The 56,704-nt window shown below is 71.2% G+C and carries 47 protein-coding genes, 3 tRNA genes and 1 pseudogene; 29 read left to right on the top strand and 22 right to left on the bottom strand.

Translation table 11 applies throughout. From position 1 onward, the window contains the following. The first annotated feature begins 60 nt into the window (after positions 1–60). The 4 genes from ACGFNH_RS24715 to xerC are packed head-to-tail and all read left to right on the top strand — an operon-like array spanning position 61 to position 2,969. Complete coding sequence (locus tag ACGFNH_RS24715; RefSeq protein WP_393657156.1) at positions 61–240, top strand: hypothetical protein; 180 nt, start codon at positions 61–63, stop codon at positions 238–240. Between the two features lie 5 nt (positions 241–245). Next, positions 246–1,649: a replication initiator protein RepSA gene (repSA, locus tag ACGFNH_RS24710; RefSeq protein ID WP_393657154.1), complete on the top strand. Its 1,404-nt coding sequence runs from the start codon at positions 246–248 to the stop codon at positions 1,647–1,649. After that, positions 1,642–1,827 carry a helix-turn-helix domain-containing protein gene (locus ACGFNH_RS24705; RefSeq protein WP_393657152.1) on the top strand — a complete coding sequence of 62 codons (186 nt, stop codon included), beginning with the start codon at positions 1,642–1,644 and terminating at the stop codon, positions 1,825–1,827. The genes repSA and ACGFNH_RS24705 overlap by 8 nt, the downstream gene beginning before the upstream one ends. Continuing rightward, positions 1,827–2,969 (top strand): tyrosine recombinase XerC, encoded by a 1,143-nt coding sequence (gene xerC / locus ACGFNH_RS24700; protein WP_393657150.1) that lies wholly within the window; start codon positions 1,827–1,829, stop codon positions 2,967–2,969. Before ACGFNH_RS24705 ends, xerC begins: the two co-directional genes overlap by 1 nt. Positions 2,970–3,024: 55 nt before the next feature. On the opposite strand, the gene ACGFNH_RS24695 is transcribed toward xerC, so the two are convergent. Beyond that, positions 3,025–3,097: transfer RNA gene (locus tag ACGFNH_RS24695), tRNA-Arg, on the bottom strand. Between the two features lie 181 nt (positions 3,098–3,278). Beyond that, positions 3,279–3,368 (bottom strand) — tRNA-Ser (locus tag ACGFNH_RS24690). A gap of 604 nt (positions 3,369–3,972) precedes the next feature. Between ACGFNH_RS24690 and ACGFNH_RS24685 the strand changes: the two genes are divergently transcribed. Then, positions 3,973–4,458, top strand: coding sequence for an SSI family serine proteinase inhibitor (locus ACGFNH_RS24685; protein WP_393657148.1), 486 nt, complete (start codon positions 3,973–3,975; stop codon positions 4,456–4,458). 486 nt (positions 4,459–4,944) lie between these two features. Next, positions 4,945–9,345, top strand: a complete 4,401-nt coding sequence (locus ACGFNH_RS24680; RefSeq protein WP_393657146.1) for a PAS domain-containing protein — start codon at positions 4,945–4,947, stop codon at positions 9,343–9,345. Positions 9,346–9,505: 160 nt separating this feature from the next. On the opposite strand, the gene ACGFNH_RS24675 is transcribed toward ACGFNH_RS24680, so the two are convergent. From ACGFNH_RS24675 to ACGFNH_RS24645, 7 genes and pseudogenes are all read right to left on the bottom strand, one after another. Then, a complete protein-coding gene (locus tag ACGFNH_RS24675; RefSeq protein ID WP_393657144.1) occupies positions 9,506–11,155 on the bottom strand; it encodes a long-chain fatty acid--CoA ligase in 1,650 nt (549 codons plus the stop codon). Between the two features lie 127 nt (positions 11,156–11,282). Beyond that, on the bottom strand, positions 11,283–11,813 hold the full coding sequence (locus tag ACGFNH_RS24670; RefSeq protein ID WP_393657142.1) for a SigE family RNA polymerase sigma factor: 531 nt from the start codon (positions 11,811–11,813) through the stop codon (positions 11,283–11,285). Positions 11,814–12,023: 210 nt separating this feature from the next. After that, positions 12,024–12,890, bottom strand: coding sequence for a DUF1906 domain-containing protein (locus ACGFNH_RS24665; RefSeq protein ID WP_393657140.1), 867 nt, complete (start codon positions 12,888–12,890; stop codon positions 12,024–12,026). A gap of 63 nt (positions 12,891–12,953) precedes the next feature. After that, positions 12,954–14,120 carry a lipid-transfer protein gene (locus ACGFNH_RS24660; RefSeq protein ID WP_393657139.1) on the bottom strand — a complete coding sequence of 389 codons (1,167 nt, stop codon included), beginning with the start codon at positions 14,118–14,120 and terminating at the stop codon, positions 12,954–12,956. Between the two features lie 128 nt (positions 14,121–14,248). Next, positions 14,249–14,674: pseudogene (locus ACGFNH_RS24655) on the bottom strand (MaoC family dehydratase); the annotation flags it as partial. Positions 14,675–14,677: 3 nt separating this feature from the next. After that, positions 14,678–15,586: a bifunctional MaoC family dehydratase N-terminal/OB-fold nucleic acid binding domain-containing protein gene (locus ACGFNH_RS24650; RefSeq protein WP_393657137.1), complete on the bottom strand. Its 909-nt coding sequence runs from the start codon at positions 15,584–15,586 to the stop codon at positions 14,678–14,680. A gap of 175 nt (positions 15,587–15,761) precedes the next feature. Next, on the bottom strand, positions 15,762–16,073 hold the full coding sequence (locus tag ACGFNH_RS24645) for a hypothetical protein (RefSeq protein ID WP_393657135.1): 312 nt from the start codon (positions 16,071–16,073) through the stop codon (positions 15,762–15,764). Positions 16,074–16,391: 318 nt separating this feature from the next. On the opposite strand from ACGFNH_RS24645, the gene ACGFNH_RS24640 reads away from it, so the two are divergent. Beyond that, the gene (locus tag ACGFNH_RS24640) at positions 16,392–17,357 is read left to right on the top strand and encodes a bifunctional DNA primase/polymerase (RefSeq protein ID WP_393657133.1); all 966 of its coding nucleotides are present in this window, start codon (positions 16,392–16,394) and stop codon (positions 17,355–17,357) included. Between the two features lie 323 nt (positions 17,358–17,680). On the opposite strand, the gene ACGFNH_RS24635 is transcribed toward ACGFNH_RS24640, so the two are convergent. Continuing rightward, positions 17,681–18,103 carry a MarR family winged helix-turn-helix transcriptional regulator gene (locus ACGFNH_RS24635; protein WP_393657131.1) on the bottom strand — a complete coding sequence of 141 codons (423 nt, stop codon included), beginning with the start codon at positions 18,101–18,103 and terminating at the stop codon, positions 17,681–17,683. A gap of 130 nt (positions 18,104–18,233) precedes the next feature. Between ACGFNH_RS24635 and ACGFNH_RS24630 the strand changes: the two genes are divergently transcribed. Then, positions 18,234–19,217, top strand: a complete 984-nt coding sequence (locus tag ACGFNH_RS24630; RefSeq protein ID WP_393657129.1) for an aldo/keto reductase — start codon at positions 18,234–18,236, stop codon at positions 19,215–19,217. A gap of 98 nt (positions 19,218–19,315) precedes the next feature. Then, complete coding sequence (locus ACGFNH_RS24625) at positions 19,316–20,149, top strand: SDR family oxidoreductase (protein ID WP_393657127.1); 834 nt, start codon at positions 19,316–19,318, stop codon at positions 20,147–20,149. Positions 20,150–20,258: 109 nt separating this feature from the next. Here the strand turns inward: ACGFNH_RS24625 and ACGFNH_RS24620 are convergent, their stop codons facing one another. Both ACGFNH_RS24620 and ACGFNH_RS24615 read right to left on the bottom strand, forming a co-directional pair. After that, positions 20,259–20,801 (bottom strand): GNAT family N-acetyltransferase, encoded by a 543-nt coding sequence (locus tag ACGFNH_RS24620; protein ID WP_393657125.1) that lies wholly within the window; start codon positions 20,799–20,801, stop codon positions 20,259–20,261. A gap of 301 nt (positions 20,802–21,102) precedes the next feature. After that, positions 21,103–21,615 (bottom strand): GNAT family N-acetyltransferase, encoded by a 513-nt coding sequence (locus tag ACGFNH_RS24615; protein ID WP_393657123.1) that lies wholly within the window; start codon positions 21,613–21,615, stop codon positions 21,103–21,105. Between the two features lie 391 nt (positions 21,616–22,006). Here ACGFNH_RS24615 and ACGFNH_RS24610 point away from each other — a divergent pair, with 391 nt between their 5' ends. Both ACGFNH_RS24610 and ACGFNH_RS24605 read left to right on the top strand, forming a co-directional pair. Next, positions 22,007–22,594, top strand: a complete 588-nt coding sequence (locus ACGFNH_RS24610; protein ID WP_393657121.1) for a GNAT family N-acetyltransferase — start codon at positions 22,007–22,009, stop codon at positions 22,592–22,594. Between the two features lie 380 nt (positions 22,595–22,974). Beyond that, the gene (locus ACGFNH_RS24605; RefSeq protein ID WP_393657119.1) at positions 22,975–23,457 is read left to right on the top strand and encodes a YfbM family protein; all 483 of its coding nucleotides are present in this window, start codon (positions 22,975–22,977) and stop codon (positions 23,455–23,457) included. Positions 23,458–23,618: 161 nt separating this feature from the next. On the opposite strand, the gene ACGFNH_RS24600 is transcribed toward ACGFNH_RS24605, so the two are convergent. Continuing rightward, positions 23,619–24,092, bottom strand: a complete 474-nt coding sequence (locus tag ACGFNH_RS24600; RefSeq protein WP_393657117.1) for a carboxymuconolactone decarboxylase family protein — start codon at positions 24,090–24,092, stop codon at positions 23,619–23,621. 749 nt (positions 24,093–24,841) lie between these two features. On the opposite strand from ACGFNH_RS24600, the gene ACGFNH_RS24595 reads away from it, so the two are divergent. Next, positions 24,842–25,828 (top strand): LCP family protein, encoded by a 987-nt coding sequence (locus ACGFNH_RS24595; protein WP_393657115.1) that lies wholly within the window; start codon positions 24,842–24,844, stop codon positions 25,826–25,828. A gap of 472 nt (positions 25,829–26,300) precedes the next feature. Then, positions 26,301–29,507 carry an ATP-binding protein gene (locus ACGFNH_RS24590; protein WP_393657113.1) on the top strand — a complete coding sequence of 1,069 codons (3,207 nt, stop codon included), beginning with the start codon at positions 26,301–26,303 and terminating at the stop codon, positions 29,505–29,507. Here ACGFNH_RS24590 and ACGFNH_RS24585 read toward each other — a convergent pair. The 3 genes from ACGFNH_RS24585 to ACGFNH_RS24575 all read right to left on the bottom strand — a co-directional run bounded on the left by ACGFNH_RS24585 (position 29,488) and on the right by ACGFNH_RS24575 (position 32,676). Then, on the bottom strand, positions 29,488–30,306 hold the full coding sequence (locus ACGFNH_RS24585) for an ABC transporter permease (protein WP_393657111.1): 819 nt from the start codon (positions 30,304–30,306) through the stop codon (positions 29,488–29,490). The two genes, ACGFNH_RS24590 and ACGFNH_RS24585, sit on opposite strands and share 20 nt — an antisense overlap. After that, the gene (locus tag ACGFNH_RS24580) at positions 30,303–31,274 is read right to left on the bottom strand and encodes an ATP-binding cassette domain-containing protein (RefSeq protein WP_393657109.1); all 972 of its coding nucleotides are present in this window, start codon (positions 31,272–31,274) and stop codon (positions 30,303–30,305) included. The genes ACGFNH_RS24585 and ACGFNH_RS24580 overlap by 4 nt, the downstream gene beginning before the upstream one ends. Before the next feature lie 685 nt (positions 31,275–31,959). Continuing rightward, the gene (locus tag ACGFNH_RS24575; protein WP_393657107.1) at positions 31,960–32,676 is read right to left on the bottom strand and encodes a tRNA-dependent cyclodipeptide synthase; all 717 of its coding nucleotides are present in this window, start codon (positions 32,674–32,676) and stop codon (positions 31,960–31,962) included. A 556-nt stretch (positions 32,677–33,232) separates the two neighbouring features. On the opposite strand from ACGFNH_RS24575, the gene ACGFNH_RS24570 reads away from it, so the two are divergent. Further along, the gene (locus ACGFNH_RS24570) at positions 33,233–33,826 is read left to right on the top strand and encodes a DUF4232 domain-containing protein (RefSeq protein ID WP_393657106.1); all 594 of its coding nucleotides are present in this window, start codon (positions 33,233–33,235) and stop codon (positions 33,824–33,826) included. A 165-nt stretch (positions 33,827–33,991) separates the two neighbouring features. Next, positions 33,992–34,378, top strand: coding sequence for a DUF1801 domain-containing protein (locus ACGFNH_RS24565; protein ID WP_393657104.1), 387 nt, complete (start codon positions 33,992–33,994; stop codon positions 34,376–34,378). 603 nt (positions 34,379–34,981) lie between these two features. Here the strand turns inward: ACGFNH_RS24565 and ACGFNH_RS24560 are convergent. Both ACGFNH_RS24560 and ACGFNH_RS24555 read right to left on the bottom strand, forming a co-directional pair. Then, positions 34,982–35,068 (bottom strand) — tRNA-Ser (locus ACGFNH_RS24560). A 251-nt stretch (positions 35,069–35,319) separates the two neighbouring features. After that, entirely contained in the window at positions 35,320–35,784 is a 465-nt protein-coding gene (locus tag ACGFNH_RS24555) for a DUF6233 domain-containing protein (protein ID WP_393657102.1), read from the bottom strand. A 151-nt stretch (positions 35,785–35,935) separates the two neighbouring features. On the opposite strand from ACGFNH_RS24555, the gene ACGFNH_RS24550 reads away from it, so the two are divergent. Both ACGFNH_RS24550 and ACGFNH_RS24545 read left to right on the top strand, forming a co-directional pair. Then, complete coding sequence (locus ACGFNH_RS24550) at positions 35,936–36,844, top strand: alpha/beta fold hydrolase (protein WP_393657100.1); 909 nt, start codon at positions 35,936–35,938, stop codon at positions 36,842–36,844. 47 nt (positions 36,845–36,891) lie between these two features. Next, positions 36,892–37,761: a virginiamycin B lyase gene (locus tag ACGFNH_RS24545; RefSeq protein ID WP_393657570.1), complete on the top strand. Its 870-nt coding sequence runs from the start codon at positions 36,892–36,894 to the stop codon at positions 37,759–37,761. A gap of 277 nt (positions 37,762–38,038) precedes the next feature. Here ACGFNH_RS24545 and ACGFNH_RS24540 read toward each other — a convergent pair whose 3' ends face one another. Continuing rightward, positions 38,039–39,721, bottom strand: a complete 1,683-nt coding sequence (locus ACGFNH_RS24540) for a S1C family serine protease (protein ID WP_393657098.1) — start codon at positions 39,719–39,721, stop codon at positions 38,039–38,041. A gap of 238 nt (positions 39,722–39,959) precedes the next feature. On the opposite strand from ACGFNH_RS24540, the gene ACGFNH_RS24535 reads away from it, so the two are divergent. The 3 genes from ACGFNH_RS24535 to ACGFNH_RS24525 all read left to right on the top strand — a co-directional run bounded on the left by ACGFNH_RS24535 (position 39,960) and on the right by ACGFNH_RS24525 (position 42,681). After that, positions 39,960–40,811 carry a glycerophosphodiester phosphodiesterase gene (locus tag ACGFNH_RS24535; RefSeq protein WP_393657096.1) on the top strand — a complete coding sequence of 284 codons (852 nt, stop codon included), beginning with the start codon at positions 39,960–39,962 and terminating at the stop codon, positions 40,809–40,811. A gap of 118 nt (positions 40,812–40,929) precedes the next feature. After that, positions 40,930–41,553 (top strand): ATP-binding protein, encoded by a 624-nt coding sequence (locus ACGFNH_RS24530; protein ID WP_393657094.1) that lies wholly within the window; start codon positions 40,930–40,932, stop codon positions 41,551–41,553. Positions 41,554–41,697: 144 nt separating this feature from the next. Further along, positions 41,698–42,681, top strand: a complete 984-nt coding sequence (locus ACGFNH_RS24525; protein WP_393657092.1) for a DUF5926 family protein — start codon at positions 41,698–41,700, stop codon at positions 42,679–42,681. A 249-nt stretch (positions 42,682–42,930) separates the two neighbouring features. Here ACGFNH_RS24525 and ACGFNH_RS24520 read toward each other — a convergent pair whose 3' ends face one another. Together ACGFNH_RS24520 and ACGFNH_RS24515 are read right to left on the bottom strand one after the other, a co-directional pair. After that, on the bottom strand, positions 42,931–43,647 hold the full coding sequence (locus tag ACGFNH_RS24520; protein WP_393657090.1) for a hypothetical protein: 717 nt from the start codon (positions 43,645–43,647) through the stop codon (positions 42,931–42,933). Positions 43,648–43,917: 270 nt separating this feature from the next. Further along, complete coding sequence (locus tag ACGFNH_RS24515) at positions 43,918–44,676, bottom strand: bifunctional DNA primase/polymerase (RefSeq protein ID WP_393657088.1); 759 nt, start codon at positions 44,674–44,676, stop codon at positions 43,918–43,920. A gap of 772 nt (positions 44,677–45,448) precedes the next feature. Here ACGFNH_RS24515 and ACGFNH_RS24510 point away from each other — a divergent pair. After that, positions 45,449–46,918 (top strand): PP2C family protein-serine/threonine phosphatase, encoded by a 1,470-nt coding sequence (locus tag ACGFNH_RS24510; RefSeq protein ID WP_393657086.1) that lies wholly within the window; start codon positions 45,449–45,451, stop codon positions 46,916–46,918. A 120-nt stretch (positions 46,919–47,038) separates the two neighbouring features. After that, positions 47,039–48,493 carry an aminopeptidase P family protein gene (locus ACGFNH_RS24505; protein ID WP_393657084.1) on the top strand — a complete coding sequence of 485 codons (1,455 nt, stop codon included), beginning with the start codon at positions 47,039–47,041 and terminating at the stop codon, positions 48,491–48,493. Between the two features lie 39 nt (positions 48,494–48,532). Here ACGFNH_RS24505 and ACGFNH_RS24500 read toward each other — a convergent pair whose 3' ends face one another. Continuing rightward, the gene (locus tag ACGFNH_RS24500) at positions 48,533–49,024 is read right to left on the bottom strand and encodes an ATP-binding protein (protein ID WP_393657082.1); all 492 of its coding nucleotides are present in this window, start codon (positions 49,022–49,024) and stop codon (positions 48,533–48,535) included. A gap of 198 nt (positions 49,025–49,222) precedes the next feature. Between ACGFNH_RS24500 and ACGFNH_RS24495 the strand changes: the two genes are divergently transcribed. The 7 genes from ACGFNH_RS24495 to pheA all read left to right on the top strand — a co-directional run bounded on the left by ACGFNH_RS24495 (position 49,223) and on the right by pheA (position 56,589). After that, positions 49,223–50,221 carry a hypothetical protein gene (locus ACGFNH_RS24495; protein ID WP_393657081.1) on the top strand — a complete coding sequence of 333 codons (999 nt, stop codon included), beginning with the start codon at positions 49,223–49,225 and terminating at the stop codon, positions 50,219–50,221. A gap of 89 nt (positions 50,222–50,310) precedes the next feature. After that, positions 50,311–51,066 carry a YcnI family protein gene (locus tag ACGFNH_RS24490; protein WP_393657079.1) on the top strand — a complete coding sequence of 252 codons (756 nt, stop codon included), beginning with the start codon at positions 50,311–50,313 and terminating at the stop codon, positions 51,064–51,066. A gap of 58 nt (positions 51,067–51,124) precedes the next feature. Then, positions 51,125–51,772 carry an SCO family protein gene (locus tag ACGFNH_RS24485; protein WP_393657077.1) on the top strand — a complete coding sequence of 216 codons (648 nt, stop codon included), beginning with the start codon at positions 51,125–51,127 and terminating at the stop codon, positions 51,770–51,772. Next, complete coding sequence (locus ACGFNH_RS24480) at positions 51,769–52,227, top strand: copper chaperone PCu(A)C (RefSeq protein ID WP_393657075.1); 459 nt, start codon at positions 51,769–51,771, stop codon at positions 52,225–52,227. Before ACGFNH_RS24485 ends, ACGFNH_RS24480 begins: the two co-directional genes overlap by 4 nt. Positions 52,228–52,239: 12 nt before the next feature. Then, positions 52,240–54,303: a copper resistance CopC/CopD family protein gene (locus tag ACGFNH_RS24475; protein ID WP_393657073.1), complete on the top strand. Its 2,064-nt coding sequence runs from the start codon at positions 52,240–52,242 to the stop codon at positions 54,301–54,303. Continuing rightward, positions 54,303–55,610, top strand: a complete 1,308-nt coding sequence (efeB, locus tag ACGFNH_RS24470; RefSeq protein WP_393657071.1) for an iron uptake transporter deferrochelatase/peroxidase subunit — start codon at positions 54,303–54,305, stop codon at positions 55,608–55,610. The genes ACGFNH_RS24475 and efeB overlap by 1 nt, the downstream gene beginning before the upstream one ends. A 43-nt stretch (positions 55,611–55,653) precedes the next feature. Then, on the top strand, positions 55,654–56,589 hold the full coding sequence (pheA, locus tag ACGFNH_RS24465) for a prephenate dehydratase (RefSeq protein WP_393657069.1): 936 nt from the start codon (positions 55,654–55,656) through the stop codon (positions 56,587–56,589). The last annotated feature ends 115 nt before the right edge of the window (positions 56,590–56,704 follow it).

The following is a 56,704-nucleotide window of genomic DNA, read 5'->3' as shown; positions in this document are numbered from 1 at the left end:
GCCGCCCCGGGCGCCTTCAACACCTTCCAGATCCAGACGACCCGAAAGGGAAGAGTCATCATGCCTCAGCACGCCCGGAACCGACCGGCCTGCCGCTCCTGCAACGACTTCTCCGTCGTAGCCATCACCACCGGCACCCGGCACCGCGACGGGTCCCGCGTCACGCTCCGCGTGACCTGCCCGACCTGCCACGGCATCGACCGCCCCACCTCCGACGCCTTCGCGCGGGCCGGGAGGTAACCGGCATGAACGACACCGCCACCCTGGCGGGCCTGGACCCGGCCACCTGGCAGGACTTCCTCCGGGTGGCCGGGTCTCCCGGCTTCGACCGCTGGCAGGAGCAGACCCGGCGAACCGGCGGCTGCTCCGACCCCATCCGCCTCAGCGGCGGCACGAAGACAATCGACCGCGCCACAAAGACCGTCCTGCACGCGTACACGACCGAGCATGAGCCGGGAGGTGTGCTCCGGGTGGCCTGCGGCAACCGCCGTGCCTCCCGCTGCCCCTCCTGCGCCTGGACCTACGCCGGAGACACCTACCACCTGATCCGCGCTGGTCTCACCGGCGACCAGGCCAAGGGCACTCCCGAGACCGTCCGCGAACACCCCCGCGTCTTCGCCACCCTGACCGCGCCCTCGTTCGGGCCCGTCCACAACCGCCTCGGCAACCGGCCCTGCCGCTGCGGCGCACGCCACCAGGACGACGACCCGGCCCTGGGCACTGCGCTGGATCCGGCGACGTACAACTACGCGGAGGCAGTCATGTGGAACAACCACGCCTCCGACCTGTGGCGCTACTTCACGATCTACCTGCGCCGCGAAATCGCCAGTCGGGCCGGGCTGACCCAGAAAGCCGCCCGCGAACAGTCCCGGCTGTCCTTCGGCAAGGTCGCCGAATACCAGCGCCGCGGGGCCGTCCACTTCCACGCCGTGATCCGCTTCGACGGCCCCGAGGGACCCGAGACGGCACCGCCTGCCTGGGCGAGCGTTGGCCTACTGACCGACGCCATCCGCGCCGCTGCTGCACGCGTCCGCGTCGTCGTACCCGCCAACGAGGATCACGGGTTCTCTGAGGACTGGGTGCTGCGCTGGGGTACGCAGATCGACGTTCAACCCATCGGCGCCTTCGGCCACGGCGAACAGATCACAGAACGGGCCGTCGCGGCCTACGTCGCCAAGTACGCCACCAAGGCAGCCGAGACCACCGGCACGATCGACCACCGCATCGGGAACAAGGAAGCACTCGTGCTGCTCGGCATCCCCGACCACCCAAGTCGTCTCATTCAGGCATGCCTCGACCTGCACGCCGCGTATCCCGACCGGAAGCTCCGGGACTGGGCCCACATGCTCGGCTTTCGCGGCCACTTCTCCACCAAGTCCCGCCGCTACAGCACGACCTTGGGCGCCTTACGGCAGGTCCGCGCCGACTACCGCGCTGCCCAGCAACGTTCGGCCCTCGGTCTGCCCGACCCTGACGACGCCGCTGAGGCAACCACGCTCACCCTCGCCCACTGGACCTACGCCGGACACGGCCACACCCCCGGCGAATCCTGGCTTGCCGCCAGCATCGCCCGGGACATCCAAGCCAATCGCGAGATCAAAGCCGAAGTCCTCGCCGACCTGGACGGCATGGAGGTCTGGAATGCCTGACGAACTCCTGACCGTGAAGCAGGTCATGGCCACGTTGAAGGTCGGTCGAACCAAGGTCTATGACCTGATCCGCACCAAGGAGTTGCGCTCTCTGACCATCGGCCGAAGCCGTCGCATCCCGGCTCAGGCGGTGCGGTCGTATCTCGATGGGCGTATGGGACTTGGGGAGGTGGCCTAATGTCGAAGCGACGCAGTCGAGGTGATGGCGGCCTTCACTGGGACGACAGGCGTCAACGCTGGATCGCCACGGCCAGTCTCGGCTATGACCCCAGCGGCAAGCGCATCGTGAAGCGAGGCAGCGGCAAGACCAAGACCGAGGCCAAGGCCAAGCTGAAAGAGGTGCTCCGGGACCATGAGGATGGTCTCGCGATCGCGCCGACCAGCTACACGGTCAAGGACGCCGTGAGTAACTGGCTCGCCTACGGCCTCACAGATGTGGACGGCTCGACCGTCGACAACTACAAGACGCTCTGCGAGAAGCACGTCATCGCAGAGCTCGGGGCCAGAAGGCTGCGGGACCTCAGCGCGGATGATGTCGACAGGTGGTTGTCGGCCAAGGCGAAGACGCACAGCACGCGGACGCTGCGTCTGCTGCACTCGTGTCTGAACCGCTCCGTGAAGCGAGCCATGGCGCGGGACAAGGTGAAGCGCAACGTGGTGGAGCTGTGCTCCATCCCGAAGGGCCGGGAGGGGCGTCCGTCAAAGGCGCTCACGCTCGCCCAGGCCGGGGCCGTTCTCGACGCGGCTGCGGATTCCCGGCTGCATGCCTACATCGTGGTCGCGCTGCTCGCGGGCGCACGGACTGAGGAACTGCGGGCCCTCAGTTGGGATCACGTGGACCTGAAGGGAAGGGAGGGGATCTCACCGCACATCGCGGTATGGCGCTCAGTGCGCGCGAGCGGAGACACGAAGACCCGAAAGTCTCGCCGGACGCTGGCCCTGCCCGGACGGTGTATCGCGGCCCTCGTCGAGCACCAGAAGCGGCAGGCACGCCAGCGTGAAGCGGCTGGCTCCCGCTGGACGGAACACGGTCTGGTCTTCACGTCCGAGGTCGGCACCGCGCTCGACGCGGCGAACGTCCGCAAGTTCTTCCGGCGGGTGCTCGCGACCGTCGACGGAATCAATGCTGGAGACTGGACGCCAAGGGAGCTCCGGCACAGCTTCGTCTCGCTGCTCTCCGACAGGGGCATCCCGATCGAGGAAATCGCCCGGCTGGTCGGGCACTCCAGTACGAGCGTGACGGAGACCGTCTACCGGAAGCAGATCCGTCCCGTGATCCAGACCGGCGCGGTGGCCATGAACGAGATCTTCGAGCCGTAGTCACGCAGATAGTCACGCAACGACAACAGGGGCCCCAGATGGGGCCCCTGATCTGCGCGCTCGGCAGGATTCGAACCTGCAACCTCTTGATCCGTAGTCAAGTGCTCTATCCGTTAAGCTACGAGCGCTTACTGCTCCGGCGTTTTTCGGCCGGGCTGCGTTGCGGGAACAACATTACATGACCCGCCGCCGCAGGTGAAATCCGTTCCCCATCCCCCCTCTGACCTGCGCAAACGGCGTTTTGTGCGGCCAAGAACGGCTGAAGCCCCGGCCGTCGGGGCCGGGGCTTCGATGATCAAGGAGATCGAGCGGAGGCTCCGGGATTTGAACCCGGGATGGGGGGTTACCCCAAACCGCATTAGCAGTGCGGCGCCATAGACCAGACTAGGCGAAGCCTCCTCACACACCCGCGCGAACGCGATGTGGTGTGTGCAGATGATGGCACAGCCCTGCGGGCCGTCACCAATCGCACCCTACGGTACTAGGCACGCGTGCAGCAGAGCAAAGCCCTTCCTGGTCGCGCCGGGTCCGGAGGGGCCCACCGAGCTGCCGCCCGGACGGCGTCCCGTTGAGCGCGACGCCGGTACGGAGCAGCCGCGGATCGCGACGCCGGTACGGAGCGGACACCCCGGGACAAGGCAACCCGGCGGAGCGGAGCCCGAAGCACCCGGCCGTGACCCCTGGTCCTTCACTCCCGGTCCGTGACGCCCGGTCCTTCACTCCCGGTCCTTCACTCCCGTCCGCCCGAGCCCCTCCGCGTACGTCGACGTCCCGCTCCGTTCACTCTCACCACCCCTCGTCACTCTCACCGCCCCCTCGTACGACCGCCGTGGCCGGACCGTTCGCAGCCGATCCCGCCTCGGTCACCCCTAGGGACCCCGGTGGCTTGCGCAACGACGCGGCGGCCGGAGCGTTAGTTATGGCGGGCTCGCGCGAGCGGCCCCTGCCGCCCCCGACGCCATGACGCCCGAGCCCCGGCTCCGGGCCGACCCCAGGAGTTCCGATGCTGCGCCGCCGCCTCACGCTGGTCACCCTGTCCGCCGCCGCAGCCTTTGCTGCCGCTCCCGCCGCCGGGGCCGTCGCGGCCCCCATGCCGCACCCCATGCCCCTCCCGGTGCTCAGATCGTTCATGCCGCCGCCGGCAGTGGCCCCCTCCGGCGAGGACCGGCTCACCATCACCATCAGCAACAGCGGCAACCGGGCGGTCGACGGCCGCTACTCCCTCGACTGCCACCCCACGGGCGGTACGCACCGGCAGGCCCGGGCGGCGTGCGACCGGCTCGACGAGATGGTCCGGTGGGGCGAGAGCCCGTTCGCGCCCGTGGAGCCGCGTGCCAACTGCACGATGATGTACGGCGGTCCGTCCACGGCGCGGATCACCGGCACCTGGGCCGGCCGTCCCGTCGACGCCCGCTTCGACCGCCGCAACGGCTGCGAGATCGCGCGCTGGAACCGGCTCCGGCCCGTCCTCCCCGAAGCCGGCGTCTGAATCGGTAGCACGCGCCCCGGCGCGCACCCCGACCGGTCCGCGCCCGATCCGCGCCCCGGTCAGCGTCACCACCCCTCTCACCCCGGCCACCGCACACCCCCCGCGGAACCGTCACGGACGCCGGCCGATCCGGCATGCGGTCCGGCGGGATCGGTCGGCTGTCGACCGATCCCGCACACCGTCCCGCTGAAACGGGCACGGGTGCCGACCGATCCCGCGCGAACGACGACCGATCCTGTGCGTACGGGTGTCGCGCGCGCCTGTCCGGAAGCGCTGGGAAGGGGCCTATTCCTGTGTCATCACGGGCGCCCAGGGCTTATGTCAGGCGTGCGGTAAGTCGCACAAACTCGTCGCTCGTCCTCCCCTCATCCGCCGTTGCCCCCGCAACGGGTGGCCGTAGACTCCCTCCAGTGACATGCCCCGGGACACGCGGCAAAATGGCCGGGGCCGTCGGTGAGGAGCAGTGATCAGGGAGGAATGGTCGTCGTGAGCAGCAGGCCATCCCGGGGCGCTGCTCGGCTTGCAGCCATACTCGATGCGCTGCCCGACGCTCTGCTGCTGGTGAACTGCAACGGCACGGTCGTCAACGCCAACACCATCGCCCTGGAGACGTTCGAGGCACCCGGGACCGCTCTCGTCGGCCGGGGCCTTCTCGACCTGCTGCCGTCCTTCGACTCGCGCCGCATCCCCGGTTCGATGCGGCGGCCCGAGGACGACGAGGGCCGGACCAAGCCGACCCGGATGATCGCCCGGCGCACCGACGGGTCCGAGTTCCCCGTCGAGATCACCAGCGCGAATCTGGCGGACGGCCGCACTCCGTACGCCGATGCCTCCCTGAACCACTTCACCGGCGACGAGCTGCTGATGCTCGTCGTCCGGGACCTGTCGGGGACCGTGGACACCGAGGCCGAGCTGGCGCGCCAGCAGCGTCAGACCGAGATGATCCTGCGCGCCGCGGCCGAGGGCGTCGTCGGTGTGGACACCGAGGGCAAGATCGTCCTCGTCAATCCGTCGGCCGCGCAGATCCTCGGGTACCGCGCCGGGGACCTCGGCGGCAAGGAGCTGCACCCGCTGATCCACCACTCCCGGCCCGACGGCAGCCCGTTGCCGTACAACGAGACGCCACTCGCCGACTCCCTGCGCTCCGGCCGCAAGCACCGCGTCCGGGGCCAGGTGCTGTGGGCGAAGGACGGCCGCGCGGTGCCGGTCGACCTGACGACCGCGCCCGTACGGGACGGGGAGCAGCTCGTCGGTGCGGTGATGACGTTCACCGACCGGCGCACGTACAACGCGGTGTCAGCGCGGCATGCACAGCTGCTGGCCGTGCTGGACGAGGCGCTGCGCGGGCCGCTCGACCAGCTGCGCTCGGAGTTGGGCACTCTCGCCTCCGACCCGGCGGGGCAGCTCTGGCCCGAGGCGAACCAGATCCTGCACTACCTCACCGCCGGTTACGCACGGATGACCACGCTCATCGACAACGTGCTGAGCTACCAGCGCCTGGACACCGGCAAAGAGCGGCTGGACCGCGCACCGGTGTCCCTCGACGGCGTTGTGGCCGCCGGTGTCGAGGGCGCGGTCGAGCTCATCGGCCCGGGGCGCGCGCAGTTCGCGGTCCACGCCCCGCCGATCGAGGCCGAGGTGGACGCGAAGCGGCTGGCGCAGGCACTCGCGCATCTGATCGCCGATGTGGCCGGGGTCGACGCGACGGGGAACGCCCCGGCTGCCGGCGGCTCGGGCGACTCGACGATCGTGGTGGCCGCGGCGCAGCGCGGCGAGGTCGTACGGATCGAGGTCCGCGGGCCGTACGCCGGCGGCGACCCGGTGCACGAGCCGATCGTGCGCGGCATCGTGGAGCGGCACGGAGGCGTGCTGCAGACCCACGAAGTGCCGGGGACGAGTGGCAGCGCCTACGTCCTCGAGGTGCCGCTGAGCGCGGACAGCGCCGCGGCGCCGGAGCGGATCATCGACGCCCGGGACCGGGAGAACGCCACCACCGTGATGCCGGTGCCGACGCAGCGGCAGCGGGGCACCGAGGTGCCGGGCGCCGCCGCGGCCGACCCCGCACAGGGTGCGGCGGGCGGCACGAACGGCGGTGCGCCGCAGGAGGCGTCGGGCTCCGGCAGCGTCACCGTGCCCGCGCAGTCGACGGGCTCCCAGCAGACCCCGACCGGCCGCCGCCGTGCGCGGCGGAGCCCGGAGGGCGACCCGGCGGCGGGTGGCGGTCCGGGGGCGCCGGGTGCCCATCCGGCCGACGCGGCCATGCCGGGTCAGGAGGGCGCGGGCGTTCAGGCGCCCGGTCCGCACGGGCAGGACACGGGTGCGCCCGCGGCGCAGGCCCGGCCCACGGGACGGCGGCGCGGCCGGCCCAGTCCGGCCGAGGCACGCGCCGTACCGCCCGGAGGCGTGCCCCTCGGCGGGTCCGCCGAGGGCGAGAGCGGGGAGAGCACCGCGGGTGCGGCCGGATCGGGGACGGGCCGGCGGGCCCGGCACGGAGGCCAGGACCAGTCGTCCGGCTCGCTGGCCATGGCCGCGGAAGAGCGGCCGGACAGCGGTGACGGCTCCAACTCGCCCGTACAGAACGAGATGTACGCCGCGGGCGCGAACGGCACGGCCGGCGGAGCGCCGCAGGGCGCCGGCGCCGAACCGCGGTCGTCCGCGCTGCCCGCGCTGCCCGGAGCGACGGACCACGGCCGGGAGCAGGGGCAGCAGGGCCTGAGCCCGGTCCCGTCCCAACTGCGTCCGGCAGGACTGAACGGCACGAGCGCGCCCGTACCGCAGCAGGGCACCGGCCCCGAAGCGCAGGGCACCACGATGGAACCGGCGGCGCGCCGCGGCCGCCGCCTCGGCACACCTGCCCACGGCACTTCGGCGACACCGGACGGGCGGCCCCAGCCGTACGGTGCGGGCGCCGAATCCGGGGATCCCGCGACGTCGCAGCAGGGTCAGGTCCCGCCGGGCGGCCGGAGGGTGCGCCGGGCGCTGGCCGGTGGCGGACAGGAACAGGCCGCGGCGGAAGGGGCGGGCGGGCAGCGCCAGGCCCTGGCTCTGCCGCCCGCGGAGAGCGACCGGCAGGCCGGACCGGCCGGGACGGATGAGCAGTCGGGTCAGGCGGGAACAGCCTGGGCCGGGGACGAGCAGAGCCGTCACGACGCCATGGCACCGGGCATCGACGCCGAACACACACCACCCCAGGCACATCCCGTACCGGCACCCACCGGGCGCCGCCGTGCCCGGCGCGACCCGGCGGATGAGGGGCAGAGCGGGCAGAGCAGGCGCCTGACCGCCGAATCGGGCATGCCGGCGGCACCGCAGTCCACGCCCGCCCAGGGCTTCCCCGCCCAGGAGGGACAGGGTTCCGCCGGTCAGGAGGCCCCGGTCGGCCCGCCTCCGCCGCCGGAGTCCGGCGTGCCCGGGGCGATGCCGGCGACCGTGGACCAGACCGGCCCCAGCGCTCCGGTTCCCCCTGGTCAACCGGCCGTGGCGCAGCCTCAGCCCGAGCCGCGGCACGAGATGCGACCGGAGCAGACGCCTCCGCCGCCGAGCCACCCCCGCGCCGCCCAGCCGCTGCCCGCCGAGGCCCCCGCACCTCCGGCGCAGGGCCAACCGGCGTCGACGCAACCCGCACAACCCGGACCGGGGGCGCAGCCGCACCCGGCAGCGGCACCGCACCCGGCGCAGCCCGACGCACCGCAAGGGCAGCCCTCGCAGGGGCAGTCGCCTCAGGGCCAGCCCTCGCAGGGCCAGCCGCCTCAGGGCGAGCCGCCCGCCGCCGACGGCCCCGCGGCCGGCCAGTCGCGCGCCATCAGCGTGCGGACGCTCGGCCAGGGCGTGCCGTTCGCGCAGCAGATCGCCGATCAGCAGCGACTCCAACCGGCGCCGCAGGCCCCGCAGTCCGCAGGTTCCGGCAGACGTCGCAGGCTCGCCGCCCCGCCGCAGGAGGGTGATCGCACGCCGCCCCCGCCCGGCGGCGCGCTCGAGCCCGCCGGGCGCCCCCGCGAGCAGCAGCAGCCCCAGCCACCGCGGCTGCTGGACTCCACGGAGGGCCGGGCGTACGCGATCGGCGCACCCGACGAGGGCAGCGAGGGCCCCGAGCCGCTGGACGGTCCGAACGGCGCCATAGACGTCACCGACTCCCAGAGCGCTCCGCCGCTGGACGACGAGCTGCCGCCCGAGCCGCTGGACAATCCGCGACGGCTGCTGGTGTGGCCCGCCCCGGACGTGGCGACCCAGCAGGCGCTGAGCGACCGCGGCTACCGCCCGGTGATCGTCCACTCCCGCGAGGAGGTGGACGCGCAGATCGCGGCCTACCCGGCGGCGCTCTTCGTGGACCCGCTCACCGGGCCGATCACCCGGACCGCGCTGCAGTCGCTGCGTACGGCGGCGGTGGCGGCCGAGGTTCCGGTGCTGGTGACGGCGGGGCTCGGGCAGGCGACGCGGGAAGCGGCGTACGGCGCCGACCCCGCGGTCCTGCTGAAGGCGCTCGCGCCGCGGGACAGCGAGCAACACCCGCCGCGTGTCCTGCTGATCGAGGCGCACGACCCCATCGCGGGCGCTCTGTCCGCGACGTTGGAGCGGCGCGGCATGCAGGTCGGGCGGGCCGCTTCGGACGCGGACGCGGTGACGCTGGCGTCCCAGATGCGGCCGAACCTCGTGGTGATGGACCTCATGCAGGTACGCCGCCGGCGTGCCGGGATCGTGGACTGGCTGCGGGCGAACGGGCTGCTCAACCGCACCCCGCTGGTCGTCTACACCTCCGCCGACATCGACCCGGCCGAGCTGCCGCGGCTCACCTCGGGCGAGACGGTCCTCTTTCTGGCCGAGCGCTCCACGAGCCCGGATGTGCAGAGCCGGATCGTCGACCTGCTCGCGAAGATCGGGACGAACTGACCCAAAGCGCCCCAGCCTTGGCGGTCGGCGCAGGCGTCTCCCCGGGTAAGGGCGCCATTTCGGGCCCGACGGGCGTCACTTCGGGCCCGGGTGTACGCCACGGAGAAGGCCGGGGCGGTGAAACACCACCCCGGCCTCTGCGTCAATCCTTCTGCGGTCGTCACATCTCGGTGACGTCCAGCTCCCCGTCCGCGTACTGCTTGCGGAGCACCTTCTTGTCGAACTTGCCGACGCTCGTCTTCGGCACGGCCGGGATCACGGCCCAGCGCTCGGGCACCTGCCAGCGGGCGATCCGCTCCCCGAGCCAGGTCTTGAGCGCCTCGTAGTCGGCGGTGGCGCCCTCCTTCAGAACGACGGTGGCGAGCGGCCGTTCGCCCCACTTGGTGTCGGGCACGGCCACGACCGCGGCCTCGGCGACATCGGGGTGGGCCATGAGATGGTTCTCCAGCTCGACCGAGGAGATCCACTCGCCCCCGGACTTGATGACGTCCTTCGCGCGGTCGGTGATGTTGAGGTAGCCGTTGGGGGTTATCGTCCCGACGTCGCCGGTGCGCAGCCAGCCGTCCTCGGTGAACTTGTCCTCCGGCCGCATGGGGTCGGCGCCGGCGCCGCCGTAGTACGCGCCCGCGATCCAGGGACCCCGTACCTCCAGCTCACCGGCCGACTGGCCGTCCCACGGCAGGAATCCGCCGTCCGGCCCGGTCAGCCGCAGTTCGACGGAGGAGCACAGCCGGCCCTGGCTGAAGCGGTACGGCCACGCCTCTTCCTCGCCGACCCCGGCGGGCGGGTGCGAGACGGTGCCGAGCGGTGAGGTCTCCGTCATGCCCCAGGCGTGGACGACGCGGATGGCGTGCCGCTCCCAGAACGCCGTCATGAGGGCTGGCGGGCAGGTGGCTCCGCCGATGACGACGTGGCCGAGGCTGGACACATCCCACTTGTTGGTGTCGAGTTCGGCGAGCAGGCCCTGCCATATCGTGGGAACGGCGGCGGCGAAGGTGGGCCGCTCGGTCTCGATCATCTCGGCGAGCGGGGCGGGCTGCAGAAAACGGTCGGGCATGAGCAGGGACGTGCCCGCGAGGAAGGCGGCGTGCGGCAGCCCCCAGGCGTTGACGTGGAACATCGGTACGACGGGCAGAGCGATGTCGCGTCCGGTCAGCCCGAACGCCTCGGCGCTGTTGACCTGCATCGAGTGCAGATAGAGCGAACGGTGGCTGTACAGGACGCCCTTGGGGTCCCCGGTCGTGCCGGAGGTGTAGCAGAGGGCGGCGGCCTCGCGCTCGTCGAGGTCCGGCCAGGCGAAGTCGGTGGGGCGGCCGGCGATCAGTTCCTCGTAGTCGTGGACCCGGGCGCCTGCGCCGTCCAGGACGGAACGGTCGCCGGGGCCGGCGACGACGATGTGCTCGACCGACTCCAGCCCGGACAGCAGCGGGGCGAGGAGCGGGAGCAGCGTGCCGTTGACGATGATCACGCGGTCGGCGGCGTGATTCACGATCCAGGTGAGCTGGTCGGCCGGGAGGCGGAGGTTGAGGGTGTGGAGGACCGCGCCCATGGAGGGGATCGCGAGATAGGCCTCGAGATGGACGCCGTTGTTCCACATGAGTGTCGCGACACGCTGGTCGCCGACGACCCCGAGTTCGTCACGGAGCGCATGGGCGAGCTGGGCGGCGCGGGCACCGGTCTCGGCGAACGTACGGCGCTCGGGTTCGGCCTCCCCGGTCCAGGTGGTGACGAGCGAGCCGGAGTGGACGATCGATCCGTGCCGCAGGATGCGGCTCACTGTCAGCGGTACATCCTGCATCGTGCTGTACACCGAGGCCTCCCGAGGTCGCGGTTACGCGAGGGTAGTGGTGAGCCGATTCTGCGTTCATACCAAGCGGTATGTCACTACTTCGCGCACAACGATGCCGGTGTGGGATGGCCCACGGCAGGGGAGCCGATCAGGCGGCACAGCCGAGTTCGGGGTCATCACGCAGTTTGGAGAGGGCACGGGAGACGGCGCTCTTGACCGTGCCGACCGAGACACCGAGCACCTCGGCGGTCTGGGCCTCGCTCAGGTCCTCGTAGTACCGGAGGACGACCATCGCGCGCTGGCGGTCGGGAAGCCGGGATATCGCGCGCCACATGGCGTCGTGAAGGAGCTGCTGTTCCGCAGGGTCCGGGGCAGGGGCCACGTGGGGCTCGGGCAGCTCGTCGCAGGCGAACTCGTCGACCTTGCGCTTGCGCCATTGCGAGGTGCGGGTGTTCACCAGGGCACGTCGCACGTACCCGTCGAGCGCCCGGTGGTCCTCGATCCGCTCCCAGGCCAGGTACGTCTTCGTCAGCGCGGTCTGCAGCAGGTCCTCGGCATCGCACGGGTTCGCGGTGAGCGAGCGTGCGGTGCGCATCAGGACAGGTCCGCGCGCTCGTACATAGGACGAGAACGACGGGAACACTGCTGTGGTGGCGCTCGTTCGGACTGGCGTGGTCATGCGCCAAACCTAGGAGCGCGAGGGGTGCCTGGGGATCGCCCGCAGGTCCCCTTGAAGGGTCAGCCTCAGGTTGTACTCACGACGCAGGCCCTACCTCCCTCAGGTGGAGCGGTCTCCGCCCCGGGGTCAGGGTCGCGTGCCGGGGTCGCATAGGGGGTGGTCCGGGTGCGTAGGGGGACGTGTACGAAGCGTATGCGCCAAGGTCCGTGCCTAGGCGGCGGGTTCGACGTCGTCGATCACGGCGACGGGCGCGTCCACGAGATTCGGGTCGATCGTCATGGTCACTCCGCCGTGCGTCTCCACGACATTGCCCTGGTACTGGTGAATGCGGCGGTGCGGGGCCCATGCGGTGCGGTCGAGCACCGGTTCGTCGTAGAGCGACGGGGAGACGTTCCACCGGGCGAACCACATGATGTCGGGCAGGTCCCGGACTCCGCTGCGGCGCGCGCTCTCGATGTGCTCCACACCCGAGGTGGCACTGCTGTAGAAGCCCGCGAAGTAGCCCTGGCGGCGCACCTCGCGGCTCCACGCGCGGATGAAGGAGAGGGTGTCCTCGGCGCATTCGGTGTCGCGCTGGTCGTACGCCTCGACGTCGAGGTAGAGGGCGCTGCGCTCCAGCATGCCGAGTTCGGCGGCGCTCTCGACGGCGTCGCGCCCCTCTTCCGTGCCCAGGATCGACGGGTCCCCGTCGATGGGCACCGACTTCTTGTTCTGGTTCAGCACGCAGGGGGACTGCGAGCCGACGTAGAGGGGGAGGACGTTCCAGCCGGTTCTGTCCACCTCCCGGATCCAGCGGCGACCCAGGTTGGCCTGCGTCTTGCAGGCCCGGCCCCGGCCGCCGAAGTAGACACCGACAGCCCTGTAGTGGGATTTCCGCCAGGCGTTCATGGAGCCGAGGGACGGGGCCTCGCAGGTGTCGAAGCCCAGCCCGGTGAAGACTTCGGCGCCCTTGGACTGCGGGTCGCCGTCACCCGGGTCCTGCGCCGCGGCGCCTCCGGCGAAGAGCCCGCCGAGCACCGCGGCGAGGGCCGCGATGAGTGCGACCACATATTGAATGATCTTCTTTCGTCGTTCCATAGGGTGAGTGAACGGTGCCCGCAACCCGGAGAAGTGGCAGACACGCGACATGGCTGATCGAAGTCAGCCGGAAGCACCAATCACAAGCCCGGATGTCGGAACTCCGGTTCCCGCCGTCACCAGAACCGTGCTAGCCCCCGCCACCTGGTTCACAGCACTGCCGCGCACCTGCCGTACGGCCTCGGCGATGCCGTTCATCCCGTGCAGATACGCCTCGCCGAGCTGGCCGCCGTGCGTGTTGAGCGGCAGGTCACCGGCGGCGACGAAGGCGCCCGCCTCGCCGCGCGGGCAGAAGCCGAACTCCTCCAGCTGCATCAGGACGAACGGGGTGAAGTGGTCGTAGAGGATCGCCACGTCGATGTCGGCGGGGCGCAGCCCGCTGCCGCTCCACAGGCGGCGCGCGACGACACCCGTCTCGGGCAGCCCGGTCAGGGGGCCGTGATGGAAGCCGGTCATCTGCTCCTGGGCACGGCCGGCCCCCTGCGCCGCGGCGGTGATGACGGCGGGCGGGTTGCGCAGGTCCCGGGCCCGCTCCACCGAGGTCACCACGATCGCCTGTCCGCCGTCCGTCTCCTGGCAGCAGTCGAGCAGGCGCAGCGGCTCGACGATCCAGCGGGAGGCGGCGTGGTCGTCGAGCGTGATCGGCTTCCCATGGAAGTACGCGGCCGGGTTGGTGGCGGCGTACCGGCGGTCGGTGACGGCGACATGACCGAAGACCTCGGGTGTCAGCCCGTATGCATGGAGGTAGCGCTGCGCCGCCATGGCGACCCAGGACGCGGGGGTGAGCAGGCCGAACGGGAGCGCCCAGCCGAGCGCGGCACCCTCGGCCGAGGGCTCGCGGTGCTGCACACCCGACCCGAAGCGGCGGCCGGACCGCTCGTTGAACGCGCGGTAGCAGACCACCACGTCGGCCTGACCCGTGGCGACGGCCATGGCCGCCTGCAGCACGGTGGCGCAGGCCGCGCCACCGCCGTAGTGGATCCGGGAGAAGAACGACAGTTCACCGATGCCGGCCGCCTGCGCCACGGTGATCTCCGGGCTGGTGTCCATGGTGAAGGTGACCATGCCGTCGACGTCGGCGGGGACGAGCCCGGCGTCGTCCAGCGCGGCGTGGACCGCCTCGACCGCGAGCCTCAGCTCGCTGCGGCCGGAGTTCTTGGAGAACTCCGTGGCCCCGATGCCGGCGATGGCCGCCCTGCCGCCCAGGGGATCCCGGTGGCGGACGCTCATGCGCTCACCCCCGGCGTCCCGCCGTCCCGTGTCGGGGCGCCCGGTGTCGGGGCGTCCGGTGTCGGGGCGTCCGGTGTCGGGGCGTCCGGTGTCGGGGCGTCCGGTGTCGGGGCGTCCGGTAACGCGCCTGCTCCCTGCGGGAGTTCGACGGTGACCGTGCCGGTGACGTGGTGGCCGAGGTTGTTGGCGCCGGTCACCCGGACCTCGGCGAACCGGCCGTCCACGGCGGTGACGGTACCGGTCAGCACCATCTCGTCGCCGGGGTAGTTGGGCACGCCCAGCCGGATGGCCACCTTGCGGAGCTGAGCCCGCGGTCCGAAGTGGTCGGTGATGTAGCGGCCGACGAGGCCGTTGGTGGTGAGGATGTTCATGAAGATGTCCGGGGAGCCCTTCGCCCGGGCGGCTTCCGCGTCGTGGTGCACGTCCTGGTAGTCACGGGAGGCGATGGCACCGGCGACGATGAGCGTGCGGGTGACGGGTATGCGCAGCGGCGGGAGTTCCTGGCCGCGGTGCGTCGTGGCGGCGGTGGAAGGCTGCTCTTCGGTGTGCGTCATGGTTCAGCCCTCGCTTCCGCGGAAGACGGGCAACGTCAACTCCTCGTCGGCGGCGAGGAATTCCAGCTCCACCGGCATGCCGATCCGGACCTTGTCGTACGGCACCCCGGTGACGTTGCTGACCATCCGGACACCTTCGGCGAGTTCGACCAGGGCCACCGCGTAGGGAGGGTCGAAGGCGGGGAACGGCGGGTGGTGCATGACGACGTAGGAGTGGACGATCCCGGGGCCGGCGGCGCGCACGGTGTCCCAGTCGGCGGAGGCGCACGCGTTGCACCCGGGGAGCCAGGGGAAGCGGAGCGTGCGGCACGCGGTGCAGCGCTGGATGAGGAGTTCGTGGCGTGCGACGCCGTCCCAGAAGCCGGCGTTGTCGCGGTTGATCACCGGGCGGGGGCGCCTGGCGGCCGGTGCCTGCGACTCGGTGGTGTCCTCGCGCGGCTTCCTCTGCGCGGGCGCGTACTTGAGGACACGGAAGCGGTGGGTGCCGGCGGGTTCGCCGTCGGCCGTGATGTCCATCCGGGTGGTCACGAAGTGGCCCGAACCGAGCTTCGTCGTCTTCCGCGGGGACACGGACTCGATCACGGCGTCGAATCCGATGCGGTCGCCGGGGCGGAGGGGGCGCAGATACTCCTGCTCGCAGTCGGTCGCCACGATGGAGGTGAACCCGGCCTCGTCCAGGAGCTCCAGCAGCTCGATGTACGCCCCGGTCCTGTGCGGCCCGGACAGCCCGGCCATGGTCCACGCCTGCAGCATGGTGGGCGGCGCGACGGCGGGGTACGCGGGGCCGGTGTCGCCCATGGCTTCGCACCAGTGCCGGATCATGGGCTCGTTGACGGGGTCGCGCCCCTTCCCTCCGGTCGCGGCGGGCCGCCCCTCGTACGTCTTGATCCGCTCGTACAGGCCGTCGTCCACTCCCACCCCACCCCCTGCGCCGTGCCGGTCAAGGTTTCTGACTGTCCGTCAGATAAGGGGTGGTGTCAAGGTCGCGGACGCCACGGACCGGGGCCGGACGCGGCTGCGCGGCGGCACCTGACAGATGCCGCCGCGCGAACCGCTCACCCTCCCCGGTGGCTGCGGAACCCCCCGCTCACTTCAGTCGGCTGAAGTACACCGAGACGTCGTGCGTGGACTGGTCGATGGTGGTGCTCTCCGCGTCCTTCACGCTGGCGGTGCTGTTCTGGTTCGAGGCACCGGCGCCCGTCGAGACCTGCTGCACCGTCGTGGAGTTGCCCGAATTCCGGCCGCTGGCGCCGCTGCCCATGAGCGCGGCGGTGCTCGCGTTCGATCCGTCGCCCGCGGACGGCCCGTTCTCGGCCTGCGCGACGCCCGTGAACAGGGCGGCCGCCAGCGGCAGCGAGGCGAGGGCGGCGAGGCCGCGGACGGTACGGATGCTTGCCATGTGTCTCCTCCAGGAGCGGAAGTGCTGGGTACTACGCGGCAGTTGTCCGGCGCTGCGCGACAGCCGGCCGGCCGAATTCGCGCTGCGACGACGCCGCGCAGCCAGAGTTGCCCACGAAATGCGGGGCGAAAGCCCGGGACGACCCGATTCGCCCGCAGGTGTGACGACCGGGCGGCAAACCTCGCGCGCGCCCATGAGCCGTGCTCGCACCGCCGTACGCGGGGTGGATGCGGAGGATCCCGCCACCACGCCCCTCTTTCGGGTGAGGAGGGTGGCGGCCCACTTTCCAGGTTCGAACACGTGAACGAGAATGAGGGTATGGCTTTGCCCGCCACGCCCTGGCCCCCGGCAGGGGTTCCCCCCGTCGACGCCCGCCGCCACGCCCTGGCCGCGGCGGCGTTCGGCCTGCCCGTGATCCCCCTGACCCGCGGCAAGCTGCCCGCCGTGCGCTCCCCGCACCACGCGGACCACTCGCCCGTACGGTGCACGGGCGAGTGCGGCCGGGCAGGCCACGGCATCCACGACGCGACGACCGACCCGGCAGCGGTCCTGGCGCTCTTCGCCGCCGCACCGTGGGCGACGGGCTACGGCATCGCCTGCGGCCGCGCCCCGCACCACCTCATCGGCCTCGACCTGGACGTCAAGCACGGCACGGACAGCCTCGCCTCCCTGCGGCTGCTCGCCCGCGAACACGGCTTCACCGTCCCGGGCACCGTCACCGTCCTCACGCCCAGCGGCGGCCTCCATCTCTGGCTGACCGGCCTGCCCGGTCGGCCCGTGGCGAACTCGGCCGGCCGCCTCGCTCCCGGCATCGACGTGCGCGGAAACGGCGGCTATCTGGTCGGACCGGGGTCGTGCACCCTTCATGGGGTGTACCGGCTCGCGCCGGGCCCCGTCCGGCCGGCGCCCGCCCCGGGAGCGCTCCTACGTCTGCTCGCGCCGCCGCATCGCGCGCCGCCGCACCCGGACCTGCATGCCGTGGGACGTCCGGGGTCGTGCGCCCCGGGCTCCGACGGCGTCGCACTGATCCGGTTCGTCCGGGATTCGCAGCCCGGACAGCGGAACGACCGGCTCTTCTGGGCCGCCTGCCGGGCCTACGAGTGCGGACTCGGCGAGGACCTGGCCCCGGACCTGACCGACGCCGCCCTCGGGAGCGGCCTCACCGAGCGCGGGGCCCGCGCCACCCTCGCCTCGGCCGCGCGGCACGTGGCTCCGAGGGCTCCTGGGGTCGCGGGAGCGCCGGACGCCGCCCACCGCCGAATCTCCCTCGACGGCAGAACCTAGGCAGGTCACTAGTGCCGTCGGTGCCATCCTCAAGAGCAACGAGCCGAGCGGGCTGCCCGGTTCGTGGTGGCACTCACGTGCCTCGCCGTCCCAGCGCTCCGGCTTGCCACCCTGTGAGCGAGCCGGATCTCCCGCCGACCCCCGGAGCGGGAGTGGGGAAGGGGCGTCCGGCTGGATCCGGGCGCCCCTTCCGCTTGCTCGCACCGCTCGTACGGCTCGTGCTCCGCTCGTGCGGCTCCTGCGGTCTGTGCGGTTCCTGCGGTTCCTGCGGTTCTACGCCGTGAACTCCCGGCCGCCCGCCCGTGCAGGTTGGGCACCCGCCCTCATGAATCGGCCATGAGCCGCAGGAGGTCGCGCAGTTCGCGCCGCTGGTCCCGGCCGAGGGCGACGAGCGGGTCGCTCGCGAAGCGCAGCCGCTGCTGCAAGTCCTGGGCCGCGGCCTTCCCGTCATCCGTCGTGGCCAGAAGCTTGACCCGTCGGTCGTTCGGATCGGGGCGACGCTCGACGAGGCCGCGGGCCTGAAGCCGGTCGATGACGCCGGTGAGGTTGGACGGCTCGGCCCCCACGCGCTCGGCGATCCGCCGCATCGGCAGCGGCGTCTCGTCCAGGGCGAGGAGCACCTTGACCTGCTGCGGCGTGATGTCGTGCTGGGCGGCGGCAGCCTCGTACTCCCGGCTGTAGCGCGTTGTGATCTTCGCGAAGAGGGCGATCACCTCGGAGGACAGCGGGTCGCGCGCAGAAGCCATGGTCACAGCCTAAGGGGAACTGGTAGAGCACTACCAGAATTGACAATGATGGTTATGCATCATAACTTCTTCTGTGTCAGCGAGCGCGCACCCCACGCGCCCCTCCTCACCTCACGGCGGGAGCCGCACCATGAAGCAGCGCACCCTCGGCACCCACGGCCCGGCGGTCCACCCCCTCGGCCTCGGCCTGATGGGCATGTCCGAGTTCTACGGCACCACCGACGACGACCGGTCGGTCGCCACCATCCACCGCGCCCTCGACCTGGGCGTGAACCTGCTCGACACCGCGGACGTCTACGGCTCCGGCCACAACGAGAAGCTGCTCGGCCGCGCCCTGGCCGGCCGCCGGCGCGAAGAGGCCGTCGTGGCCACCAAGTTCGGCGCCCGACGCCAGGGGAACACCGCCACCGTCGACTCCACCCCCGAATACGCCAAGCAGGCGGTCGACGCCTCGCTCGCCCGTCTCGGACTGGACCACATCGACCTGTACTACCTGCACCGCCGCGACCCGCAGGTGCCGATCGAGGACACCGTCGGCGGCCTGGCCGAGCTCGTCGCCGCGGGAAAGATCCGCCACATCGGACTGTCGGAGGTCAACGCCGACACCCTGCGCAGGGCCCACGCCGTCCACCCGGTCGCCGCCCTGCAGACCGAGTACTCGCTGTGGGAGCGCTCGGTGGAGACGGCCATCCTGCCCACCGCCCGCGAACTGGGCGTCGCTCTCGTCCCCTACTCCCCCGTGGGCCGCGGCTTCCTGTCCGGCGCGGTCACGGACCTCGCCTCGCTCGCCGAGGACGACTACCGCCGCATGGATCCGCGCTTCCAGGGCGAGAACCTCCGCCGCAATCTGCGCCTGGCCGAACAGGTACGCGCCCTCGCCGCCGACATCGGCATCACACCCACGCAGCTCGCCCTCGCCTGGCTGCTGCACCAGGGCGAGAACGTCGTACCGATCCCCGGCACCAAGCGCATCGCGTACCTCGAGGAGAACGCGGCCGCCGCGGACGTGGCCCTGAGCGCGGCGCACCTGGCGGCGCTCGACCTGGCTCTGCCGCCGGGCGCGGCCGCGGGGCTTCGCTACCCCGAGCAGCTCATGGACAGCGTCAACACCTGACGTCCCCCGGGCCGGACCGCGCCCACTCCGCACTCCCCCGATCAGCACCCACGATCAGCACCCCCGATCAGCACCCAGCGAAAGGCAGAGCGCACACCATGAAGGTCGTACTCATCACCGGCACCTCCACCGGCATCGGGCGGGCCGCCGCCGTCCTCGCGGACAAGGCCGGCTACCAGGTCGTCGCGACCATGCGCGACACGGACAAGGCGGGGCCGCTGCGCGAGGCACTGCCCGGAGCCGACATCCGGCAGCTCGACGTGATCGACCCGGCATCCGTCGCGGCCTGCGTCGACGGTGTCATCGCCGACTACGGGCGACTGGACGCGGTGATCAACAATGCGGGCGCCGGGCACCTCGGGACCCTGGAACTCGAGGACGTGGACGACGTCCGGAGAGTCATGGAGGTCAACTTCTTCGGCGTCGTCCAGGTGTCCAAGGCCGCCTTGCCGCATCTGCGTGCCTCCAAGGGCCGCCTCATCACGGTGACGAGTGTCGGGGGAGTGGTGGGCCAGCCGTTCAACGAGGCGTACTGCGCAGCGAAGTTCGCCGTCGAGGGCTGGATGGAGAGCCTCGCCCCGGTGGTGGCCAAGCTGGGCGTCACGGTGAGCGTCGTCGAACCGGGCGCCGTGGTCACCGAGTTCGTCAGCAACGTCCGTGCCGACCGCGACGTCGACGCTCTGATCGCCGGCGCCGGCGACTACCGGCCGGTGATCGAGAGCTACCTCGAGCGGACGGCCGCGGCGTACGACGCCTCGACCTCCCAGAGCGCGGCGGAGTGCGCGGAGTACGTGATCCGGCCCCTGACCGACGCCGAGCCGCGCTTCCGCTACCAGACCTCCGACTGGGCGGCCGAGTTCACCGCGGTGAAGCTGGCCGACGCGGACGGCTCCGCGGTCCAGCGGCTCACCGGCTCCTGGCTGGGCGCCTGACCGCCCGGGCCATCGGCGGCCCGCGGGTGGGGCAGCCGGACCGGGTCACGGTCCGGCAGCCCACTGCTGCCGGCGCGTGTCCGACGACGACGCACACCGCGGCGAGGTTCTATGCGGTGAGCGTTCGCCACCGTTCGGCCAGCAGCCCGAACAGCAGGTCGTCGGTCCACTCGCCCTTGAGCCAGGTGAACTCGGGCCGCAGACCCTCGCGTTGGAAGCCCACACGCTCCAGCAGCCGCGCGGAGGGCAGATTGCGGGCGTCGCACTCGGCGGACACGCGGTGGAGGTTGCGCCGCTCGAACAGGTCCCGCAGCACCGCGCCGATCGCCTCGCCCGCATATCCGTGTCCCTGCCGGTTCGGTGCGAGGGTGAAGCCGATCTCGGCCTGCATCCGGTTCTCGTGCAGGCCCACGCCCACATCCCCGACGAGTGCGCCGTCGTCCTTCAGCTCCACCGCGTACTGGAACCACCCCGGCGCGCTCGGGTCACCGGCGGCGTACGACCGGACGAGCGCGTCCGCGGCCTCGACCGGAACCGGTGAGATCCAGCTCTGGTAGCGGGCGACCTCCGGGACGGAGCGGTACGCGGCGAGCGCGGGCGCGTCCTCCGGCCGGAAGCGGCGCAAGGAGAGTCGGTCGGTCTGCGGAAACATCTCCGGAGCATCCCACGCCGCCCCCCGCTCGTACGGCCTGTGCCGTCCTGTGCCGTCGGACGCCCGGAGCTGAAGAACCAGGCCGGTACGGCGTGTTCGTGGACGGTGGCGTGGTGCCCGATGACCTTGCCATGAGCCCTCGAAACGCATCGTTCGCAACGACCGCGATCGGCGTTGCACGCGGGTCGAAGGGGAGGCTGCGCGGGGGCGTGTGGCACGCCCCCGCGCAGCAGTGCAGCAGTGCATCAGTGCATCAGTGCATCAGTGCATCAGTGCATCAGTGCATCAGTGCATCAGTGCATCAGATGCCGAACGGTGCGGCGTACCGCACGGTTCCGCTGGGCAGCGGGTGATCGGCATCAAGGGTGAGGGCCATCAGGGCCTCGTCCGGGACGTCGATGGTCAGACCGATGCCGTGGGCGGACGCCCGGGCGAACCCGAACCGGGGGTAGTACTCCGGGTGTCCCAGGACGACGACGTAGTACTCGCCCATGTCCTTGGCCGCGGCCAGGGCCGCGCGAACGGCCGCGGAGCCGGCGCCGCTCTTCTGCTGCCCCGGCCGGACGGCGCACGGGGCCAGGCACAGGGCCGGGGTGTCGCCGATGTGGCAGCGGGTCAGCAGTGCGTGACCGACGAGGTCGCCGTCCTCGTCCGCGGCGACGACGGACAGCCCGTCGATCCAGGCGGCGCGGTCGGCGCGCAGGGCGTCGACGAGGTCGGCCTCCTCCGCGGAGGGGAAGGCGGCGAGGGTGATCTCGCGGATGACGGAGGTGTCGGCGCTGGTCTCAGCGCGGGTGATCCAGATGTTGCGCATGATGGATGGAAGATCCGTTTCGGAGTGATGTTCGTGTGGACGCCCCGCGAGCTCACGCTCCCAGCGAGGGCGGACAGGATGGGGTCAGGCCACGGCCCGGGGCGCGAGGAAGACCCGGGCACTGCGCATGGTGGCCTTGTATGCGGTCATCAACCTCACCTCCCTGTTTCTCCAGCTCCTGATCCGACACGAACTGCTGCAGTTTACACGGACTCGACGGAGCGCATGAACCGCCCCGAAAGGTAAGGGGCACATCCGCGCCCTCCTTCGCCACCAGGGGACCGGGCATCGCCGGGGCACGCGCGGGCCTGTCGTTCGCGCCCCGCCAGGCGGTGAAAAGAGCATGCCGATCCACCGTCCCCGGTGATAGTCCACCTCCATGGAGGATGTCGTGACCGCGCGGCTTGTGCTGCACGCGATGAGCCCCGGCGAGGCAGAACGCGTGATCGCGGGCGAGCCGGGCAGCACTGACCGATGGGCTGCCGGATACCCGGCCGAAGGGGACGTGGCCGGAGCCGCACGATTTCTGGATGTCTGCGCACGCACCGGAAAGCCGCAGCCGTTCGGCGCCTACGAAATCCGGCGCCGCGACGACGGGCGGGCCATCGGAGGTCTGGGCTTTCACGGCCCTGCGGACCACAGCGGCAGCGTCACGATCGGCTACGGCCTGATCCCGGCCGCACAGGGCAAGGGGTACGCCTCCGAGGCGCTCCGTGCACTCCTGACGTCGGTTCGCACGCACGGCATCACCCGCGTACGAGGCGACACCGACCGGGGCAACGTGGCATCGCAGCGCGTCATGACCGCCGTCGGGATGCGGTCGGTCGCGGAGGACGCGAACCTGAAGTACTACGAGATCGCCTGCACGGACGGAGCGGTGCAGCCAACTACCCCCTTCTTGGGGACGGTTCGTGATGAGACGTACAGCGCAACACCCGGTCGGCTCCCGCACGCGGACGACCGGGGGCGAAGGATGTGAACCCACGGCGGTGTCGCCCCACGAGGGCCTGCCCGGATCGAGGTGGAACCTGGCGGAGACGACGTCCCTGGCGCACGGCACCGTGGGGCTTCACCACCGCCGTGCCCACCCCGCCTGAGCTGTCGCGGCAGCGGTCAGGGCGTGAGGTCTCGGGCCTCGCACGTCCATGAAGCAGAGGCAGGGTCCGTTCCGGAACTGGCAGCGGATTCACGGAAGTCGTCGTCCCGTCCGGCCAATGCCGCTTGCCGCCCTGGGCATCCCATCACTCGATCATGAGGGTTGCGGCCCACGCGGCCCGTCTGTCAGAGCCCCGTGGAACACTCCCCGAGTTGCTCGACCAACGGGTCGAACAAGCGGTACACCAAGGGGGATTGCAGTTCATGGGCGTGAGCCTTTCGTTCATCGGCGCGACGACGGAGGAGCTGGACAGGGCGGAGAAGGACCCGAGTCGGGCCCATGAATACCTCGACGAGCTGTACGACGACGACACCTCGACGCGGGGTCGTCCCCACGGCGACCCGGACAGAGCGTGGGCCGGCCTCCAGTTCCTGCTCGACGCGGCGGACGTGGACCTCGACTTCCTGATGGACGGGTCCGTGATCTTGGAGGACGGCACCCTGTTCGGGTGGTCCGCGGAGCAGATCGAGAGCGTGGCACGGCAACTTCGGGCGACCCCGTGGGAGCGGATGGCGGCCCACTACGACCCGGAGCGGATGACGAAGAACGAGGTGTACCCCAACACCTGGGGGTTCGACCCCGAGGGCGAGCTGGACTGGCTCGAGCACACCTACGAGGAACTCATCGCGTTCTTCACCGCGGCGGCCGAGGGCGGGTATGGGGCGTTCATGACCTTCAGCTTCTAGGTGCTCCGATGGGGCAGGCCTGCTGCGGCGCGGTGCCGATGCGCAAGGCCGAGCGCCCGGCGGTCCGGAGGAACACGCCCCGGGCTCCGGCGAGCAGTGCCCGGGGGCGTGTTCTGTTGCTGGGGCCGAAGGGCACCGGCGGCCCGGCCGGCCACTCCTCGTTATCCGAACTGGCCGGGCTGGTAGTCACCGGCGGGCTGCTGGACCATGACGTTCCCGCGGTTGAATGCGTTGATGAGGGCGATGGCGCACACCAAGACCGCGAGCTGGTCCTCGTCATAGTGCTTGGCGGCATTCGCCCAGACCTCGTCCGTGACCCCGCCGGCCCCGTCGGCGATGCGAGTGCCCTGCTCCGCCAGCTCCAGGGCGGCGCGCTCGGCATCGGTGAACACCGTGGCCTCCCGCCAGGCCGCGACCAGGCTGAGGCGCGTCATGGTCTCCCCGGCGTGCGCGGCGTCCTTGGTGTGCATGTCGACGCAGAAACTGCAGCCATTGATCTGACTCGCGCGGAGCTTCACCAGTTCCTGGATCGAGGCCGGCAGCGTGGAGTCCGCGAGAGCCTGGCTCGCCGAGACGATGTGCCTGGTGAACTTGGCTGCGACCTGGTTGCCGAAGAGGTTCAAGCGAGCGTTCATCGTGTGCTCCTGTGTCGCTGTTGCTGGTTATACCTCTTGGACGGAACAGCCCGGCAGAACTGTGACATCGGCCGGTGCCGCCGTGCCCGCGGAGGCGACCACTCAGGTCCGGCGACCGCCGCCTGTTCGATCTCCGGGTCAATACCGCTGGTCTCGCCCTCATCCGCGGCAGCGGCGCGACGTGCGTCTCGTGATACGGCTTGCCGCCCACGGTGAGCAGATCGGGGAAACGTATCCGGCCGGCCACCGCATCGCGCTCCCAAGTGGAATCCGCCATCAAGCACACCCGTATCCGCTGAGAATGTCGAGGAATTACGGGAAAGGCGTGCCGGGCCCCATCACCCCCTTCGTATCGGGGTGCTCTCGCTTCATGTCCTCGGGCTACCGGGGCACGCTACGGCCGCGGCGCTACGGCGGTACGCCGAAGGTGATCGCGCTGTTCACACGACCCCGATCTGGACCTGGCCGATGCTGCCAGGAGCCAGGACATCCTCACCGGGGCACTTCGAGAACTCACAGCGATCAGCTAGAGCAAATGACGTATTCGATTGCGCGCCGGGGACCGGTTTAAGGGTGGGCACAAACACTCCGCTTATCTTCTTGGCACCTTGTCCATCGGCCGAACAGGAGCAAGCTCCGTGCCAGTGCAGAAGTCCGATGCCGATCGGGGCGCAAGAGCGCCCCGCCGCCCCTATGAACGATTCAGGATGCTCGCCCCCATGGGTGCCCTCGTTCTGCTCGGAGCAGGTATGAGCCAGATCGGCCATGCGACTGCCCCAGATGGCTGGCTCAACCGTGTGCTGCCCTGGCAGGACTCCGATGGAGCGATGAACATCCTGCTGGTCGGCACCGACAGCCGGGACTGGGGAACCGTCACGCCGGAGGAAAAGGAGGCGTTCCGCCTGGGCGGCGTGGCCTGCGACTGCACCGACACGATGATGCTGGTGCATCTCTCCGGCGACCGGAAGAGCGCCGACGTCGTCAGTATGCCCAGAGATTCGCTGGTCGAGCTGCCCGCTCATCGCGATCGGCGCACCGACGCGGAGCATCCGTCCCACATGGCGAAGATCAATGGTGCCTGGGCGGAAGGCGGGGCGGACCTCACCCTGCAGACTGTCGAGGCAATGACGGGGCTGAAAATTGACAAGCTTTTGCAAGTCGATTTTCGGCGTTTCATGGACGCCGTCAACACGGTGGGTGGTGTGGAGGTCTGCACCGACGTACCGCTGCAGGACCGCAGCACCGGTCTGGATCTCTCCCCCGGAACTCACCACGTCGCCGGTGGCCCCTCCTTGCAGTACGTGCGTTCCCGAAAGGTCGACGGCCGGGCCGACTTGGGACGGATCCAGCGGCAGCAACGCTTTCTCATGTCGTTCCTGAGCAAACTGTCCAAGGACGATATGCTGAACAATCCGGACCTGTTGCGCAAGCTCAGTTCGACATTCGTCGGCCCCGAGCCGATCAACCGAGGTTTCAGCGCCACGGAGCTGTTCGACCTCGTCGTTACGCTGCGCGACCTGAGTCCGGCATCCGTGGAACTGGCAACCGTACCGATCAGCGGTTTCGACCAGAACATCAGAGGAATCGGCTCCACGCTGAAGTGGGACGACAAGAAAGCGGAAGAGCTGTTCGCTGCAGTGCGCGATGAACGGCCGCTCGTGAACGAGGCACCGCCGAGCACTGGCCCACTGGGCGAGTACTGGCCGGTCAAGGGCGACTCTCTCACATGCAGCTGACTGACTGATTTCGGAGTGAGTTCGGTGTGCAGCCCGGCATCCGACCGCTGCCCCCGGAACAGGAAGCAACTGCCGAGCCGTCGACCAGGGGCGGCCCCGCGCCGTTCGAGCGGGGCATCGCAGCCCTCGGCCCCGTACGAGGCCCGTACGGGCTCACCGGGCCGGCTCACGACGACGAACAGATCGCCGCGTGGCTGGAGGCCAACGACATCACCCGCCGGCGCCTGTCGGCGACACGCCGTCAGAAGCGGTCGCCGACGGCCCGGCCGGGGGGGTTGGACAAGGCCACGTACTCGGCGGGACCGGTGTCGGCGCGGGAGCAGGAACGGTCGGTGCGGGAGCAGGAACGGTCGCCGCGGCTGCGGCAGCCGCCGCGGCAACGGGCGCGCGCTGGGCAAGGGCCGCCCGCGCCCCGTGAGTTCGGCCCGCGGCGGGGAGTTCCGGCGTCCGGCGCCTTGGCTAATCTGCACGGGTGACCACCGACCTGACCCTGCTGCCGCGTGTCGCCTATCGCGGACAGGAGGTCACCGCGCCCCGGCTCCGCGGTCTCCTTGCGCTGCTCGCGGGCGACTTGCGCACGGGCTGCAGCACCGAGCGGCTCGTGGCGGGGTTGTGGCCGGTGGAGTTGCCGGAGCGGCCGGGAAAGGCGGTACAGGTCCTCGTGTCCAGGGCGCGGGCGCAGCTGGGCGCCGACGTCCTCGCAAGCACGCCGACCGGATACCGGCTCGCCCTCGCCGAGGATCAGGTCGACAGCTCCGCCCTGCTGCTGCATGCCGCCGCGAGCGCGTACCGGGCCAGGGCCGGGGACCACGCGGGTTCGCTGGCCGCGGCCGAGGCCGGGCTCGCGCTGTGGGAGGGCACCCCTGACGGGGTCGGCGACACCGACGACCCCGTAGCCGCGTTGCGCACCGAGCGCGCCCCCGTCCGCGGCACGCTCGTACGCGCGCAGGCGCTCGCGCTCGCCCGGCTGGGGCGGCATGCGGAGGCGGCCGGGCCGCTGGCCGTGGCCGCCGCGGAGCATCCGCGCGACGAGGAGGTGCTCGCCGAACTGCTGCGCGTCGAGGCCTCGACGGTGGGACCGTCCGCGGCGCTGACGCGGTACGAGGCGTACCGCCGTGAGCTGCGTGACGGGCTGGGCACGGATCCGGGCGCCGGGCTCAAGGCCGTACAGCAGGAGCTGCTGCGCGGCGAGGCACCTGCGGTCAGGCACGGCGTACCGCACGAGCCGAACCCGCTCCTCGGCCGGGACGAGGACATCGCGGCGGTGGAGCGGCTGCTGCGCCCCTCCCGCGCCGTCACCGTCGTCGGCCCCGGCGGCCTCGGCAAGACCCGGCTCGCGCACGCCGTCAGCCGCCGGGCCGAACAGCGCGTGGTGCATTTCGTGCCACTCGCCGGCGTCACCGCGGACGAGGACGTGGCCGCGGAGGTGGCCTCCGCGCTCGGCGCGGGCGAGGGGCGGCACGGCGCTGGGGGTCCCCCCGGACGAAGTCTGGGGGAGGGTCCCCCCGGACGAAGTCTGGGGGAGAGTCCCGCCGGACGAGGTCCGGGGGAAAGCGGCCACGCCCCGGCCGACCCGGTGTCCGGCATCCTCGGCGTGCTCGGCTCCGGGCCCGCGCTGCTGGTCCTCGACAACTGCGAGCAGGTCGTCCGGGGCGCAGCCGATCTCGTACAGGCCCTGGTCTCGTCCTCGAAGGACCTGCGGGTGCTCGCCACCAGCCGGGCCCCTCTCGGCCTGACATCGGAGGCGGTGTACGCGCTGCCGGAGCTCGGTCTCGACATCTCCATCGAGCTGTTCGCACAGCGGGCCCGGGCCGCCCGGCCCGGTGTGCAGCTGCCGCCGGACGCGGTGGCCGAGCTGTGCCGCCACCTCGACGGGCTGCCGCTCGCCGTGGAGTTGGCCGCGGCGCGGGTGCGGGTCCTCTCGGTTCCGGAGATCGCCCGCCGCCTCGGCGACCGGTTCGCGCTCCTGCGCGGCGGGGCGCGGGACGTGCCGGAGCGCCACCGCACTCTGCACGCGGTCGTGGACTGGAGCTGGAACCTGCTCGCCGAGGACGCCGGGGCGGCGCTGCGCACGCTGTCCGTCTTCCCCGGCGGCTTCTCCGGCGAGGCGGCGGAGCAGGTCCTCGGCGAGGATGCGCTGTCTCTGCTGGAGCAGTTGGCCGATCAGTCGCTGCTCACCGTCGCCGACACCCCGGTAGGCGTACGGTTCCGGATGCTGGAGACCGTACGGGAGTTCAGCGCGGCCCGGCGTGCGGAGGCGGGCGAGGACGAGGAGGCCGTCGGGCGGTTCCTCGCCTGGGCGCGGGACTTCGGGGTCGCGTACCACGACGCGCTCTTCGGCTCGGAACCACTGGCCGCCTGGGGGCGGATCAAGGCCGAGCAGGACAACCTCGTGCCGGCCCTGCGGCACGCCCTGGCGCGTACGGACGGCCCCACCATCGCCGCCCTCACCGCCGTCCTCGCGACTCTGTGGTCCACCGACTCCAACTTTCCCCGCCTTGCCGCCCTCGCAGCAGAGACCGGCCCGCCGCTGTCGCACTACCGCCCCGAGCCCGAATACGTCGAAGTCGCCCGCGCGGCCGCGGTGGTGGGCACGGCAAGCCTGTTCATGGGCTACGGCCCGCGCGCCGTACGCCAGCTCGTCACCCTCCGCCGGCTGCCCCCGGCCCCACCGGACACGCTGCTGCGCGCCACCGGAGTGGTGCTGAGCGCGGTCCCCGAGATGCGGCCTCCCGACTACGAAGTGCTGCGCAGGCTCTGCGACAGCGAGCACCCGCTGGTCGCCGGGATCGCCGAGTGCGTCGCCACCTACCTCTGGGAGTACGAGCACGACATCGACCGTGCACTCGACTCGGCCCGCCGGATGATCGCCGCACTGGCTGCGGTCGACACCCCGACCGTGCAGCTCATGGGGCATTCCCGGCTGGGCGAACTGTGCTTGCGGACGGGGCGGGGCGAGACGGCGTACGAGCACCTCAAAGCGGCGCTCGATGTGCTGCCGCGGCTCGGCGACGGATACGACTACATCGGCATCCGCCCGGCCCTCGTCCTCGCCTGCCTGCAGCGCGGCGACCCCGACGAGGCCGACTTCTGGCTGCGGCAGGCGGAGAGCGACAACACCCCGCAGCAGGACGCCTTCTACAGCACCGATCTCGGCGGGCGCGCCGAGATCGCGCTCGCCCGCGGACTGACGGAGGTCGGGCTCGGCCTGTGGCGCAGCGCCGTGGAGCGGTTGCCCGCGGCCGGCTCGATGCACAGCGACCCCTGGCTCGACCCGTGGGCGCTTCAGATCCAGTCGGCGGCGGTGACGGCGCACGCGCACGCCGACCGTCTCGAGCTCGTCGCGGAGCCCGTCGATCGGCTGTGGCAGCAGCTATGGACCCTGCTCTCCGGACCGTCCGGCTCGCCGATGCAGCTCCCTGTGTTCGGGACGGTGCTGCACGCCCTCGGCATGGCGGGGCTCGCGTCCGGCGACGGCTGTGCCGTACGGATGATCGCGCTGGCCGAACGGCTGCGGGTACTGCGCGAATTCCAGCCGACGATGTCGGCGGCCCGCGCCCGGCAGGCTGCGAAGGACGCCGACGGGGCGGCGTACGCCGACGCGGTGTCGGAGTACGCCGCCCTGGAGCGGGACGAGCTGCGGGAGGCAGCCCGCGCGCTCATCGCGGGTCGCGGTTGAACAATGCCGTCGACCAGCGGTAGCCGAGCGCGGCCAGGCCGGCGCACCAGACGATCGCGATCCACCAGTTGTTGCCGATCTCTGTGCCGAGCAGCAGGCCTCGCAGGGTCTCGATGGCCGGCGTGAACGGCTGGTACTCGGCGATCGGCCGGAACCAGCCCGGCATCGCGTCGACCGGGACGAAGGCGCTCGAGATGAGCGGGAGGACGATCAGCGGCATCGCGTTGTTGCTGGCCGCCTCGGCATTCGGGCTGGCCATTCCCATCCCGACCGCGATCCAGGTGAGCGCCAGGGCGACCAGCGCGAGCAGCCCGAACGCCGCCAGCCACTCCAGGGCCGTGGCGTCCGTGGACCTGAAGCCGATGGCCACGGCGACGGCACCGACGAGGACCACGCTGGCGACCGACTGCAGCACGCTGCCGACGACATGCCCGATGATCACGGAGCCTCGGTGGATCGCCATCGTACGGAAGCGGGCGATGACGCCCTCGGTCATGTCGGTGGAGACGGACACCGCGGCTCCGACGACGGTGCCGCCAATGGTCATCATCAGGATGCCCGGGACGATATAGGCGATGTACTCGGAGCGATCGGCGCCGCCGCCACCGATGCCTGCGCTCATCACGTCGCCGAAGATGTAGACGAAGAGCAGCAGCAGGATGATCGGCGTGAGCAGCAGGTTCAGGGTGAGGGACGGGTAGCGCCGCGCGTGCAGGAGGTTGCGGCGCAGCATCGTGTTCGAGTCGCGTACGGCGAGGGAGATCCGGGTCGTGCGGGCGGGAGCCGCTGAAGCGCTCATCGGACAGCCTCCTTGGGCTGGTTGGGGACGTTGGTGCCGCCGGTCAGGGCGAAGAACACGTCGTCGAGGTCGGGGGTGTGCACGGTCAGCTCATCCGCCTCGATGCCGGCGGAGTCCAGCCAGTCGAGGATGGAACGCAGCTCGCGCTGGCTGCCGTCGCTGGGGATCTGCAGCGCCAGAGCCTCGTCGTACCGGGTGACCTCGCGCAGGGCGACGGCGGCTGACCGGTAGGCGGCCGGGTCGGTGAACCGGAGCCGTACATGCCCGCCGGGGATGAGCCGCTTCAGCTCGTCGGCGCTCCCCTCGGCGGCGATCCTGCCGTCGTTCAGCACCGCGATACGGTCGGCGAGTTCGTCGGCCTCCTCCAGATACTGGGTGGTGAGGAAGACGGTGACGCCGCCGGAGACCAGTTCGCGGATGATGCCCCACATGGTGTGGCGGCTGCGCGGGTCGAGGCCGGTGGTCGGCTCGTCGAGGAAGACGATCCGCGGGGCGCCGACCAGCGTCATGGCGATGTCGAGGCGGCGCTTCATGCCGCCGGAGTAGGTGGAGGCGGGCTTCTTCGCGGCCTCCACCAGGTCGAAGCGCTCCAGCAGCTCGGCGGCGGTGCGGCGGCCCTCGCGGCGGGAGAGGTGGTGCAGGTCCGCCATGAGGAGCATGTTCTCCTCGCCGGTGATCAGGCCGTCGACGGCGGAGAACTGCCCGGTGACGCCGATCGCGGCCCGCACCGCCTGCGGGTCGGCGGCCAGGTCGTGGCCACCGACGTGCAGGTCGCCGGCGTCGGCGGTGATGAGGGTGGAGAGGATCTTGACGGCGGTGGTCTTGCCGGCGCCGTTCGGGCCGAGCAGGGAGAAGATGGTGCCGGCCGGCACCGTCAGATCGATGCCGTCGAGGACCGTCCGGTCCCCATAGGCCTTACGCAGCCCCTTGGCCACGATGGCGAGTGAGTGCGATGTCGTTGTCGTCATGCCGCAGAGGTTGCGGCAAGGCGCATTCAGCGCGGTTTCACGATGGTTTCAGCGCCCTGGAACCGGGCCGCGGAGGGCGATGCCCCCCCTTGCCTCCCTGCCGTTGAGGAGTCGGCCGATGGATGAACAAGATCGGTAGGAGCGTTCCGGGGTGGGCTCTTGCGGGGCCGCCTCGGCGAACGTGGCACCTGATGACATGGCACCCGGCAACGGCACCGGCATCGAAGACGATCCAGCCGCGAAATCGCATGAGGCTCCGCCCCCCTGACGCCCCTTGAGGGCGCTGTCCCGCCGGAATGCGACTTCGTCGCCGGCTCGGCCCGGCCTCGTCCTGCAACAACAAGCACGCGGCGAGCAGCCCGAGATGGCCGACGACAAGAAGTCCACGACCACGAAGGAGCCACCACGAAGGAGCCGACGAGGAATCGGCACCCCGAAAGCATGCGTGACCCGGACCAATACCCCGCGGCTCGGGAGACGCCTGGGAGACAGACGCTGATCGAGAGCGATCCACAGGCGGGAAACGGTGAGACAGTCCGAATCCAGTAGGGGTGCCCCTCGCCGGGGGGCACCCCCTCTGATCTGTGAGGAGCCTGGCTCACTGCTGCGGCCGAACCCCCTGGCCCACTCATGGCCCACGCCTCCTGCGTGAACCCCGGCACCTTCGTTACGGGCGAAGAGTGCTTCAGATCGATTCCGTGACGGTGAGGTACCCCTGCGCGGGGCTGGCCGAGAGCATGAAATGCCCCGCGAAGATCCGCTCGCCGAGTTCCCAGGGCTGGTGGTAGGCGAGCAGGGATTCCTCCACGCCGAGAACAGCTGGGGTTTCCAGGAAGAAGGGAAGTTCGGCCATCACATAGGCAGCGGCATGCTCGGCTTGTTCCACGGTGACGGGATCATTGATGCCGAGCACGGTGCGCAGGCGCCCGAGGACGGCCCTCTGGGCCATCTCAAGGCAGGCCGCACGAAAGGAACTGTCGGCCTGGAAGGCGGCTTCGCCTGCCGACTTGAACTTCTGGTAGACGGGGTGGTCGGCGAACTCGGATATCGAGACGACCCTGGCATCGACCTGGGTCGGGCCCAGCGCACGGAAGGCGTCCTCGACCGAGCGCCGGTTCCGCGTCACCGCCCGCCGGGCTTTGTAACGGGCCTTGCCCTCCGGCGTTCCGATGGCTTCCAGCTGCAGTGCGGACTCCTCGCCGGCCAGCAGCACATCGAAGCTGTCGAAGCTGGTGGCCGCCCAGCGGATGAGCCGGGCGACGTACTCGTCCGAGAACCGACTGTTGAACGGGCTTATGCCGACGAGTACGTGCTTCCTGCGTGCGAATATCTCCGCGCAGTTCCTTGTAGCCGGAGAGGCAGTGAACTCGCACACACCCGCAGGGACCGCTACGACTGACATCTATTGTTCTCCCACTCTGGAAGTCCACCTGTTTACGCAGCACTGACCATCGGGCAAGAACCGGTCTCGTCCGCGCGGAAACGGCTTCGGGTATTTCCCAGGAACTCCTCGCTGTGTGAACGAGCTTGAAGCACGGCCGGTTCAGGCTCTTCCCTCGAGAGTCGCAACAGGTCACAACTGGGGGGCCTCCGGCGGGCGCAGCAAGGTGATATCGCGGCACCAGAGCGCACCAGCCGCACCGCCGTCACGCGGCGCGACACACGCCGGGATTTCGGGTCACGCGCGCCCGTGGCGATGCGGACGGGTGGACCTGATCGGAAGTTTCTTCTCGCCGCCAGGCAACCCCTGCGCGTCCGGCGCGTGTATCTCTCGGGTCGCCGAGGCAGCCCCCGGGCCGGATCCCTGCCGTGTCCGTAGCGATGACCGCAACGCACCACTCCCGGCGCGGCGCTCAGCGCACACGGCTGTGCGCGGACCGGACCGGGGGCCCCGCCCCTTGGCGATCCGGACCGTGTGATGACCGATTAATGAAAGAGAACCAGTGAACATACGCACCATGGGCGTCCTCCTGTCCTCCGTGGCCATGGCAGTGGCCCTGACCGCCTGCAACGACAACGCCCCGGACTCCGCCAAGGGGAACGGCGAGGGCAAGGGCCAGGGCATCGCCGAGGGTGAAAAGGACCCCGGGTCGGGCGGTGGCGCCTCGACGGGCGGATCGGGTGGCGGCACCTCGGACGCGAGTGTCCCGAAGTGCAAGACGACTCAGCTGAGTTACACGATCGAGCCGGTCGAGCGACCGCTCAATCATGTTGTTCTCGAAGCCAAGAACGACGGCCCGTCCGCCTGCCGGATCCCCAAGGCTCACCCCCGCATCGTCTTCGTTCTGGAGACGGGAGAACCGGCTGCCTACGACCCGAAGACCGATGACGGCGCCGGCCGGATCACGCTGTCTCCCGGACAGAGTGCTTATGCCGGCGTGATGACCCTGGCGGCCGACGCAAAGGAGTCGGACATCCTGGAAGCGACGACGGCCAGCGTTTCCCTGGATGACGAGGATTCCGGCAAGGACATCAAGCTCGACAACCTGTCCATCACCAGTCCTGAGGTGGGTCCTTGGTCCAGCAGTTTCGAGGATGCCGTGAACGGCTGATGTTCCCGTCAGGTGGCCCCCGCCGTCCGGCCGGGGCCACCAGGCTCCCGGCGCACACGCCGGATCGCAGGCCACCGCGGAGAGCAAACGAGGAACCATTTCCATCGCCGCTTTTCGACGGCGGCGTTCCCACCCGACCGGGAGGCAGGAATGTCAACAGGCATAGTGACGCAGGACGACAGCATCTTCACAGCGATGACGGACGGCATACCGCCAGGCATGCGCGATCTGGCCAACGCCTGCCGCACCCTGATCCATGACGTGCTGCCGCAGACGGTGGAGGTGGTCTGGCCGAAACAGCGGACCGCCGGCTACGGCACCGGGCCGAAGAAGAACACCGAGCAATTTTGCTGGATCACCCCCTACACCCAGCACGTAGCGCTGGGGTTCTACTACGGTGCCGAGTTGCCCGATCCCGAAGGAATCCTCGAAGGGACCGGAAAATCCATGCGCCATGCGAAGATCCGCGCGCGGGACGACCTTGAGAGCCCGGCACTGCGCAAGCTCGTCGAGGCCGCCACCACCCATCGCGTGCCGCCGCCGCAGCTCTGACCCTGACAGCCAAGTGACGGGGCCCTGGCGAACCTCGGGGCCAGGCCGGCATGTCGGCCTCCTGAATCGCGTCTGACTCACATCGCGTTCCCGCGAGCGTCCCTCCGCCTACGCGGCCCATCCGCAGCGAGGCCAACCAGCCCGAAGAAGCCGAAGAAGCCGCCGGCCAGCGCAATCCACCATCCGTCGTACACGACGAAGGCCCAGAACAGTGAGCCCCCAACGATCAGGAGAACGATCCCCAGAACGATGCCGAAAGGATCACGCCGTTCGGTGTCCTCAACCTCGATGATGTGGCGAATGGTCTCATCGATGTGATTACGCAGGTCCGCCCGTACTGGGCTGTCCTCCGGCAGTAGGGCTAGCAGTTCCAGGTCGGCTTTGGCCCTGTCCCGGCCATGCGCCCGGTTGTAACCGGCGCTGCACTAGAAGACCGATCAGTCCCACCACGCCGACTGCGATCGTTGCCAACGCTCCCCAATCCACCCCGTGCCCCTCTCGTGCCCGATCGACTGGAGAACAACGGGGAACGTCGGGCGGGCGCAGCAAATTGATGTGCCAACGGCCCCTAACCGATCTCGCTGGTCAGGGGCCGTTCACGTGCGGAGGGTGTGGGATTTGAACCCACGGTGACATCGCTGCCACGACGGTTTTCAAGACCGTTCCCTTAGGCCGCTCGGGCAACCCTCCCTCGCTCCGTCCACCTGCGGCGGAGCGGGGTACAGCCTACCGGCCGCGGGAAGCCGTGCGGGGCGATGGGCCGTGGTCGGTCCGGTCGTTGGGGCCGCACGGTGACCGCCCACCGTACGCCGGGCCGTGGCCACCCCTCGCGCGTCGGCCGTGGCCACCGGTCGCGTCCCGGCCGTCGCCACCCCTCGTGACGCCGGGTGGGCAGTGGTCCTTCGTACCCCGGCCCCGGCCGCCGCGTCCGCTCATGGCGGTCAGTGGCGGCGGAGGGCGCGTTCCGGGTGGCAGATGTCGCAGGGGGCCACATCCGGGTTGTGGAGGAGTGCGACCGCTTCGGCCGTGGTGATGCGGCGGTGGGCGGCGCTGGGTTGCCAGCAGTCGCGGCGGTGGAGGCGGCGGCTGGGGCCGTCGATGGTGCGCCAGAGGTTCTCCACCAGGAACTGGCGGCCGGCGACCGCCCCGTTGGTGGGCACCGCGTCGTAGCTCTCGCCCGGGATGGGGACGACGCGGTCCGCAGGCATGCTGAAGGCCACCGGGGTCGGTTCGGCGACGGTCCGGCCGTCGGGCAGCCGGGTGCGCGCGACGAGGACGGCTTCGAGCTCGTACCACCAGCGCCCGTCCCGGGTGCGGGTGCGACCGGTGACGACCACGTCGAGCTGCTGCCCGTCGGGGAGGGTTGCCCGGGCCCAGGGGCCGGCCGCGGCGTACCGATCGTTCACGACGTTCGATTCTAGTTCGAATACCTCGTCCGGTGCGACGCGGCACCTGTCCTGTGCGATCGAAGGTTGATCAGCACGGGATGCTGATGGTGAGGGTGGCGGTGGGGAAAAGCAGTTGCACCTGTTGCCTTCTCGCAGGCAGGGTGCGGTGGTGATCGGGACAGAGATCGAACTCCCCGTCGCCGACGGGGTTCTATCGGGCGTTGACTTCGGCGGTCACGGTGAGGGTGTGCTGCTTGTCCATGGCAGCGGGCACAACGCCGCGGCTTGGGCGGATGTGGCGTCCTATCTGGTGAGCGACTGCCATCCGATCGCCCTGGATCTGCGTGGCCATGGGCAGACCCGGCTCGACTCCACCGATCCCGAGCAGTACTGGCGGGACATCGGTGACGTCGCCACGGCGCTGTCCTGGAACCGCCCCGTGCTGGTGGGCCATTCCACCGGGGGCTACGCGGTGACGGCCGTTGCCGCGGCGGGTTCGGTGGAACCGGCCGCCCTCTGCGTCGTCGACGGCGTGGTGCTCGATGACCGAGACACGTCACTCGCCGATCATGCTGCCCTGCGGGCCACCGAGGCGTCGGACCGCCTACGGACGATGTTCCGCTACGGCTGGAGCGCCACCGACGAGCAGATGCAGGCCCACGTCGAACAGTGCGTGCGGGAATCCGGAGAGGACTGGCTCAATGCCGGAGCACGGCCCGCGCTCGTGGAAGAGGTCACGCGGCGCTCCTTCCTTCGCCGGGACCACTCGTGGGTACGGCAGCCGGCCATCGAGGAGATCGTGACTGTCAGCGCCGTGGAACCCGGTGCAGAGGTCTTCCCCAGCATTGACGTGTACGACCGCCTCACCTGCCCGATGACGATCGTGCTGGCCGACGACGGCTTTTACGCCTCGCGGCGCGATGAGGTGCGTGCCATCGTCGATGCCGCCCCCGGCCGCCGGCTGGCCGACGTCAGCTCGAACCACAACGTCCCCATGACCAGGCCCGCTGACCTCGCCGCGATCATTCTCGACCTGGTACGAGACCGAGCCCCGACATCGGGCAGCAACGTTTGCTGAACCCATCCCCACAAGGAGTTGCTGTGCACCAGAGCGAAGGTCCGGCCATGAGGGAGATCTCGGTGGCGGACAAGGGGGCTGGGCCTTACGGCATCACGGCCGGTCCTGACGGTGCCCTGTGGCTCACCTTCGCGCACAGTGGCCGCATCGCGCGGCTCACCCTCGACGGCGAAGTCAGGGAATACCCCCTGGACTCGCCTTCGTGCCGTCCCACGGTCATCACCCCCGGGCCCGACGGGGCGCTGTGGTTCACCCGGTCCCAGGACCACCGGATCGGCCGCGTCACCACCGACGGTGACGCCGAATCCTTTCCCGTCCCGACACCCGACAGCGGACCCTTCGGCATCACCGCAGGCCCGGACGGAGCCCTGTGGTTCACGGAGATGAACACCGACAGCATCGGCCGTATCACCGGCAAGGGAGAGATCACCGAGTACGCCCTTCCTGTCGCGGGCGCCTATCCCTCGGCGATCACCACAGGCCCTGACGGAGCCCTGTGGTTCACCCTCAACCAGGCGAACTCGATCGGCCGCATCACTGTGCACGGCGACATCACCCTTCACCCCCTCCCCACCCCAGGCGCCGCCCCCGTGGGCATCACCAGCGACAGCGCGGCCGTGTGGTTCGTTGAGATCGCAGCGGGCCAAATCGGCAGGATCTCGATGACTGGAGAGATCACCGAGTTCCCGCTACCCGACCGCACGGCGAAACCGCACGCCATCGTCGCGGCCCGTACCGGGGACTGCTGGTTCACCGAGTGGGGAGCCAACCGCGTCGGCCGCATCACCGCGAGCGGCGAGATCGCCGAGTACGACCTGCTGTCACCGTCATCCGAACCGCACGGCATCACTCTGGGTCCCGACGGAGCCCTCTGGGCGGCTCTTGAGACGGGAGGAATCGCGCGGGTAGCACCGTAGCCGCGGACCGGGAGTCGCCACTGCTGCCGGACTTCGTTGCCGAACAGCCGGTTTTCCCCTGTGCCTGCCAAGCACAACGCTCATGGCTCGCCAGTTACGGCGCTCTGTCGCAAGTGACCTGGAACCACTCAAACTTCACCGACAATTGATCAACCTTCGATGGCACACAACACGGTGGGCACCGTCCAGCGCCGGGCGCAGCACAACCGGCGAGCACAGCAGTGGGGCGCCGGACCAGGTCCGGCGCCCCACCGTCATGCTGTGCGGCGGTGCGCGATCAGCTGTCGCCTGCGCGGGAGCCCAGTGTCACGTTCACCGTCGACGTCTTGCCGCCGCGCTTGTAGGTGAGCTTGACCTGGTCGCCCGGCTTATGGGTCCAGATCGTGCTGATCAGGGTCGGGCCGCTGTCGATCACGGTGTCGTCCAGCTTCGTGATGACGTCGCCGGGCTTGAGACCCGCCTTCGCCGCCGGGCCGTTCGGGGTGATCGCGTCGCCGCCGCCGTTGCCGTTCTGCGGGATGCGCGCGCCCGCGCCCTGGTCCCGGATGTCCACCTGGACACCGATCACGGGGTAGACGGGCTTGCCGGTCTTGATCAGGGTCTCGGCCACACGCTTGGCCTGGTTGATCGGGATGGCGAAGCCGAGGCCGATGCTGCCGGACTGCTGGGCGCCGTCGCCCCCGAGGCCGTTGCCCGCGGACTGGATGGCGGAGTTGATGCCGATCACGGCGCCCTGCGCGTTGAGGAGCGGCCCGCCGGAGTTGCCCGGGTTGATCGAGGCGTCCGTCTGCAGGGCGCTCATGTACGAGGCGTTGTTGCTGGCGCCGTCGCTGGAGGCGACCGGGCGGTTCTTGGCGCTGATGATGCCCGTGGTGACCGTGCCGGCCAGACCGAAGGGGGCGCCGATCGCGATGGTCGAGTCGCCGACCGCGGTCCTCTTGTCCGAGTCGCCGAGCGGCAGCGGGTTGAGCTTCGCGTCGTCGGCGTTCTTGAGCTTGAGGACGGCGACGTCGTAGCCCTGGGCCTTGCCGACGACCGTGGCGTCGTACTTCTTGCCGTTGGAGAACGTCGCGGTCAGCTTGCCGCCGTCGGCCGCCGAGGCCACCACGTGGTTGTTGGTGAGGATGTGGCCCTGCTTGTCGTAGACGAAGCCGGTGCCGGTTCCCCCCTCACCCTGGTTGCCCTGTGCCTCCAAGGTCACGACGCTCGGGAGCGCCCGCTGCGCTATGCCGGAGACGGACTTGGGCGAGCGGTTGAGGACCTCGGGGTCGCCGGAGGAGGAGACGGTGGTCGAGTCGGAGCCGTCGTCACCTCCCGTGGCGAGGATGCCGATGCCGGCGCCGAGGCCGCCGGAGAGCAGTGCCGCGGCGAGCACGGCCGCGATGAGCTCGCGGTTGCGGCGGCGCGGTGAGGCGCCGTCCGGGGGTACGGACTCGGGCGCGCCGCCCCATCCGTTCCAGCCACTGCCTGGTCCGCCGGGTCCACCGGGTCCGCCCGGTGGCGGAGGCCAGCCGGCGCCGCCGGCCGGGTTCTCGCCGCCCGGAGCCCCGGGATGGCCGGGCTGCCCCCCATGGGCGCCCGGAGTCCGATGGCCGCCCGGTCCGCCGGGTGTGCCCGGTCCGCCCTCGGCCGGCGACATCGCGGCGGGGTACTGGGCCGTTCGGGCGACGGAGTCGCCCTGCCCGGCACCCACCGGAGGAAGCTGCGCGGTCCGCTCCTCGGGCGCGTGCAGCGGGTAGTCCGAGCCCGCTGCACCGGGTGCGCCGCCCTGTGCGGCCGCCTCGGCGGGGGGAACGGCCGGCGGCATGGGCGGTACGGGCGGCGTGGGCGGCGCGTGCTCCGCACGGTGGGCGGAGTCTGCGGTCGGTGCGCCGGACGCGGACGCGGGCCCGTTGCCCGGCGTCTCGGGCGCCGGCTCCGCATCACGCGGAACGGCAGCGCCCTCGTTCTCGGTGCTCACAGCTTTCTCCTCAGGTGCACGTCAGTCGCTCGATCGCGACGTTACGTCAGTATTCATCGGTCACGGCCCACGTAACCCACTCTCCCTGCCAGCATTTCCCACAGGGCGTCAGAGCGCCGTAAGCAGTGACAGCGCCTGGACCGCCATCCTTTATCCCGGACGAATCGGACGCATCCGCTGACTCCCGGTGCGGGGGCCGTCCGAGCGGCGTCCCGCCGGGCGGTGGCACCATAACGCGGTGACCTATGCGCATCCGGCCCGCGGCCTCCGCCCGGGGCCGCACACGATTTCCGTGGTGGCCCACCGCGGCGCGTCCGAGGATGCCCCTGAGCACACGCTGGCCGCGTACCGCAAAGCCATCGAGGACGGCGCCGACGCGCTGGAGTGCGACGTACGGCTCACCGCGGACGGCCATCTCGTCTGCGTGCACGACTGGCGGGTCAACCGGACCTCGAACGGCCGCGGCGCGGTCTCCGCCCTGGAGCTCTCCGACCTCGCCGCCCTCGACTTCGGCTCCTGGAAGCAGGGCGACGCGGTCCGGGAGACGGGCGAGTCCCCGGACTGGGACGAGGGCGGGGTGGAGGACCGCACCTCCGTCCTCACCCTGGAACGCCTCCTCGAACTCGTCTCGGACGCCGGCCGCCGCGTCGAGCTCGCCATCGAGACCAAGCACCCGACCCGCTGGGCCGGCCAGGTCGAGGAGAGACTGCTGCAGCTCCTGCGTCGCTTCGGCCTCGACAGCCCGCCGCCGGGGGAGCCCTCTGCCGTACGTGTCATGAGTTTCTCGGCCCGCTCGCTGCACCGCGTGAACTTCGGGGCACCGGAGGTTCCCACCGTTTATCTGATGCAGTTCCTCTCGCCGCGCTACCGCGACGGGCGGCTCCCGGGGGGAACCCGCATCGCCGGGCCGGGTATGCGGATCCTGCGCAACCACCCCGGGTACGTGGAGCGCGCGCACCGGGCGGGAAACCGGGTCCATGTGTGGACCGTCGACGATCCGGCGGACGTGGAGCTCTGCCGGCACCTCGGGGTCGACGCCATGATCACCAACCGCCCACGGCAGGTGCTGACTCAGCTCGGCCGGCCGTAGACATCCCGTTCCGGCACGACCGTCCGAATTTCCCCCCAACTGCTACCGAGCCCCAGAAACCGGCCTGTTCATCACAAGGAGTGCACCGGCGCGTTCGGTGCGTATTCGATCGTTGCAGGTGCGCCACGGGATCGCAGTTGGCCGGTTTCCGGTCCAGTCCAGGAGGGCATCCATCCCGTGGCGTGGGGCAAAGGAGGTCTCGGGGGTGGCGTTGGTGGTGGCACAGGATGTGCCGACGTCGTCGATCATGGCCGTACCCCATGGTCCAGCGGGCGTGGGTGTGGCGCGGCGCAGGATGCGCGAAGGACTCCGTATCGGCGGGATTCCCGACTGTGTCGTCGACGATGCCGTCCTCGTACTCTCCGAGTTGCTCAGCAACGCGTACCGGTACGCCCGCCCGCTGCACGGCGGGATGAACGGGGACGGACCCGACGCGGTGCGCGCCGCCTGGCGCGTGGACGAATTCGGCCGGCTCACGGTCGAGGTGACGGACGGCGGCGGTCCGACCCGTCCCCTTCCGGCCACTCCCTCGGTCACCGCCCGCGGCGGCCGCGGTCTCAACATCATCACCGCACTCGCCCAGGACTGGGGCGTACGGGACAACGCCGCGGGTGAAGTCACCGTGTGGGCCGTGCTCATCGCAGCACCACGGCGCGGCGGTATGTCTACGCGCGTGGGAGTCCCCGTGCTCGACGTCGCCGAACTCTTCGACGGCTTCGACCCGTCGCCGGGGCTCGGCTGACCCTTCACGCACCAGGGCGTGTACGAGGCGAGCGCGAGGACGCATGCCCTGCGGGACGCCCGGCACGCGGCGCACGGCACCCGGCACGGCGAAGGACTAGGCTCAGCGGCCAAGAATCGACGCCGTAACGGAGAAACCGACGCCATGGCCAAGAAGCGCCCTCAGACGAAGGCCAAGACCTCCGGCAGGACCTCTGCCCCCCAGGTCTCCGATGGAGACATTCCGGTCGTGGGCGCGCGTGAGCCCTGCCCGTGCGGTTCCGGCCGCCGCTACAAGGCGTGCCACGGGCGGGCCGCGGCCCACGCCGTGGCCGAGCTCGTACAGCGCCCGTTCGATGGGCTGCCGGGCGAGTGCGACTGGGTCGCCCTGCGTGAACTCGTCCCCGCCGCGACCGTGGAACTCACCCTGAAGAGCGGGCTGCCCGAGGGCGTCCCGTCCGTCACCCTCGCCACCGTCCTGCCGATGGCCTGGCCCGCACTGCGCCGCGAGAACGGCGCCGTGCTGCTGGGCCTGCAGAACGACACCGCGTCCGGGGACATCAGCCGCGACCTCGCCGACGTGCTGCGGCGCGCCCTGGAGGCGACGCCGGGCAATCCGGTGCCCGCCGAGCGCGTGCCCGCCGAGAGCCCGCGCCTGCAGGACCTGCTCGACCCCGAGGCTCCGTTCACGCCGGTCGTGCACAGCGGCTTCGAGTTCTGGCTCGAGGACTCGGCGAACTCCTCGCCGGAGGTGGCCGCTTCGCTGGAGCGGGCGAACGAGGCCGCGATCCCGACGGCGCGGCTCTCCGGGGTCGAGGCGGCGTACTGGTGCCGTACACCGGAGAAGAACCATCTGCGCTGGGTCATGCCGCACCCCGAGGAGAAGCTGGTCGACGCCCTCTCCCGGCTGCATGCCGCGGGGACGTCGGCGCTGGGCGAACACACGCGTCTCGTCGGCTCGTTCCGCGCCCACGGGCTCGTGGTGCCGGTGTGGGACCTGCCGAGCGCGATGGAGGCGGACGACGTCGAGAAGCCCGCGCAGGAGTTCGCGGAGCGTCTCGCCGAGGCGCTGGCTTCCGACGCGCCGCTGACCGCCGACGAGCGGCGGGCGCGCGGCGGGCTCACCAACCGCCAGGTGACGTTGAGCTGAATCCCGGGTGGAGTCGGTCCGGATGAGGTGAGTCGGGTGGGCCGGGAGCGGAATCTCCCGGCCCACTTCGGCACCCGGACGTGACTCTCATCACAACTCCCCCTACTGAGCGGTAAATCGGGGCCCGGATTTCCGCGTTGGAATTTGCGAACGGCGGATCTCTTGTTACGGTTCTGGAAGCCCGGTCGCTGGTGCATCCCCCGTCGCCAGCGACCGGGCGTTTCCATGCCCGGATACGGCCAGGGTTCCTCAACCCGCCTCGGTTTCCGGTGAGTTGCTCCCCGACCGCAGCAGCAGCCGGTCCGAGTCCGCCGACGCGATCTCCGCCACCGCCCCGTACACCGCACTTTGCGACAGCTCACGCTCCGCATCATGCGCCGCCTCCCGTGCGGGAGTTGCGAGGGGGACACGGCCGGCCCGGCGCGGCGTCTCGCACGTACCCGGGGCGCCCCCGGCCTCCAACTCGCAATGCACCTGGACCGTCCTGCCCTCCGGGCCCATCAGGCTGAGGATGGCGCGCAGCGCGCGGCCGGTGGTGTTGCGGTAGTACGTGCGCCCCCAGGTGTCGCCGCCCTCGCTCTGGACGCAGGTCTGCGCCTCGAGCCCTTCGGGGGAGGTGACTTCGGGGCCGCACCGGGAGGTGCCGGTGAGCTGGAGGTCGGACAGCAGCTCGGCCGTGCCGCGAGCAGCGACGGGGGAGCCGTCCCCCGTGCGCTCGCCGTCACCGGACCCGCGCGCCTTCCCGTGGCCGGACCCGCGCGCCTTCTCGTCGCCGTCGTGCGCCGGGGCGGCCGAAAGGGAGAAGGACGGTGCGGCGGGCGGGGCTTCGGGCCGGGTGCCGCGGTCCCCCAGGCCCACAGGACCGGCCGATGCGGCAGCCAGCGGGAGTACGGCGGCGAGGACCACGGCGCCGACGAGTGCGGCAGTCCGGAGGTTCGACCCGTGCGGATTCGGCGCCTGCTCCATGAGGACCCACCTGCAACTCGCTGAGAACGCTTGACGGCAGGCCGAACATATCGGTCGGAGCGGGGTTCTCCGGACGCCGGAGAGCATGTCCCGTACAACTCCGCCCGGCTCGTACCCGTACGAGTGAACGCGGGTCGGAGCCGGCGCGGAGTGCGCGTCGGGGCCGCGGCGGGGCGGCAGTTCGGGCCGCTCGTCGCGTGCGGCCCGGCGGGAGGTCAGCGGGCGGAAAGGTGCCCCCCACGGGCATCCGCCCCGATGACCCCCCGCCTGTCAGTAGGCGAGGCGGCTTCCCCCGCCGGGAGCGCGCGTGCTCGCTTCGACCAGCGCGTCCACGACCGTGGCGACATCGGGCAGCCACGGCTGCTCTCCGCCGTCGGCCTGCGCCTTCCTCGCCGCGGACTTCCCCAGTCGCCGGCCGGAACCGGCGCCGTCGCCGCGGACCTCCGACGCGGGCCGCGGGGCGCGCTCCCAGCGGACCAGGCCGAGGCCGGTCTGGGAGGGCGGCAGGACCACATAGCCGCCGTCGCCGTGGAAGCGCAGCGAAGCGGGCACCCACTCCTGCTGGTGCAGCAGTTCGCCGAGCACCTCCAGGGAGTACGGCGCCACGAGGATCGACCAGCGGGTCGGGGTCGCCACGACCGGCCCGATCCGGACGCCCATGCCGTCGAGTTCGGTGAGCGCCTGCGAAGCGGCGACCGCCGGCAGGCTCACGGCGCACGGCGCAAGCCCCCCGGTGGCCAGCACGATGGGGGCCGTGGGCCGGTTCTCCCACCACCACCGCACCATGCGCGCATCGGTCGTGGCCGCGAGCAGTCCGGGATCGAACGGGTGGGCGCCGGGCACCACGCAGTCCGGGTGCGGACAGGCACAGTTGTACGCGCCGCTGCCGCCGGGCTGGAGCCCCACGCCCGGGAGGACCGGCCACTGCCACTCGGTGGCGCAGGTGAGCGCCGCCTTGAGCAGGTCCGGCTTCCCGCTGCGCCTACGCCTGGGCAGGAGCCTGCGTCGCCTTCCGAGGATCTCGCGCATGAGCGCTCGTTCCTTTCCGCTAAACGCCGAGGGTGGGGAACCCCCCGCCGGAGGCAGGGAGAGCCAACGCGTGCACACACGCTGTACCGGTGTACCGCCACCGGAGGTACGGAATTACCTAGTGCACCGATCTCTGTGCCGTCGAACTGCAGGGCAGTACGTGGCGCTCCACAAGGCCGTTCAGATCGTTCACGCCATGTGGATCATTCGTCACTGCGCGTTCTCAGCAGCGCATCACGTCGCGGGCCGAGCGTGGGACTTGGCGGGGGGTGGCGCATGCATGGCGCTTACCGTCCTGAACTGCTTCCCCCTGCTTGCGGCAGGGACCCCACGCCGATCGGGGACGGGCGCCGTTGCCGACTAGGACGCTCGAGGTCGCCACGAGGTTCCGGGGCGGCCCCCAACTGCCCCTGCCCTTCTCCGAGTACGTACCCAGCTCGATGGAGGTGACGCGTTGTGGATTGCCTTCAGTCGAGCGCAAATCGGCGGGAGCGAGGCGGTTTTCCGGCCAAGTTGTGAACCTCGCAGACACCAACAAGCCCGTCGGCGCAGTGCTGGACACACCCCAGGCCTGCGTGTAGATGTGGAGGCATTGGTAGCGGCGCAGCATGACATGGGGGTTTGTGATGCTATTGCGAGGAATGCAACGCCTGGACCGTCCCGCGACAACATGCGAAGAAACGCCGCCATTCAGAACAAATGGGACAGGCAAAGAGGTGGTCACCACCTCAGGACCGACAGCGCGGCGAACCTTCTCGGGAAGTTGCCGACCATGAGTTCTCACCATCCACCGAAAGTGGCTGGAATCGATTCAGCTCTTCCCGCCTCCCCGCATAATGCGACACCCGCCGCCCACTCCGCCCGGCACCGGGCCGAGCCCGACGAGGACGTATCCCCCGCCGTGCAGGACATCAGCCCGGTCGACCAGCTCGCCGCCGTCCAGGACCGCCTCGCCGGCTGGATCTCCGATCTCACGACGCTCCACGAGCTGACCGAGCGCCTCGCGCGCATCGGCACCCTCGACGCCGCCCTGCACGAACTGCTGCGTGCGGGAGCCGCACTCGTCGGCGCCCAGCGCGGCCTGATCGTCCTCCGGCCCGCCGACGGCCACGGCCCCGAGACCACCGTCGGCCTCGGACTCGGCCCCGCCGAACTCGGAACGATCGAGACCATCCCGCGCAGCGCCGCCTCGTACGGCCGGATCCTCGACGGCCTGCCCGAGCAGGAGGGCGGCGCCCGCACCGAGGTCGCCCACCCCGACCTGCGCAACGAGCCGGACCTCGACCCCCGCCAGCGCGAGGTCGCAGCGCGCCTCGGCTACGCCGCGAGCTATGCCATCCCGCTCGCCACCGAGGCCGCAGGCCGTCTCGGCGCCGCGGTGTGGCTCTACGACGAGCCGACCGAGCCCGTCGAGCGGCAGCGCCATCTGGTCGGCCTCTACACCGACTACGCCACCGAACATCTCGCCCGCGAGCTGGAGCTGGCGCGCGCCCGCGCGACCGCCGCCACCATCCGCGAGGAGCTGCTGCCCAGCCGGCTGCCCCGCATCCCCGGAGTGCGGCTGGCCGTACGGCACCGCACGAGCCCGCGGGGCGGCGGCGACTGGTACGACGCACTGCCCCTGCCCGAAGGCGCTCTCGGCCTCGCCGTCGGCAGCGTCACGGGATCCGGGCCCAGCGCCGTCGCCGCCATGGGCCGGCTGCGCGCCTCACTGCGGGCGTACGCCGTGATGGAGGGCGAGGACCCGGTCGCCGTGCTCTCCGACCTCGAACTGCTGCTGCGGCTGACCGAGCCCGCCCGGTCGGCCACCGCGCTGTTCGCGTACTGCGAACCGTCCGGGCTCACCCCGGACGCGGGCCGCGCCCGGCACGTCACGCTCGCGGGCGCCGGCCACTGCCCGCCGCTGATCATCGGCGACCACCGGGCCGAGTTCGTGGAGACCTCGCTGTCCGCGCCGCTCGGGATGCTCTCCTGCTGGGAGGCGCCCAGCGTCGAGTTCGACGTGGAGCCGGGCGAGACCGTGCTCGCGTACAGCGACGGACTGCTGCACCGGACCGGCGAGCCGATGGACCGGGCCTTCGCACGGCTGCACGCGGCCGCGGCGAGCGTGCCCGCCGCCGTACGGCACGATCCGGACGCCGTCGCCGACCACGTCCTGTACGCCGTGCTGCCGGACGGCCGGGACGCGGTGGACGATCCGGAGGACGTCGTGCTGCTCGCCGCCCGCTTCGACGACGTCTGAGCCGGGCCGCCGGGCCGGGCCGCGCGTACGGCGCCCCGGCCGGGCGTGGCTGGTCAGGCCCTCTCCGGCCGTCTTCCCTCCCCCCATACCATGAGGGGGATCCCACTCGAGGAGGATGCCGTGACCGACCAGCCCGCGCCCGAGAACCCCGAAGGCGACGAGCCGATCAAGCAGCGGAAGAACGGCCTGTACCCGGGCGTCTCCGACGAGCTTGCCGAGAACATGAAGAGCGGCTGGGCCGACACCGAGCTGCGCGACCTGCAGCCGGTCGAGCAGGCCCCGTACGCCGCCCGCCGCCGTGCCGCGCTCTCCGCGCGGTTCCCCGGCGAGCGCCTGGTCATCCCCGCGGGCAACCTCAAGACGCGGTCGAACGACACCGAGTACCCCTTCCGTGCCGCGACCGAGTACGTGCACCTGACCGGTGACCAGACCCAGGACGGCATCCTCGTCCTGGAGCCGTCGGGCGACGGCCACGACGCGATGCTCTACCTGCTCCCCCGCTCCGACCGCGAGAACGGCGAGTTCTGGCTCGACGGCCAGGGCGAGCTGTGGGTCGGCAGGCGGCACAGCCTGGCCGAGGCGGAGCAACTGCTCGGTCTGCCCAGCCGTGATGTGCGCAAGGCCACCGAGGAGCTGAGCGCCCTCGACGGTCCGGTCCGCATCGTCCGCGGCCACGACGCCGGGCTCGAAGCGGCCCTCGCGGGCAGGACCACCGAGAAGCGCAACGAGGAGCTGCGGGTCTTCCTCAGCGAGCTGCGCGCGGTCAAGGACACGTACGAGATCGGCCAGCTCCAGGCGGCCGTCGACTCCACCGTCCGCGGTTTCGAGGACGTCGTGAAGGTTCTCGACAAGGCCGAGGCCACGTCCGAGCGCTACATCGAGGGCACGTTCTTCCTGCGTGCCCGCGTGGAGGGCAACGACGTCGGCTACGGCTCCATCTGCGCCTCCGGCCCGCACGCCACCACCCTCCACTGGGTGCGCAACGACGGCCCGGTCCGCTCCGGCGACCTGCTGCTCCTGGACGCCGGTGTGGAGACCCGCACCCTCTACACCGCCGACGTCACCCGCACCCTGCCGGTCAACGGGCGCTTCAGCGAGGTCCAGCGCCGGATCTACGACGCCGTGTACGAGGCGCAGGAGGCCGGCATCGCGGCCGTCAAGCCGGGCGCCAAGTACCGCGACTTCCACGACGCCTCGCAGCACGTGCTGGCCACCCGGCTCGTGGAGTGGGGCCTCGTCGAGGGCCCGGTGGAGCGGGTGCTCGAACTCGGTCTGCAGCGCCGCTGGACCCTGCACGGCACCGGCCACATGCTCGGCCTGGACGTGCACGATTGCGCGGCCGCCCGCACCGAGGCGTACGTGGACGGCGTGCTGGAGCCGGGCATGGTGCTCACCGTCGAGCCGGGCCTGTACTTCCAGGCGGACGATCTGACGGTGCCGGAGGAGTACCGCGGCATCGGCGTCCGGATCGAGGACGACATCCTCGTCACCGCGGACGGCAACCGGAACCTCTCGGCCGGGCTGCCGCGCGCCTCCGGCGAGGTCGAGTCGTGGATGGCCCGTCTCAAGGGCTGACGCTCACGTGGGCTGAGGGCGTCCGGGGTCTCTGAGGACTCAGGACGCCTTCAGCAGCGCGTCCTCACGCCACTTGAGGATCTTGTCGAAGCTCACGACCGCGCCCTGGCCGGGGCGGTTGCGGAAGTCGACGTGGTCGGCGAGGGCCTCGATCAGCCAGAGTCCGCGCCCGTGTTCGCGGTCCGCGTCCACGGGGACGGGCACGGGCGGAGGCGAGGGGAGCTGCGACCGCAGGGACGTGCCCTGGAGCACCCGCCCGATGGGGAACCCGGGACCCGAATCGGTCACCTCGATACGGCACTTGTCGCCGTCCAGGTAGGCGATCACGCGATACGCCCCGGACGAACCGTCCGGCGACGGATCCCCACCGTGCTCCACGGCGTTCGCACATGCTTCGGTGAGGGCGAGGGAGAGATCGTAGGAAATGTCCGGGTCGACACCGGCTGCTTCCATCGTGCCGAGCAGAAGCCGCCGGGCGAGCGGGACGCTCGCAGCCTCTCGCCGCAGATGGAGTGACCACCAAATGCTCATGCTTCAGCCTCCAGGCTGCGGCTCGACATACGGTTACGTATTGCCGTCCAAGCCGGTACATAAGCGCGGGATTGATGTGACTACGCTCATTCGGCGGATGTGCGGCGTCCTGCCGCCGGTGTAAGGCGATGGGATGTTCCCCGGGAATCCACCCCTGCCGTAGGAAACGGGTGAACCCGGTGCGATGATGGCGCGGCCATGTCCGCCCACCCTTCAGGCGGCCGGCTCCCCGCAGGGGGCAGCGCGCCCCGGACTGCGGTCGCGCGGGCCGGCACGGATCTGCGACTGCTGCGGGCCGCGGTGTTCGCCGCGGTCTGCGTCGTGCTGTCCGCCGCGGGGCACGTCCTGGCGTCGTGCACAGGGGTGCCGCTGTGGGCCCTGGCCACCGGACTTCTCGCGGTGTTCGCCGCTGCCGTACCGCTCGCCGGGCGCGAGCGGACGCTCCCCGGGATCGCGGGTGGACTCGCCGTCGCCCAGCTCGCGTTGCACGGCCTCTTCTGGCTGGCGCAGCACCTCGCGGCCGCGCAGCATCTCGCCGCCGCGCAGGGCACCCGCCCGCGCCGGCTCTCGGACGGCGCGCTGATCGCCCTCGCGGTACGGATCGTGTGCGGCGGCGACGGCGTACCGCCCCGGATGTCCGCCGAGCAGGCGCGGTGGATCGTCACCGCCTCCGGCATCGCCCCGTCGGGGACGCGCGCCTCGGGCGCGGGCGGGCACGCGGCCCACGGGATGGGTGAACACGCCACCGCCCACCATGCCTCCGGCGCGCTGGACCCGGCCGCGGCCGCCGCATCCCTCCCCTCCCTCACGGACGTTCCGCTGCCCTCCCTGCCGATGCTGCTGGCGCACCTGCTCGCCGCGGTCGCGCTGGGGCTGCTGCTGCGGCGCGGCGAGCAGGCGCTGTTCCGGCTCGTCCGGTTGTCGGCGCGCGGTGTGGCGGACGGCGTGGCCGAGGGGGTCACCGAAGGGGCGCTCGTACGGTCGTTGCGCGCCGCCCTCACTCTCGTACGCGCCCTGCGGGCCGGACTGCCCGGTGCGCCCGGCGGGTTGCCACTGCCCCCCGGCATCACCTCCGCCGCCGGGAAGGCCGGGCCGCGCTGCCCGGCGCTCGCTCACTCCGTGGGCCGGCGGGGCCCGCCGCGCTGCGTCCTCGCGGCCTGGACGCATCACGACACCAACACCGGCAGACCCGGATGAACCCGGGCCGATACGTCGGATGCTGTCGCGTCGCCGCCGCACGCGCGCCATCCCGTCCGACCCATCTGCCTTGTGGAGTGTCCGCAACCATGAAGATCTCCCGTCTCCCCGTCATCGGCGCCGTCGCCGCCGGTACCGTCCTGCTCGCCGCGGGACCGTGCTTCGCCCACGTCAGCGTGCAGCCCGGCGAGGCCGAGCAGGGCGGCTACAGCACCATCGCCTTCAAGGTCCCGAACGAGCGCGACAACGCCTCGACCACGAAGGTCGAGGTCAACCTCCCGACCGACCACCCGCTGGCCTCGGTCATGCCGCAGCCGGTCCCGGGCTGGGACGTGAAGGTCACCAAGTCCAAGCTCGACAAGCCGCTCGAAATGCACGGCGAGAAGATCACCGAGGCCGTCTCCAAGGTCACCTGGACCGCGAACGGCGACGGCAAGATCAAGCCGGGTCAGTTCCAGCAGTTCCCGCTCTCGGTCGGCCAGCTGCCCGAGGACGCCGACCAGTTGGTGTTCAAGGCCCTCCAGACGTACGACAACAAGGAGGTCGTGCGCTGGATCGAGGCGCCCACCGAGGGCGGCGAGGAGCCGGAGAACCCGGCGCCCGTCCTCAAGCTCACCGCGCCCGCCGAGGGCGAGGGCGGCCACAGCCACGGCGGATCGGACGACGCCAAGTCCGGGCAGAAGGAGGCCGGTGACGAGCACGGCGGCGAGCACGGTTCGGAGGCGGACGAGGCGGCGGGCGACGGCAGCGACACCACGGCCCGCGTGCTCGGCATCGTCGGCATCGTCGTGGGCGTGGCGGGTGTCGCGTTCGGCGTCCTCGCCGGCCGCCGCCGTTCCGCCTGACCGGCGTTCGCGACCCCTACCGACCGTACCGACCACATTTCACCGGGACTTCAGATCCATGCGCACTTCCAGCGTGCTCGCCGCCGCGTTCGCCGCGGCGGCGGCACTGACCCTGTCCGCGTGCGGAAGCGGTGACGCCGGCGGCGAGCCCGCCGCCGGCGCCTCCGCGCCCGCCCCCAAGGCCGCGACCGTCCTCGACCAGCCGTTCAACAAGCCCGATCTCGTCCTGAAGGACACCAAGGGCAAGAAGTACGACCTGGTCGAGGAGACCAAGGGCCACCCGACCCTGCTCTACTTCGGCTACACCAACTGCCCCGACGCCTGCCCGTTCACGATGAGCAACATCGACATCGCGATGCGGAAGCTGTCGCCGGCCGAGCGGAAGGAACTGCGGGTCGTCTTCGTCAGCTCCGACCCGGAGCGCGACACCCCGAAGCGGCTCGGGGAGTGGCTCAAGCAGCAGAACCCTTCCTTCATCGGGCTCACCGGCAGCTTCGACACCGTCCAGGCGGGCGCCCGTACCGTCGGCATCTACCTGGACAAGCCGAAGAAGCAGAAGGACGGCACCTGGTCCTCCTCGCACGGCACCCAGGTCCTGGCCTATCTCCCCAAGGACGACAAGGCCCACGTGCTCTACAGCAAGGACGCCACGGCCGAGGACTACGGCAAGGACCTGCCGAAGATCATCAAGGGGCGGACACCGTGAGCCGGCGAACAGGCGGCCTCGCGGGCGCGTTGGCGGTCTCGGCCGCCCTCGCCCTGTCCGGATGCTCGGGGTCCGGTTCCGGGTCCGGCGCCGAGCTGAAGGCCGAGGGCGCGTACGTGCCCCAGCCGGTCATGGCCGACATGGCCGGCGGCTACCTCGTCGTACGGAACACCGGGGACGCCGAGGACCGGCTCACCTCGGTCACCAGCGACCTCTCCGACGACGTCACGATGCACCGGACGATTGGCGGGACGATGGAGCGGGTCGACTCCCTCAAGATCCCGGCGGGCGGAGCGCTGAAGCTCGAACGAGGCGGTACCCACCTGATGTTCATGAAGCTGAAGCACAAGCCGGAGAAGGGCGAAAAGGTCGCCGTGCGCCTGAACTTCGCCAAGTCCGATCCGATCGAGCTGGACGTCCCCGTCGAGGCCGCCGGCTTCGCCCCACGGAAATGAGGGACTGACGCCATGCCAGCCGCTGCCCCCTCCTCGGCCCCCCTGCACCCCGCCGCGCCGCACCAGCGGCCGGGCGGGCGGCGCTCCCGCCGTTCCGCGGCCGTGACGCTGCTCCTTCTGGTCGCCGCCCTGTTCGGCTCACTGCTCGCCGGGGCCTCCCCCGCGTCGGCGCACGCCGCGCTGATCACCAGCGATCCGAGGCAGGGGGCGGTGGTCGACACGGCGCCGGAGGAGGTCACGCTCACCTTCTCCGAAGGCGTCGCGCTGTCCGACGACGCGATCCGCGTACTCGACCCGGAGGGCAAGCGCGTCGACTCCGGAGAGGTGCGCGACCTGAGCAGCGGGAAGGTCGTCAAGTACGGCGTCGGGCTGAAGTCCGGCGTGCCCGACGGCACGTTCACCGTCGCCTGGAAGGCGGTCTCGGCCGACAGCCACCCGGTGGCGGGCGCGTTCACCTTCTCCGTCGGCGCCCCCTCGAAGACCTCGGTCGCCCTCCCGCAGGAGCAGGGCGGAGGCGGCGTGGTCGGGGTGCTCTACGGGATCGCGCGGTACGCGGCGTACGCGGGGTTCGTCCTGCTGGTGGGCGGCGCGGCATTCGTGCTGGCCTGCCGACCGCGGGCGGCGTCCGGGCGGCCGGTGCAGCGGCTGGTCTTCCGGGGCTGGGCTCTGCTCACCGGCTCCACCATCGCGCTGCTCCTGCTCCGCGGCCCGTACACCGGCTCGGGCCGGGTCGCCGACATCGCCGACCTCGGCGGACTGCGGGCGGTCCTGGAAAGCAAGCCGGGTGCCGCGCTGGCCTCGCGGCTGATGCTGCTCGGGGTCGCCGCGCTCTTCGTCGCCGTGCTCTTCGGGGCGTATGCGCAGCGCAGGAACGCCGAGGAACGCAAGGACCTCACCTTCGGCCTGGGGGTGGGCGGGGCGGTCGTCGCGACCGGGCTCGCCGCGACCTGGGCCATGTCGGAACACGCCTCGACCGGCATCCAGTCGGGCCTGGCCATCCCCGTCGACATCGTGCATCTGCTGGCGGTCGCCGCCTGGCTGGGAGGGCTCACGGCACTGCTCGTCACGCTCTGGACGGAGCCGTCGGTGGAGCGGTCCGCGGTGCGGCGCTTCTCGCGGCTGGCGTTCGGCAGTGTGCTGGTGCTGGCGGCGACCGGGGTGTACCAGTCGTGGCGGCAGGTCGGCTCCTGGTCGGGCCTGACGTCGACGTCGTACGGGCAGTTGCTGCTGATCAAGATCGGCCTGGTGGTGGTGCTGATCGGCGTCGCCGCGATGTCGCGGCGCTGGACGGCACGGCTGCCTGAGGCGTCTGTGGAGGAGGACGGCGGGGGCGAGGGGGAGACCGGGGAGGCGAAGGACTCCGGAGGTGAGGAGTCCGCCGCGGCGGCCGACGGCGGCGCGGACGACGACCACGGGGGCGACGACCACGGGGGCGAGGGCCACGGGGGCAAGGGCCGCGGGGACGACCCGGACGGCGCCGACGGCGGCGAGCCCGTCACCGTACCCGCCGACGCCGAGCGCACGGCCCAGCTCCAGCGTCAGCGGACCGCCCGCCTCACCGCGCTCCGCAAACGCGTACGGGACGCGGATCCGGTCCGCTCCGGACTGCGCCGCTCCGTCCTCGCCGAGGCGGCGGTCGCTGTGGTCCTGCTGGCCGTGACCACCGCGCTGACCAGCACCGAGCCCGCACGCACGGAGGAGGCGGTACGGGCTGCGAGCGGCGCGCAGGATGATCGGCCCCAGCGTCCGCTCTCCCTGCGGATGCCGTTCGACACCGGGGGCGAGGACGGCAAGGGGACCGCCGACATCGAGCTTGACCCGGTCAACAACCTGCTCGACGTCCGGCTGGAACGGCCCAACGGCAGACCGCTCGACGTCCCGGAGGTGAAGGTCGCCTTCACGCTGAAGGCCGAGAGGCTCGGCCCTCTCCCGGTCCAGCCACCGCGGGCCGGGACGGGACACTGGGCGGCGAACGGCGTCCAGATCCCGATGCCCGGCGACTGGGAGATCGCGCTGACCGTACGGACCTCGGACATCGACCAGGTGACCGTGACCAAGAAACTGAAGATCGGCTGATGGCGGACCACGGCAACGACACCCCGGACAGGACGGCGGGCAGCGGCACCCGTAGCGGTGCCTCCTCCCAGGACGGCCCGGCCGCACCGGCCCTCTCCCGGAGGCGGCTGCTCGGCACCGCGGGTGCGGCCGGCGCCGCCGGGCTCGCCGTGGGCGCCTCGGGCGGAGTGCTCGGGACGGCGATGGCCGCCGGCGAGGTACCGGCCGCGCTGGCGACCCTCGGCTCGACGGCCGCCGCCTTCCACGGCCGGCACCAGTCGGGCATCACCACACCGCTGCAGGCACGCGGCCACCTCCTCGCGTTCGACCTGGCCCCCGGCGCGGGCCGCAGGCAGGCGGCCGCCCTGATGCGCCGCTGGTCCAGGACGGCCGCCGAGCTCATGGCCGGCCACGCCCCCGCGGACGACACCGGGGTCGCCCTCGACGCGGGCCCGTCCTCCCTGACGGTGACCTTCGGCTTCGGCCGCACCTTCTTCGAGCGCACGAGCCTGACGGCGCAGCGCCCGGTGGCCCTGAAAGCGCTGCCGGACTTCACCTCCGACGAGCTGGACCGCGAGCGCAGCAACGGCGACCTGTGGGTGCAGATCGGCGCGGACGACGCCCTGGTCGCCTTCCACGCCCTGCGCGCACTGCACAAGGACGCGGGGGACGCCGCGCGGCTGCGCTGGCAGATGAACGGCTTCAACCGCACGCCCGGAGCCACCTCCCGGCCGATGACGGCCCGGAACCTGATGGGCCAGATCGACGGCACACGGAACCCCAAGCCGGAGGAGAGCGACTTCGACCGGCGGATCTTCGTGCCGCAGGGCGGGGAGCCGGCGTGGATGGCGGGCGGTTCGTACGCCGTCGTGCGGCGGATCCGGATGCTGCTGGACGACTGGGAGAAGGAGCCGGTCGGCCGGCAGGAACAGGTCATCGGGCGGCGGAAGTCGAACGGCGCCCCCCTGTCCGGCGGCACCGAGACGACACCGATGGACCTGGAGAAGACCGATGCCGACGGCCTGCCGGTGATCCCGGCGAACGCGCACGCGCGGATCGCCTCGCCGGAGACGAACGGCGGGGCGGCGATGCTGCGCCGCCCGTTCTCGTACCACGACGGCTTCCGGGACGACGGCTCCCCGGACGCCGGACTGCTGTTCGTCTGCTGGCAGACCGATCCCCTGAAGGGCTTCATTCCGGTGCAGCGGAAGCTGGACCGGGGTGACGCGCTGTCGCGGTTCATCCGGCACGAGGCGAGCGGTCTGTACGCGGTTCCGGGCGGCTGCGAGCCCGGCGAGTACGTGGGCCAGCGGCTGCTCGAGGCGTGAGACACGGCACGGGGTGCTGATCCGCACGGCTACGCTGGACGGCATGTCAGCGAGCCGCTACACCTTCCTCGGACCCGAAGGCACCTTCACGGAAGCCGCTCTCCGCACGCTGCCCGAGGCGGCCACCCGCGAGCTGACGCCGATGGTCTCGGTACCGGCCGCGCTGGACGCCGTACGGTCCGGGGACGCGGCGGCGGCGCTGGTGCCGATCGAGAACTCGGTGGAGGGCGGGGTGACCGCGACCCTCGACGAGCTGGCCACCGGCGAACCGCTGATGATCTACCGCGAGGTGCTGCTGCCGATCGCCTTCGCCCTGCTCGTACGCCCCGGGACGGCGCTCACGGACGTGAAGACGGTGACCGGACACCCGGTCGCCCAGCCGCAGGTGCGCAACTGGCTCGCGGCGAACCTGCCGAGCGCCCAGTGGGAGTCGGCGGCATCCAACGCGGACGGGGCGCGGCTGGTGCAGGAGGGGCGCTACGACGCGGCGTTCGCGGGCGAGTTCGCGGCCCCGCGGTACGCCCTGAAGCCGCTGGTCACCGACATCCACGACGCGCACAACGCGGCGACCCGCTTCGTACTCGTCGGCCGCCCGGCCCGGCCCGCTGCCCGTACCGGCGCCGACAAGACGTCCGTGGTCATCTGGCTGGGCGATGACCACCCGGGCGCGCTGCTGGAACTGCTCCAGGAGTACGCGGCGCGCGGGGTGAACCTGATGCGCATCGAGTCGCGGCCCACGGGCGAGGGCATCGGGCGCTACTGCTTCTCGGTGGACTGCGAGGGGCACATCGCGGACCGCCGGGTGGGCGAGGCGCTGATGGGGCTGAAGCGAATCTGCCCGAACGTGCGCTTCCTCGGGTCGTATCCGCGTGCGGGGGTGAGTCCGGAGCAGGTGCAGCCGCTGCGGCACGGGACGTCGGACAGCGAGTTCACCGTGGCGTCGGACTGGCTGAACCGCTGCATCGACGGACGGGCCTGAGGCCGCTTCGCACGGCGGGGAGTCCTGCGGTTCGGGGCGGTTCGCGGTGCGGTCATGGGCGGTTCGCACGGCGATGCACCCGGCGATGCACACCCTGTGGGGACGGGGTGGAGTT

This window comes from Streptomyces sp. NPDC048639, from assembly GCF_043199075.1.
Taxonomy (GTDB): Bacteria; Actinomycetota; Actinomycetes; order Streptomycetales; family Streptomycetaceae; genus Streptomyces.
This window is presented reverse-complemented; position numbering and strand designations above follow the sequence as displayed.

Bases quoted from the DNA above. Each gene is read 5' to 3' on its own strand.
- ACGFNH_RS24485 (WP_393657077.1), top strand. From the start codon at position 51,125: ATGCGCACTTCCAGCGTGCTCGCCGCCGCGTTCGCCGCGGCGGCGGCA.
- ACGFNH_RS24575 (WP_393657107.1), bottom strand. From the start codon at position 32,676: ATGTCAGTCGTAGCGGTCCCTGCGGGTGTGTGCGAGTTCACTGCCTCT.
- ACGFNH_RS24670 (WP_393657142.1), bottom strand. From the start codon at position 11,813: ATGACCACGCCAGTCCGAACGAGCGCCACCACAGCAGTGTTCCCGTCG.
- ACGFNH_RS24645 (WP_393657135.1), bottom strand. From the start codon at position 16,073: ATGGCAAGCATCCGTACCGTCCGCGGCCTCGCCGCCCTCGCCTCGCTG.
- ACGFNH_RS24685 (WP_393657148.1), top strand. From the start codon at position 3,973: ATGCTGCGCCGCCGCCTCACGCTGGTCACCCTGTCCGCCGCCGCAGCC.
- efeB (WP_393657071.1), top strand. From the start codon at position 54,303: ATGGCGGACCACGGCAACGACACCCCGGACAGGACGGCGGGCAGCGGC.
- ACGFNH_RS24640 (WP_393657133.1), top strand. From the start codon at position 16,392: ATGGCTTTGCCCGCCACGCCCTGGCCCCCGGCAGGGGTTCCCCCCGTC.
- ACGFNH_RS24525 (WP_393657092.1), top strand. From the start codon at position 41,698: ATGGCCAAGAAGCGCCCTCAGACGAAGGCCAAGACCTCCGGCAGGACC.
- ACGFNH_RS24705 (WP_393657152.1), top strand. From the start codon at position 1,642: ATGCCTGACGAACTCCTGACCGTGAAGCAGGTCATGGCCACGTTGAAG.
- ACGFNH_RS24615 (WP_393657123.1), bottom strand. From the start codon at position 21,615: ATGCGCAACATCTGGATCACCCGCGCTGAGACCAGCGCCGACACCTCC.
- pheA (WP_393657069.1), top strand. From the start codon at position 55,654: ATGTCAGCGAGCCGCTACACCTTCCTCGGACCCGAAGGCACCTTCACG.
- ACGFNH_RS24580 (WP_393657109.1), bottom strand. From the start codon at position 31,274: ATGACGACAACGACATCGCACTCACTCGCCATCGTGGCCAAGGGGCTG.
- ACGFNH_RS24515 (WP_393657088.1), bottom strand. From the start codon at position 44,676: ATGCGCGAGATCCTCGGAAGGCGACGCAGGCTCCTGCCCAGGCGTAGG.
- ACGFNH_RS24490 (WP_393657079.1), top strand. From the start codon at position 50,311: ATGAAGATCTCCCGTCTCCCCGTCATCGGCGCCGTCGCCGCCGGTACC.
- ACGFNH_RS24585 (WP_393657111.1), bottom strand. From the start codon at position 30,306: ATGAGCGCTTCAGCGGCTCCCGCCCGCACGACCCGGATCTCCCTCGCC.
- ACGFNH_RS24500 (WP_393657082.1), bottom strand. From the start codon at position 49,024: ATGAGCATTTGGTGGTCACTCCATCTGCGGCGAGAGGCTGCGAGCGTC.
- ACGFNH_RS24630 (WP_393657129.1), top strand. From the start codon at position 18,234: ATGAAGCAGCGCACCCTCGGCACCCACGGCCCGGCGGTCCACCCCCTC.
- ACGFNH_RS24665 (WP_393657140.1), bottom strand. From the start codon at position 12,890: ATGGAACGACGAAAGAAGATCATTCAATATGTGGTCGCACTCATCGCG.
- ACGFNH_RS24620 (WP_393657125.1), bottom strand. From the start codon at position 20,801: ATGTTTCCGCAGACCGACCGACTCTCCTTGCGCCGCTTCCGGCCGGAG.
- ACGFNH_RS24510 (WP_393657086.1), top strand. From the start codon at position 45,449: ATGAGTTCTCACCATCCACCGAAAGTGGCTGGAATCGATTCAGCTCTT.
- ACGFNH_RS24520 (WP_393657090.1), bottom strand. From the start codon at position 43,647: ATGGAGCAGGCGCCGAATCCGCACGGGTCGAACCTCCGGACTGCCGCA.
- ACGFNH_RS24475 (WP_393657073.1), top strand. From the start codon at position 52,240: ATGCCAGCCGCTGCCCCCTCCTCGGCCCCCCTGCACCCCGCCGCGCCG.
- repSA (WP_393657154.1), top strand. From the start codon at position 246: ATGAACGACACCGCCACCCTGGCGGGCCTGGACCCGGCCACCTGGCAG.
- ACGFNH_RS24660 (WP_393657139.1), bottom strand. From the start codon at position 14,120: ATGAGCGTCCGCCACCGGGATCCCCTGGGCGGCAGGGCGGCCATCGCC.
- ACGFNH_RS24605 (WP_393657119.1), top strand. From the start codon at position 22,975: ATGGGCGTGAGCCTTTCGTTCATCGGCGCGACGACGGAGGAGCTGGAC.
- ACGFNH_RS24495 (WP_393657081.1), top strand. From the start codon at position 49,223: ATGTCCGCCCACCCTTCAGGCGGCCGGCTCCCCGCAGGGGGCAGCGCG.
- xerC (WP_393657150.1), top strand. From the start codon at position 1,827: ATGTCGAAGCGACGCAGTCGAGGTGATGGCGGCCTTCACTGGGACGAC.
- ACGFNH_RS24715 (WP_393657156.1), top strand. From the start codon at position 61: ATGCCTCAGCACGCCCGGAACCGACCGGCCTGCCGCTCCTGCAACGAC.
- ACGFNH_RS24625 (WP_393657127.1), top strand. From the start codon at position 19,316: ATGAAGGTCGTACTCATCACCGGCACCTCCACCGGCATCGGGCGGGCC.
- ACGFNH_RS24595 (WP_393657115.1), top strand. From the start codon at position 24,842: ATGAGCCAGATCGGCCATGCGACTGCCCCAGATGGCTGGCTCAACCGT.
- ACGFNH_RS24545 (WP_393657570.1), top strand. From the start codon at position 36,892: ATGAGGGAGATCTCGGTGGCGGACAAGGGGGCTGGGCCTTACGGCATC.
- ACGFNH_RS24570 (WP_393657106.1), top strand. From the start codon at position 33,233: ATGGGCGTCCTCCTGTCCTCCGTGGCCATGGCAGTGGCCCTGACCGCC.
- ACGFNH_RS24635 (WP_393657131.1), bottom strand. From the start codon at position 18,103: ATGGCTTCTGCGCGCGACCCGCTGTCCTCCGAGGTGATCGCCCTCTTC.
- ACGFNH_RS24600 (WP_393657117.1), bottom strand. From the start codon at position 24,092: ATGAACGCTCGCTTGAACCTCTTCGGCAACCAGGTCGCAGCCAAGTTC.